The sequence below is a fragment of the Rhizobium sp. UFLA01-1127 genome (assembly GCF_059803845.1).
Genome location: NZ_JAUQTZ010000020.1, coordinates 1 through 57,671 on the forward strand (window position 1 = coordinate 1; position 57,671 = coordinate 57,671).

Genomic DNA, 57,671 nt, shown 5'->3' on the forward strand with positions numbered 1-57,671 from the left:
GACAGCTACGTGGTCGCCGAAGCGCTGGTGGAATATGACGAACTGTTCCAGAAATTCCGTGCCAACCACATCTATCTGATCCAGCGCTCCATCGGGCTCGGCTCGAAATCGCTGAAAGGCCGCCCGGTCGAGCTGCTGCAGGCTGGCGCGCACCATCGGTTTTTTCCGGATCTGTGGGACGTCCGCGCCGACATGACCGATCGCTGGGGCAGCCGATATGGCGTCGTCCGCGATTCCATTTCCAAGCACGACGCCGCCGAATAAGCGCCGGCCGGACGCCCTCTCCCGCCGCGGCCGATGCGCGGCGGACAGCCTCTTGGCTGGGATCAAGCTCCCGGATGGACCTGCAGCCCATCGACCGCCCCCATACTTCCTCCACTCATACAATGTGAATCGGCTGCCTTGCTGGTGTTGCCGCTGAAAACACCGGTTGTCGCCCCCAAAGGCCGCAAAAGGTGAGATTTTGAGTCGCGAAATGCAAAAACCATGAAATATAGCCTATTGCATAAATTTGTTGCCTGGCATATTTCTTTAGTAATTTCGAAATTCGATCCTCCCCGGAGCCCGCATGACGCAAATTCAGGAAGCCGCGACCCAAGATGGCGCATGGAAATTCGCGAGCCGCGACGAAGACGACCGCCCAAGCCTTCCCGAAGTCAACGCCACTGTAAGAGTGCCGTATACGGGGAGCTGGGTCCGGCGCCTGATCGCCTTCCTCGGACCGGGCTACATGATCTCGGTCGGTTACATGGACCCCGGCAATTGGGCGACGGACCTCGCAGGCGGCGCGCAGTTCGGCTACACGCTTCTTGCCGTCATCATGCTTTCGAACCTGATGGCGATCCTGCTGCAGGCGCTTTCGGCCAGGCTCGGCATCGCAACCGGCCGCGATCTCGCCCAGGCCTGCCGCGATCATTACCCGCGGCCCGTGAACCTTGCTCTGTGGTTCGCCTGCGAGCTTGCCATCATCGCCTGCGATCTGGCGGAAGTCATCGGCACGGCGATCGCGCTGCGGCTGCTCTTCGGTATTCCGCTGATCGGAGGCGCGCTGATCACCGCGCTCGACGCTTTTCTGCTGCTGCTTTTGATGAGCAAGGGCTTCCGCTATCTCGAAGCTTTCGTCATCGCGCTGCTGATCGTCATCGCCACCTGTTTCGCCATCCAGATCGCCGCCGCTGCCCCGCCGGTCGCAGCAATCCTCAAGGGTTTCATCCCTTCCCCCGAGATCGTCACCAATCACGAGATGCTCTATATCGCCATGGGCATCATCGGTGCGACGGTCATGCCGCATAACCTCTACCTGCATTCCTCGATCGTGCAGACCCGCGCCTACAAACGCACGGAAGAGGGCCGCCGCGACGCCATCAAATGGGCAACCGTCGACAGCACCGTTGCGCTGATGCTGGCGCTCTTCGTCAATGCCGCGATCCTGATCGTCGCGGCGGCTGTCTTCCACAGCAGCGGCCATGCCGATGTCGCCGAGATCGATCAGGCATACGAGCTGCTCTCGCCGCTGCTCGGCCTCGGCATCGCATCCACGCTGTTTGCCGTGGCGCTGCTTGCCTCCGGCCTCAATTCGACCGTCACGGCGACGCTGGCCGGCCAGATTGTGATGGAAGGCTTTCTCCGGCTACGGATTCCGCACTGGGCAAGACGACTTTTGACCCGCGGCCTCGCAATTATTCCGGTTGTGTTCGTAACCGCCATTTATGGTGAAAAAGGTACTGCCAATCTGCTTGTGCTCAGCCAGGTCGTGCTGTCCATGCAGCTGCCCTTTGCGGTCATTCCGCTGGTCCAATTCGTCACGAATCGCGACAAAATGGGCAGTTTCGTCGTGTCCAAGAGCGTTGCCGTTCTCTCCTGGCTCGTGGCGGCGATTATCCTGGCGCTGAACTTCAAGCTGCTCTACGACACCATCTTCAGTTGACGAATCACCAGGAACACGCGAATCTGGGCCTGTGGACGATCACGGCAATTAACAGACTCGTAATATTTGCCTAGATTTTGCCATGATTTGCCCTAGTTTGAGCCCACCGCAACTGCAGGGTTCCTCACTTCATGGCCGAAAGTCCATTGCGCGTCCAATTTCCTGCAGAGGCTGCAATCCAGGCGCGGCCGCATCATGATTTTCATATTCCGTTCCTGCCGCGCTCCGCCCATCTGCGCCATCTGATCGCCATCGGATTGGCGGGCACAGCATCCTTCGGCCTGCTCGCCACCGTGCTCTATCCCCTGTTGGCGCGTCATACGATCGAACAGGCCGTGCCGGTGCGCACGGCCCAGCTCGAACGGCCGCAGCCCGCACTGCGCAAGGCCAGCCGGCTGGCCGCGAAACAGCGCTTCGACGGAGCCCGCTTCGCGCAGGTCGCGGAAAAGACCTCGAGCGGCGAAACCCGGATTTTCACCTATCATCGCACGACGCTGGTCTTCAAATCCGACGAAACCGCCCTCTTGCGCGAGAACGCCGGCGCCATTAACGCCTCCTATGGCGAGGAACGCACCGACAACGCGGTGTTTTCGCCGCCTTCGCTGTCGGATATCCGCCACGGCATCTATCCGCAGGCTACCCATTATGACGCTGTGCGCCGTTCCCGCTTTCCCGTTCGCGGCGTGCCGCTGAACGTCAGCGTATCCAGGGCCGCGACAAGCGAGCAGGGTCGTGAGTTCCGTCGGCTGGTTTCCATGCCGAAAGACAAGCAGGACCTGCAGGATATCCTCGCTTCGGCGGGCCTTGGCAGCGACGCGGGCGACGAGCTGCAGCGCGCCCTCGAGACCGATACGGTTTCCCCCGGCGACAGCCTGGAGCTGCTGCTCGAGAAGAAAAGCCCCAACGCCCGCCCGAAGCTCATCATGGCGCGCTTGAGCGGCGGAAAGACCCCGGAGCGGGTCGTCGCCCGCGACGACGCCAACGGTTTCGTGCCGATGGCCAACGACCGGCTGTTTTCCACGCTCTATAGCGAAAGCCAGACCGAGGCGCCTTCGTCTTCGGAGGTCGCCGCGGTCGATCTCAGGAATGTCGATGATAGTGACGAGGCGACCGTCGGTTCCAAGCTCGAAAAAGCCGGGCTGACCAAGGAATTCGCCTCGCAGCTCATCAAGCTTGCCAAGGCCAAGGGCATTTCGCTGACCGGCGGCGACGATGCTCCCGACAGCGTCGACCTGCTCTTCCGCAAATCGGACGACGGGCGCAACGAGCTGATGTTCATCGAATTCCATGCCGATGGCGACACGCATCGCTTCTATCTGCACAAGAATGGAGGCGAAGGCTCCTCGGAATTCTACGACGAGAGCGGCCATTCGATCGCGAAGTCGCTCGTGCACCGTCCCGTGCCGAACGGCACGCTCGGCGACGGCTTTGCCTGGCGCATCCACCCCATTCTCGGCGTGAAGAAGTTCCACAACGGCGTCGATTTCCGCGCACCGATGGGAAGCCCCATCCAGGCTGCCGGCGATGGCGTGGTCGAGAAGATCTCCTCGGAGACCGGCTACGGCAAATATGTCCGCATTCGCCATGATGGCGGCTATGAGACCACCTATGCACATATTTCGGCAACGCCGTCTAACCTGCGCGTCGGCCAGCGCGTGACCCAGGGCCAGATCATCGCCTATGTCGGCTCGACGGGCTACTCCACCGGCCCGCATCTCTATTACGAGCTGCGCGTCAACGGCCGTTACGAAAACCCGCTGACGGCACAATTGCCGGCGGGCACCAATCTGACCGGCAAATCGCTCGACAGCCTGCGTTCACAGGTCAACCACGTCGAGAGCATCATGAGCTACCTCGACGTTCCCGCCCGCGACAAGCCGGCAACCGCCTTCTCCAGCTTCGGTCAGGCGCCGAACTTGAACTCCAGCTTGGAACCGGGCCTGGGGCCAAGCTTCGGGCCGAACCACTTCGGCGCACCGTAACCGTAAGCCGGTGGGAAATCCCTGCATACGGCGCCGCGTGTCACATATGACGTACAAAGGTCGCTGTAGCACGTTAAGTCTGCCCGGCCCGATTCCCGAAGGCGACAATGGCGCCTCGATGCCGAATGCGGTAACAATCCCCATACATCGCCGTGAAGAAGATATTGCCGTGCACTATCTGATGAAAATGCCGGATGTGATCACGCCGCAATCCGCAAGGAGCAGACATTGGCGCGCAAGCCGTTGCCGGAGCAAAAGGATAAGATGCCGAACGAAAGCCGGCGCCTCCGCGCCGATGCGCGCCGCAATCGTGACAGGCTGATCGAAGTCGCAGCGCAAGCCTTCGCCAGTCACGGCACCGCCGCCTCCCTGGAAGACATAGCTCGCCACGCGGATGTCGGGATCGGCACGCTCTATCGCCATTTTCCGAGCCGGGAACATCTGGTCGAAGCGGTTTATCGTCACGAGGTCGAAGCACTGTGCGATGCCGCAGAAGAACTTTCGCGCGAGCGGACACCGGATGAAGCCCTGGAAGAATGGATGCATCGCTTCGTCGGATACATCGCGACCAAACGCGGCATGGCCGACAGCCTCCGCATCCTTCTCAACAGCAATTCCAAGCTTTTTGCCGACAGCTACGGCAAGGTACCGGTCGCACTCGCAAGTCTGATCGACCGGGCGGTCGCCGCCGGTGCGATCCGTACCGATGTCGACAGTACCGATGTGCTGCAAGCGCTTTCCGGCACCTATTCCATGCCCAGTTCGCCGGAATGGTATCAGCGCTCCCGCCGCCTCGTGCGCCTCCTGATGGACGGCCTGCGTTGGGGTGCGCGTAGGGGCTGATAATCAGGACGGGCATCCCTATATCTTTTGGAACAAAGACAGTCTGGCTCGGTTCCGTATGAAGGACGCCCAGCCATCTCCTGCAACCTATCTCAGGAAATCCAATCATGCCGGAAAGAGCAGTCAAGATCCCCGGTCCGGATCATCCGATCACGATCGAGAAAAAGCAGGCCCATGTCACCGTCTCCGTCGCCGGCAAGGTGATTGCCGATACGCATGAGGCGCTGTCGCTCAAGGAAGCATCCTATCCTGCCGTCATCTATATTCCGCGCAAGGATGTCGACCTGTCCCTGCTGGAAAGGACCAGCCACGAAACCTACTGCCCCTACAAGGGCGAATGTTCCTATTACAGCATCCCAGCCGGCGGCGAGCGCTCCGTGAACGCCATCTGGAGCTATGAAGACCCCTATGCGTCCGTCAGCGGGATCAAGGACTACATGGCCTTCTATCCGGATCGCGTCGATTCCATCGACGTAAACGCTTAAAGAGCAAGCCCGCTCGACGCATCGAAGACGTAAACCTGCTCCGGACTCACCGAGACATTCAGCGGCTGACCATAGCGCACCGGCGCTTCGCCATCGACAACGGCCGTGACCTGTTCGCCGGAAAGGTCGAAGAGGACATGCGTCTGTGCCCCGGTAGGCTCGACAAGCAATGTCTGCCCGGTGAGCGGCGAACCGCCGCTTGCAAGGCTCAGATGCTCGGGCCTGAGGCCGATCTTCACGCTCTGGCCTGCCTTCACCTTGCGTTCCCGAGCGATGCGGATCGGCGTGCTGTCCTTCAGCCGCACGGCCGGCGCTCCATCGACGCCGTCGACCACGCCATCGAGGAAATTCATGGCCGGCGAGCCGATGAAGCCGGCAACGAAGAGATTGGCCGGCTTGCGGTAAAGCTCGATCGGCGTTCCCTGCTGCTCGATCTTGCCCTGGTTCAGCACGACGATACGGTCGGCAAGCGTCATCGCCTCGATCTGGTCATGGGTGACGTAGATAGAGGTAGTCTGCACCTTCTGATGCAGAGCCTTGATTTCGGAGCGCATCTGAACACGCAGCTTCGCATCGAGGTTGGAGAGCGGCTCGTCGAACAGGAAAACGGCGGGATTGCGCACGATGGCACGGCCCATGGCGACACGCTGGCGCTGGCCGCCGGAAAGCTGCGCCGGCTTGCGGTCGAGCAGCTTGGTAAGATCGAGCATGCGGGCTGCCTCATTGACCCGCTGCTCGATCACCTGCTTGGTCTCGCCTGAGAGCTTCAGATTGAAGCCCATGTTCTCCGCGACCGTCATATGCGGGTAGAGTGCGTAGGACTGGAAGACCATGGCGATGTTTCGTTCGCGCGGCGTCATGGAATTCACCACCTGCCCGCCGATCGATACGTCGCCATCGGTGATTTCCTCGAGCCCGGCGATCATCCGCAGCAGCGTGGACTTGCCGCAGCCGGAAGGGCCGACGAGCGCGATGAACTCGCCGTCCTCGATCGAAAGCGAGATGTCGTGGATGACGGTGAGCGCCCCATAGGCCTTGTGGATGTTGTGCAGTTCGACGGATGCCATGTTGTTTGTGCTCCGATGAGAGCAATTCCAGGAAAAGTGCGTAGCGGTTTTCCGTCCGGAATTGCTAAAACAAAGAGATAGAGCGGTTCAGAGTTTCCATGAAAAGCTGAACCGCTCCAGACTCAGGATTTCACGGCGCCGGCAGTGAGGCCGGCGATGATGTGCTTCTGCGCCAGGAAGAAGACGATGACGGTGGGTAGGATGGTCAGCGTGATGAAAGCGAGCACCAGCTCCCATTCCGTGCCGAATTCGCCGCTATAGACCATCATGCCGAGCGGCCAGGGGTAGATCGAATCCGAATTCAGCATGATCAGCGGCAGGATGTAGCTGTTCCAGCTGCCGACGAAGGAAATGATGCTGACGGTCGCGATGATCGGCCGCGAAAGCGGCAGCGAAATATGCCAGAAGAACCGGATATAACCGCAGCCATCGACAAACGCCGCCTGGAACAATTCTTCCGGAAGGTTTCGAAAATAGTTCCGGAAGAGCAGGATGCTCATGCCGAGACCGAAAGCCACCTGCGGCAGCACCACGCCCCAGTAGGTATTGAGCAGGCCGAGATCGCGGATGCGGATGAAGAGCGGCAGGATGGCGGTCGCCGCCGGAAACATCAGGCCGATCAGGAAATAGTTCAGCAGGAAGTTCGAGCCGAAGAATTTCACATGCGCGAAGGCGAAGGCGGCCATGGCCGAGACCGACAGCGTCAGGAACACGGTGAGCACGGCGATGATCAGCGAATTCATCATCTGCCGCCAGTATCGGTCGCCGAAGAGAATGCCGGTATAATTCTCGAAGTGCCACTCGGCCGGCAGGCCGAACGGATTGGTGCGGAGATCGCCGAGCGTCTTGAAGCCGCCGAGCGCGGTCGTCAAAAGCGGGATCAGCACGATCGCGGCAATGATGGTCAGCGACACATAGAGATAGATCTTCGTGCCGGTGGTCAGTCGAACGGATGAGGCCAGATCAGTCATTGCGCATAAATATCCGTTTGTAGCCGAAGGCGAGGGTGACGCAGATCACGAACAGCACGACGCCGACGGCGCTGCCGAGGCCGACCTGCATGCGGGTGACGCCGAAATTGTAGAGGAAGGTCACCATCGTCTGGGTCGAGTTGAACGGGCCGCCGCCGGTGAGCGGCATGATCATGTCGAAGAGCTGCAGCGATCCGACGACAGCGAAGAAGACGGAAAGACGCAGCGTCGAGCCGAGCAGCGGCAGCGTCACGTAGCGGAACTTCTGCCAGCCTGTGGCGCCGTCGATCTCGGCCGCTTCCAGTACGCTCTTGTCCAGAGATTGCATGCCGGCGATGAACAGCATCATGTGAAAGCCGAAATATTTCCACACGATGACGCCGAGCACGGCATACATCGCCAGATCCTTGTCGGCGAGCACATAGGGCGTCGGCGTGCCAAGGAAATGCGCGATCGCGGCAAACAGGCCATAGTCGCCGTCATAGACAAAACGCCAGATCAGGCCGGCGGCCACTTCGGCGAGCACGTAAGGCAAAAAGAAGATAAGCCGAAAGAGCACGACGCCGCGAATGCGGTGCGCCAGCATCGTCGCCAGCCAGATGGCAAGCGGCACCTGGACCGCAATGGATACGACAATGATGAGCGCATTGTTCTTGAGCGACGTCAGGAAGGCATCGTTCTTGAAGAGCACCTGGAAATTGCGCAGCCCGACAAACTCCGTCGGCGGCCCATAGCCGTTCCAGCGATAAAGGCTGTACCAGGCCGCCTCACCCATCGGCAGGATGACGAAAATGGTAAAGAGCAGCAGCGCAGGCGGCAGAAACAGCAGGATCACGGGCAGGCGGCCACGCGCAGCCGGCGATTTTCGCTTCGCTGCGGGTCTCGCTCTTGCGACGGAGGGCATGGCGGTCGTGGCGCTGACATCGGTCATGGGCAGTCTCGACAGTTGCAGTTCAGGGAAAAACCGGCGCCGGCACAAGGGAGCGGCCGGCGCCGGAGGGCACTAGAGCTGGTCCTGCTCGAAAGCGTCCTGGACCTGCTGCGCGCCATCCTTCGGCGAAATCTGGCCGGAGACGATGCCGACAGCCACGTCGTTGACGACACGGCCGACGGAGGGGCCGAGATCCTGGTCGAAGAAGTTCTGATGCCAGGTCGAATGCGCCAGCTGATCGGCGGCCTCGTGCATCAGCGGACCCTTGACGCCATCTTCGGCGCCGACGGCGACCGGAATGATCATGCCGGCCTGCGCCATGGTGCGCTCGTTTTCGGCATTGGTCAGATAGGCGAGGAAATCGAGCGCCTCGGGCGGGGCCTTCTTCGTAACGGCCCAGCCGTTCAAGCCGCCGAGCGTATCGGTCGGAAGGCCGGCGCCGCCGGTCACGGCCGGGAAGGCGAAGCGGCCGATATTGTCGTTCGCCAGACCTTTGCCGTCACCGGAATTGGTGCGCTGGTTGGCAACCGTATTTTCGAAGCCGAGGATCATCGCAGCCTTGCCGTCGCCGAAGACGCCGAGCGCCTGCGGCCATGTGGTGCCGAGATAGCCGGGCTGGAAGGGCTCGAGCTTGCCGAGTTCGGCTAGCTGTTCGCCGGCCTTGATGATCGAGGGATCGTTGAAGCCGTTGCCCTTGCCGTTCTTGGCGTTGTTGAAGACCTGCTGACCGCCGTCGCGCATCACCAGATAGCTCCAGTAAAAATGGATCGGCCACTTCTCGCCGCCACCGCCGGCGATCGGCGCGATACCGGCAGCCTTGATCTTCTTGACCGCGGCCAGATAATCGTCCCAGGTCTTGATGGCGCTCGCATCGACGCCGGCCTTGGCGAACAAGGCCTTGTTATAGAAGAAGGAAACCGTGCCGAGCTTGTAGGGTACGGCGCTGACCTTGTTGTCGAAGGTCAAGCCCTTGACGGCCGCCTGATTGTAACTCTTCAGCCAGGCGCCATCCTTGGCATTCATCGCTGCGGTCAAGTCGAGCAGCGTTCCGGTCTGCTGTTGCTGCTTCAGCACGCCCCCGCCCCAGCTGAAGAAGAAATCGGGCGCGTCCTTCGATTGCAGCAGCGTCGGCAGCTTTGCCTTGAAGGCCTCGTTGGCCAGGAACTGCATCTCGATCTTCGTGCCGGGATGCTTGGCCTCATACTGATCGGCAATCTTGCGCCACACGGCGACATAGTTCGGATCGGTTTCCAGATGCAGCCATTTGACGACGGTGTCGGCGGCGGCGCCGGTTGCGCCAGCAAGAATGGCCAGACCGGCCGTGGCGGCAATAGCGGCGATGCGAAGGGCGTGAGCCCCACGTAGATGGATCATGATTTTCTCCTCCCAAGGGAACCAAGAGCCTCAATATTTTTTCCCTTATGCGGAATAATTCAGCGGAGCTTTGCCGAAATGTCAACCGTCATCGCTAAATTTTCGCCAGATCGGCCGTAAAACGGCTTGACATTAGGCGACCGCCATAGGTTATTTAATTCGCATTCCGTTAAAAATACCAGGCCGCAGCCGAGCGGGTCGTCATTCGGCGCCATTCTCATGAAGACAGCAGATCCCGAGCTTATGCGGGCGATAAACCGCTTCAATGTGCTGGATACGATCCGGCGGGCGGGCTCCATCGCACGTATCGAAATCAGCGACCGCACCCAGCTTTCGACCACCACCGTGTCAGCGATTACCGCGTCACTGCTGGATGACGGGCTGATTCTGGCGCGCACCGAAGGCGACCTGCGCGAGGCGGCCGCTCGAGGCAGGCCCCGCGTCATGCTCGAACTCAACCCGGATGCTGCGCGCGTCGTCGGCGCGAAAATCGCCGCCAACCGCATGGTCTTCGTCGTCACGGACTTTCGCGGCGAGGTTCTGTCCACGCTGACGCTGGCGCTGCGCGTCGACCGGCAGCCGATCGGCGTCATTGCCGATCTCATCGAGGATGGCGTCCGCCGCTGCGTCGTCGATGCCAATCTAGCGCTCGACGAAATCGATTCCGTCTGCCTCGGCCTGCCTGGCGTCGTCGAACATCGCACCGGCTGCATCCGTACAAGCCCCATCTTCCGCGAAAGCGGTGTCGATTTCGCCAAGGACATGTCGGAGCGGCTGGGCGTCACCACCATCGTCGAGAGCGATGCCCACGCCATCACGCTCGCCCATCACTGGTTCGGCAAGGCGAAAGACCTGGACGACATGGTGCTCGTGTCGCTGGAGCAGACGCTGGGGCTCGGCGTTCTGCATGGCGGCCAGCTCTTTCGCGGCGCCGGCGGCCTCAGCCACAATCTCGGCGACCTCGTGCTCGGCATGGGGCCGCAGGGCATCATCCGATTGGCAAGTCTTGCCGGTGAAAGCGCCATTCTCGGCGACCAGCCGAGCGGCCGCTTTGCCGAAGCCATCCGCCTTGGCCGCGGAATGGCGCATGCCAAGACGCTGATCGATGCTGAAGACAACACGCTGATCAATGCTGCCATCCGCGCCGGCGAGGCCTGCGGCATGGCGCTCGCTAATATCGTCACGCTGTTTGCACCGCCGCGCGTCATTTTGGTGGGGTCGAGCCTGGCGCTCGGCCAGCCCTTTCTCGACAGCCTGCGTGAGGCCTATTCGCTGGCCATTCCGCCATCGATCAAAGGCGTGACCGAACTCGTTTTCGACCAGTCGACCGACGAGACCTGGGCGCAAGGCGCCGCAGTCGTCGCGCTGCGCGAACTCTACGAATCGCCCTGGGGAACGACGGGACCGGCACCGGCCCTTTGATTTCGCGGGACAGCAAAGACAATTCATCTGGAGGAAGCTTATGAACACGGTCGGCATCGGCATCATCGGCTGCGGAAACATTTCCGGCGCCTATCTCACCGCCATGAAATCCTTTCCCATTCTCGACATCAAAGGTGTCGCCGACCTCAATCGCGAGCTCGCCGAGGCAAAGGCTGCCGAATTTGGCCTGAAAGCGGTTGATATCGCTGCCCTGCTGGCGGACCCGTCGATCGAGATCATCGTCAACCTGACCATTCCGAAAGCCCATGTCGCTGTCGGCCTGCAGGCGCTGGATGCCGGCAAGCACACCTATTCGGAAAAGCCGCTCGGCATCAATTTCGCCGAAGGCAAGACGCTTGCGGAGGCCGCTGCCGCCAAGGGTCTGCGCATCGGCGCGGCACCCGATACCTTCCTCGGCGGCGGCCACCAGACGGCACGCGCCATTATCGACGAGGGCGCCATCGGCATCCCGGTCGGCGGCACCGCCACCTTCATGTGCCCCGGCCATGAGCGCTGGCATCCGAATCCGGCTTTCTATTATGAAGTCGGCGGCGGTCCGATGCTCGATATGGGTCCCTACTACATCACCGATCTCGTCAACCTGCTCGGCCCCGTCTCCCAGGTCGCCGGCTTTGCCGTCACGCCGCGCAAGGAACGCATCATCACCAGCGAGCCGCGCAATGGCGAGCACATCCCGGTACATGTGCCGACGCATGTCGCCGGCGTCATGGCCTTTGCCAACGGTGCCGTCATCCAGATCGGCATGAGCTTCGATGTCGCCGGCCACAAGCACGTGCCGCTTGAAGTCTACGGCACCGAAGGCACGCTGATCGTGCCCGATCCCAACCGCTTCGGCGGCCCGGTGGAATTCCTCAAGAAGGGCGGCGAATTCGCCGAGCGTGAGATCACCGCGCCCTATGCCGACGGCAATTACCGCTCTCTCGGCGTTGCCGACATGGCGCATGCCATCCGCTCGAACCGTCCGCACCGCGCCAATGGCAGCCTCGCGCTGCATGTGCTCGAAGTCATGGAAGCCTTCCAGGCCGCCTCCGACAGCGGGCGCACGGTCACCATCACGACGCAAACGGAGCGTCCCGCCCCTCTGTCCGAATCCCTGGTGGATGGGCAGATCGGCCGCTAATTGAGCTAGTTCAGGAGGACTATCATGCGTGAAGCACTTATCGTCTGGGGCGGCTGGAGCGGCCACGAACCGCAGGAATGTGCCCATATTATCCGCGACATGCTGGAAGAGGACGGTTTCAAGGTCTATCTTGAAAATAGCACCGAGGCCTTCGCCGACCCTTCGATCCACGATCTCAGCCTGATCGTGCCGATCGTCACCATGTCGAAGATCGAGAAGGAAGAGGTGAAGAACCTCGCCGACGCGATCGAAAGCGGCGTCGGCATAGCCGGCTATCATGGTGGTGCTGGCGATTCATTCCGCGAAAGCGTCGAATATCAGTTCATCATCGGCGGCCAATGGGTCGCCCACCCCGGCAACATCATCGACTATAAGGTCAATATCACGCGCCCGGACGATCCGATCATGGAGGGGATTACCGATTTCCCCTACACGTCGGAACAATATTACATGCATGTCGATCCCTCGAACGAGGTGCTGGCGACCACGACCTTCACCGGCGACCATGCCTACTGGATCGACGGCGTCGTCATGCCCGTCGCCTGGAAGCGCAAATACGGCCAGGGCCGCGTCTTCTATTCCTCGCTCGGCCACCAGGCCAAGGAATTCGACGTGCCGCAGATGAAAGCCATCTTCCGCCGCGGCGCCAACTGGGCGGCGCGGTGATTGGCGGTAGCATTCGAGAAGGGCACGATACCCCCTCTGTCACTTCGGGACAGAGGGGGTATCAGCGCTCCCGCAAATCGAAAAGCCGAATCCCACTCAGCTCTTCTTGAGCTTCAACTTCGCATTCCCTTCATCCACCAGCCTCTGGGCGGCTTCGGCGACCGTGATCTTGCCAAAGGCAAGCTGATCGGCAATGGGGCGCGCGACATTCACGTCGAATTCCTGGGAGCCCATCGGCGCAGGCGGCGGATAATCGCCCACCTGATCCTTCAGCAGCTGGACGTATTTCACCGTCAGCTGCTCCACCGGATTGAGCTGCGGCAGGATCGCCTCACGCACGGCCGGCGACATCGGCACGCCGCGCTCGACGCCAAGGATCTTGCCGGCTTCGACGTCGTTGACGAAGAAATTGATGAATTTTGCCGCTGCTTCGCCATTCTTGCTGGTGGCGCCGACGCTCCAGATCAGCGCCGGACGGTAGTAATGCCCTGACGGGCCGTCCTTCTTTTCGCGCGGCAGCATGGTGATGCCGAGCTTGCTCTTGACCACAAGCTGGTAGCCCACGAGCTGGTTGGAATAGGCCATGCCCATCGCCGACTTGCCGAGCGCCAGGCAATTGCTTTCGATGACGTTCTGGTCGAGCGTCTGCACGTCGGGCGGCACCGTGCCGCCGCGTTTGCGCAGTTCTTCCCAATAGGAATACCATTCCTTGGCATCGTCGACGCCGAAACCGAGATTGCCTTCCTTGGTAAACAGGCTTTTCCCGCGCTGGCGCATCCAGGCATCGAGCACGTAATTGTAGCGCGCACCATAGGGGCCACCCCAATAGGCGCGCTTGCCGGCCGCCTTGGTCATCTCCACGGCCAGATCGGCATACTCGGCCCAGGTCGTCGTCGGACCGGGCGGGGTCAGACCGGTCTTCTGAAAGATCTCCTCGTCATAGAACATTGCGAAGGAGTTCAGCCCGAGGCCGACGCCATAGAGCTTGTCGTCGATCGTCGTCAGCTTGAGCACATCCTTGCCGAAGGCATCGATCTTCAGGGTCGAGGGCACGAACGGATCGAGCGGCATGCAGGCGCCGCGCTGCGAATAGTCCGAAATCGTGCTCGGCTCGAGCTGGAAGACATCCGCTATGTTCTGGCTCGCCATTCCCGTTGCGAGCTTGGCCCAATAGCCGTCACCGCTGATGCTTTCGCCGACGACGGAAATATCCGGGTTCTTGCTGTGGAACAGCTCGGCGACGGCGACCGTGCGCTTGCCGCGATCGGGCGAGCCCCACCACATCGCCCTTAACTGCGTCGCATCGGCAAAGGCCGGCATGGCTCCGCCAGTGAGGGCGAGACCAGCCGCTGCCCCAGTGGCTCCGATCATGAATGAACGGCGATTCATGCGCATGAGATTCCTCCTTCTCTTGCGTTTGTCATCCGCGGCGATCTCCCCGACGCCTTTTGCGGATGAAGCAAGGTGAGGATATGCAACTTCATTGCACTGTGCAATAAAAAATCTTTCTGTTGCAAATTTGCGTAATTTTGCATAATTTTGCGACATGAACGATATTCGCTCCAAACGCATCCGACAGGCCGATATTGCAACCGCCGCCGGCGTCTCCGTTTCCACGGTGTCGCGGGTTCTTACCAATGAGCCCGGCATCAGCGAGACGATCCGCCAGCACATCTTCAAGGTGGCAAGCGATCTCGGCTATCCGCTGAAGACGGCGGCCGAGACGACATCAGGCGCCTTGGCGCTGATTGCCAGCGACAGCGTCACCGGCGGCCTCAGCGTTTTCTACGAGGGCATACTGGAAGGCTTGCGCGCCGGCGCCGCCGGGCGCGGCATGCGCTTCGATATCCGCCTCGTCCGCGAGGCGAGGACGGAGCCGGAGCTGGTGAAGGAATATCTGCAGACGGCCGGCGCCGATGGTCTCTTTCTGGTCGGTATCGATCCTTCGGAAGAGCTGTGCCGATGGCTTGAGACGAGCGGCACGCCGACCGTGCTTGTCAACGGCACCGACCCGAAGCTGCGTTTCGACGGCGTTTCCCCCTCGAATTTCTTCGGCGCTTATAATGCAACCCGGCGCCTGCTCGACGCCGGCCATCGCCACATCCTGCATCTGACCGGCTCTCATCGCCAGACGATCCGCGAACGCATCCGCGGTTTCGAGGCGGCGATCGCTTCGGTGGAAGGTGCGCAAGGCCGCATCGTGCCGATGAATTTCCGCGGCAGTTCCAGTCAGGAGGCGCATGACACGACCGCGGCAATCCTGGCCGCAGGCGAAGGCTACACCGCCGCTTTCTGCATGAACGATTTCATCGCCGTCGGCGTGCTCGACGCCGTCACAGAGGCCGGCCTGCGGGTGCCGGACGATTTCGCCATCGTCGGCTTCGACGATCTCCCCTGTGCCCTGATGACCAACCCCCGGCTTGCGACGATGCGCGTGGACCGCGCCGCCCTTGGCCGCGAAGCGATCGGGCTGATGATCTCTCGCTTCCGCGATCGCGATGCGCCGGCCCGCCAGATCTGCCACGGCGTTCCACCGATCGCCGGCGGCACGCTACCACCCGAACCCTGAGCCCAATCCCGCCGCGGAAACGATCGAGAAAGCCGAACCGATGATCTATGACCCCGCCAGCTCCAATCCGCTCGCCGGCAACAAACTTGCAAACCTCGACGACATGCGCCGAGCGCTGATCGACCTCTTCGATCCGCTGCTGCCCTATTTCTCGCAAGGCAATGCCCGCGTCCGCATCGATGCTACCGGCGCGCATTTCGACCGCACGGCCGCCGATCTCGAAGGCTTTGCCCGCCCGCTCTGGGGCCTTGCGCCGCTCGGCGCCGGCAGTGGGGACTTCCGCCATTGGGATCGCTACGCCGAGGGTCTCGCCAATGGCGTCGACCCGAAGCATCCGGAATATTGGGGCACGGTCAACGGCCGCGACCAGCGCATGGTCGAGCTTGCAGCTCTCGGATTCGCGCTCGCCCTCGTGCCCGAAAAGATCTGGGAGCCGCTCGATCAGCGCGCGCGCGACAATCTCGTCACCTATCTCAAGCACGCCCGCACCTTCGATTACGCCGACAACAACTGGAAATTCTTCCGCATCTTCGTCGATATCGCGCTCGACCGGCTCGGCGCCTCTTTCGACCGCAGCCTGACGGAAACCTATCTGAGCGAACTGGACGGCTTCTACATCGGCGATGGCTGGTATCGCGACGGCAATATCAGGCGCATCGACCACTACATTCCCTTCGCCATGCATTTCTATGGGCTCATCTATTCCAAGCTCGTCGATGACGACCGCGCCGAGCGCTACCGCGAGCGCGCAATCCTCTTCGCCAGGGATTTTCGCCATTGGTTCGCGCCCGATGGCGCCACCATCCCCTTCGGCCGAAGCCTCACCTACCGCTTCGCCTGCGCCGGCTTCTGGTCGGCGCTCGCCTTTGCCGACGTCGAGGCGCTGCCATGGGGCGAGATCAAGGGCCTGTGCCTCCGGCATCTGCGCTGGTGGGCCGACAAGCCGATCGCCCATCGCGACGGCACCCTGCCGATCGGCTTTGCCTATCCCAATCTGCTGATGTCTGAAAACTACAATTCCGCCGGCTCGCCCTATTGGGCCTTCAAAGCATTCTTGCCCTTGGCGCTTCCCGAGACACATCCATTCTGGGCAGCGGAAGAAAAGGCGCCAGAAAATGAGCCGGCTATCGCCCCGCAAAAGCATCCCGGCATGGTCCTGATGCGCAGCAAGGCCGATGTCGTTGCGCTCTCCTCCGGCCAGGAAAACCAGCAGATGCGCTTCGGCGCGGAAAAATACTCGAAATTCGCCTATTCCGCCCGCTACGGCTTCAGCGTCGAAAGCGATGAGCGCATTTTTGCCGGCGGCGCCTTCGACAGCATGCTTGCCTTCAGCGACGACGGTCTGCACTACCGCGTGCGCGAAACCAACGAGGAGGCCAAGCTCGCTGGCGATACGCTCTATGCCAAATGGTCGCCCTATCCGGATGTAACCGTCGAGACGTGGCTCGTGCCGGCCTCGCCCTGGCATATCCGACTGCACAAGATCGCCACGCCACGGCCGCTGCAGACGGCCGAAGGCGGTTTTGCCATAGCGCGGCGGGATTTCGAAGCCGACACACTCTCATCCAAAGCCGGTGCCGCCTATGCAATCGGCCAAGAGGATTTCAGCGGCATTCTCGATCTGGGTTCGACGATCAAGCGCGAAGGCATAGCGCAGAAAGCGCCGCCGAATACCAATCTCATCGCCTCGAAAACCCTGGTGCCGCAACTGCGCGGCACGATCCCGGCAGGCGAGACCATTCTCGTCTCTGCCGTGCTTGCGGAGAAAGATATCACGGCCGTCGATCACGCTTGGAGCAGACCGCCGGCCAAACCCGATATCAATGCCCTGCGCGCCCTTGTCCAGACCAAGGGCGTCACAGTCAGCGCCATCGAAGCGCCGGGTCGCCTGCCATGACGCAATTTGCCTCCGGCCGGCCGGCCATTGCCTTTGCCATGCAGCCGTCGCGCACGCAGCACGTCCTACCGGAGGCGCTCGTCCAGCGCCTTGGGGCGATCGGCCGCGTGCTCGATGACGAACCGATGCAAAGCTTCGACGACGAGCGCGCGGCAAGGCTCCTGGCAGAGACCGAAATCCTGATCACGGGCTGGGGCGCTCCGACGCTCGATGCTGCGGCACTGGCTCGCGCGCCGCATCTGAAACTGGTCGTCCACGCCGCCGGCACGGTGAAAGGCCTGCTCGGGGACAGCCTCTTCGATCGCGGCATATCGGTCAGTCACGCCGCGCAGGCCAATGCCCTGCCGGTTGCCGAATTTACGCTTGCCGCCATCATCTTCGCCGGCAAGAAGGTCTTTCGGTTCCGCGATTTCTACGTTGCCGACCGCAATCGTGCGCGAACGCTGACGATGCAGGCCGAAGCCATCGGCAATTATCGCCGCACCGTCGGCATCATCGGAGCCTCGCGGATCGGCCGCAGGGTAATCGGGCTTCTGGCGCCCTTCGACTATCGCATCCTGCTCTACGATCCCATGGTCGGCGATGCGGAAGCCGCCCGGATGCGCGTCGAGAAAACCGAGCTGGATGCCTTGATGGCATCGGCCGACATCGTTTCGCTGCATGCGCCGTCCCTGCCTGCGACGCGGCACATGATCGATGCGCACCGCCTCTCGCTGATGAAGGAGGGAGCGACCTTCATCAATACGGCTCGCGGCGCGCTGGTCGATGAAACAGCCCTGATCGAGACGCTGAAGACCGGCCGGATCGATGCGATCATCGATGTCACCGACCCGGAAATTCCGGAGGCGGCGTCCGCCTTCTACGATTTGCCGAATGTCTTCCTGACACCGCATATTGCCGGTGCCGTCGGGCTGGAGCGGACCCGCCTCGGCGAAATGGCGGTCGACGAAGCCATCCGCTTCATCCAAGGCAAGCCGCTGCTCTATGAAATCCGCCGCGAGGACATGGCGCGCATGGCATGACGCGCCGCAGCAGGCTCATGAAAACTCCCTGAAATCGCCCCATTTCGGCACAGGCGAACAACCCGTTTTTAATCATTCCGCGCTAGCAATCTCTTTGCGCATGGCCTCCGAAATTTCGGTTGCGGATTTTTGGAAGGGACGCGCACCAAAAGGTTGTTGCTGCGACCCTCACGCCGCCGGAACGCGTGACGCAGCAATGAAGAGGTTCTAGTAATGCGTACTCGCGTCCTTTCCATTCTGGCCGTAATGCTGCTCGGCGTATTGGCGGGCTGTGCGACCGCCCCCCGCCATACCCGAAACATCTGCGCGATCTTCGACCAGCGCGACGGCTGGTTCAACAACTGGCAGCGAGCTGCCGACCGCACGCAACGCAAATATGGCGTGCCCGTGCCGATCCTGATGGCGACCATCTACACGGAATCCGGCTTCCGTCCGCGTGCCCGCCCGCCGAGACGCTATTTGCTCGGCTTCATTCCCTGGAAGCGCCCGACGACGGCCTATGGCTACTCGCAGGCACTCGACGGCACCTGGGACAAATACAAGCGCGAGACGGGCAACTGGGGCGCTAGCCGCACCGACTTTGCCGACGCCATCGATTTCGTCGGCTGGTATCACTACCAGACGCACCTGCAGACCGGCATTCCGCTGAACGATTCCTACGATCTCTATCTCGCCTACTACTCAGGTCCCAAGGGCTATCTGCAAGGATCGTGGCGCGGCAACGGCACGGCATTGGCAGGTGCCAAGCGCTTTAACGGCATGACAAGAATCTACGCGCAGCAGCTTCCGAGCTGCAGCTGATCCCGATGGCTGTTCAGGATGGAACTTCCCGAAGATTGATGAGCCCTGGCTTTAGCGGAGCGCCGAAAAGTGTCTTGGGATTTCGGCAACATCTCGCTAACTTTTTGATTTAGAAACGGATTCAGATTTCAGGTCGATTCGGCCTGAAATCATCCGGTTCTAGGGCCGCGGCTCCAAAAGATTCAAGCCGCCATCCTCGCCCCAGATATCGGCAATCGACACCTGCTGGCCCGTACGGCTGCTCTGCAGGGCCGCGATGCCGCACAGGACCGACATTGCCCCCGCCCTCGAACCGGCCCGCTGCTTGAGCTCATCGTTCGGCCCCGAGCGCAGCAGCATGTTGCGCAGCCGGTCGTCGCCGCCATAATGGCCGCCGGACGAATGCGGCACCCATATGCGCTCGACATCGCCGAAATTCCTCATCACGACGATCTCGTCGGCCGGTGGCGTCGTCCAGTTCTGCTTTTCATATTGGCGCAGCTCAATGCGGCCCTTGTGGCCGTTGAAGGCAATGTGATGCCCCTCGATCGGCATGTAGGTATTAAGGGAATAGGAGACGTTGACGCCGTTGCGATAGCGGATGGAGGCGACCATGGTGTCGTAGATGTCGATATCCTCGCGGAAGACGCAGGCATCGCGCACATAGCCGTCGACGGCCGAAGGATCTTCATAGAGACTTTCGAGCAGCGGCGTTGCGCTGATGTCGAGATAATAGTCGCACTCCTCCTTGTAACGGCAGGTGCGACAGCGCTCGCCGCGGAAGGGACCCTTGCGGCCGTAATGCTTGAGATCGGCAAAGGCTGCGACCTCTTCGGGATCGGAATCCAGATACCAGTTCAGAAGATCGAAATGATGCGTCGCCTTATGAACGAAGAGGCTGCCGGAATTCTCGGCATAAGCATGCCAGCGGCGGAAGTAATCGGCACCATGGCTGGTGTCGAGATACCAGTGGAAATCAACCGAGGTTACGTCGCCGATGACGCCGGAATTGATCAGCTCCTTGATCTTCGCCGAAGTCGGCGCGAATCGGTAGTTGAAGGAGATGTCCAGCCGCCTGCCGGTGCGCGCCTCGGCATTCAGAATGCGCTTGATCTTGTCGACCGTCGTCGTCATCGGCTTCTCGCTGATGACATCGGCGCCGGCCTCCATCGCCTTGACGATCAGATCGTCATGGGTGGAATCGCGGGTGCAGACAATGACGAGATCCGGCTTTTCCGTCCGCAGCAATTCGTCAAAATCGGTATAAACCGGCACCGATGCGCCGATATAATCAAGCGCCCGCTTCGCCCGCATGGCATTGAGATCGCAGACGGCCACGAGCTCGACCTCATTGCCCCAGCGCTCGACCAGATCCTTGCCCCACATGGTCGCGCCGCGGTTTCCCGTGCCGACCAGAACGTAGCGTTTCTTCGATGACTGCATCTGCTCCTCCACAATCTGCAAACAGCGATGATGAGGCCTCGGTGGCCTTCATTTACTTCGCAAAGGCCCATAACCTTGACCGAAATCCTAAGCCGGCGACCTCTCCATTACAGCCCAATCCGGCTCGACCGAAGAGCCGAGGCCAATCGCATTGATGACCGAGCCGATCGCAAGCTGCCCCGCCTCGATCCGAAGCCGCGTGCGGCCATTGCTGACGCGATAGAGATCGGAATGCGCTTCGGCGAAAGCCGCCTGCTCCACCTCCGGCGCACCGGCCATGCCGTCGACATAGTGGTGGCCGTTGCGTTCGATATGCGTCATGCCGATGAGCGATGCGAGCGCCAGATCCTGCTGCACCGCAAGGCCTCCTTGTGTCGTCAGATCCTCCGCCGACATGAAATATGAGATACTGTCCTCAGCGCTCCATTTGGCGACGCGCGCCCGATTCAATAGCGAGCGATAGAAACCCTTGCAGGATTTCGAGGATATGCCGGTATAGCCCAGCCCCCTCGCCGTGACGAAGGCATCGATGTCGGCATCGGATTCGTCGATCTCCACCGGTTTGAAGGCGGCCAGCGCTTTCACCGCCTTCTCGAAAGCATGGGCGCGGGCAATCGGCTGCTCGACGAACAGGATCGAAGAGGCAAAACGTGCAAGCCTCGGCTCCTCCTTCACGCGGGAAAGCAGATCGGCGACCGCCTCAGCGGACGAAAATTGCTCGTTTCCGTCAAGCGTCACCGAGTAGTTGGACACCTTGGCATCGATGACGCCTGCGACGCGGCAAAGGCGGTCGATATCGGCCTCGGGTGCACCCGAAACCTTGACCTTGAAGAAGGTCAGGCCATAGGCGTCGATCGCCTCTTCGAAACTCTCCGGCAGACCGTCGTTCAACCGCTCGCTTGCCGGGATATCTCCGGGCACGATGGCATCGACCAGACCCACGGTGTGCCGGGCGGCAAGGTTTGCCGCTGGTTGCAAGGTCGCAAGGAAACCAGAGAGATCGAAGCCTGCGAGGTCGCGCGCCGTGGAAGCATCGATACCGGGGCGGTTGGCGTTGATCGCCTGCGCAACGCTCAGCACCTCCAGCCTGCAGAGCGCATCGAGGATCGCCCGATTGGCAACGGCCAGACCAAATGAGGCAACCAGCCCGTTCAGCCTTTCAGCCGCTGCCCGGGCATGATGCGAGGCTTCGACAGTCGCATGCAGTCCGAAAGCCGTTCCCGACCCGGCATTCCTCAGCGCATCGAGTGCCAGCGCCAGCGACCGGCGCAGCTGGCTTTCATTGTCGGCATTGGAAAGCTCGGGCGATTTGTCGAACCATTTCGGCACCATCAGCTCCGCCGCCATCCCCTCGGCCGAACGTCCCCGCGCATCCTCGATGCGTACCCGCAGAAAAATCTGCCGCGCCTCCCGCAAAGTCGCCGCCCCGAAACGGAAGGGAAGCCGCAGCTTGACAGGACGCTCGAATGTTTCGGCCTCGACAAGCCTGATTTTCAATGGATCGGTCATGACGTTAGGCGGCTCCTGTGATTGTCAGGCAAGTCTATTCGTGTACGCATTGCGTTGCATGACCCCTCACCCCAACCCTCTCCCCGCAGGCGGGCAGAGGGAGTCTTCCAGCCTATATCCAGCTCGAAATAGGGATAGCGAGTTGGCTTGCTCTGTCGCCCCCTCTCCCCGTTACAACGGGAGAGGGCTGGGGTGAGGGGCCATTCGTTCCTTGCGGAAGCAGTTCTTCAAATCTCCGCCCACGTCGCATTGCAGCGACAGGCTCACGGTATTTCCTCCATGCCTGTTCCCTCCAGAATCAGGAAAAGCAAAAGCTTGGCCGGCCAAGCAATGTAACCATATGGTTACAAGATCGCGCGTTACTTCCAGACTTGTCAATCGCCTTTTGAAAATTTCTCGAAAGCTTCGAAGCGTGTTTCCAACGCGCCTATACCCGGATCGAAGCAAGCGCGACGGCAACGATATGTTCGCCCCAGGCATTGAGTGCATCCGGCGCCGTCAGCTTGCGAGCAAAAATCGTCGACAGCGTATGTCGGTTCGACAGATAGAAGAAGCCGAGCGCCGCGATCGTGAGATAGACGGAAATGGGATCGATCGCCGGGCGGAAAATGCCGAGCGCCTCGCCGCGGCGCAGCACATCGGAAAGCTCGTCGATCAGATGCGAATGCATGGCCGAGACTTTGTCGGACCGCCGCAGATAATGCGCCTGATGCAGGTTTTCGGTGGCAAGCAGGCTCAAAAACTCAGGATGCGCGATAAAATGCCGCCAGGTAAACATGGCAAGCTCCCGTATCCCCTCCTCCGGATCGCGATGCGCAAGATCCAGCTGCTTTTCAGCATTGCGGATCGTCGCATAGCTCGCTTCCAGCACGGCGAGATAGAGCCCCTCTTTGTCGCCGAAGTAGTGGTAGAGCATCCGCTTGTTGGTCTGCGCGCGCGCTGCGATCCCATCCACTCGGGCACCGCCGAAGCCGTGTGCGGCAAATTCCTCCGTCGCCGCGTCGAGGATCGTGGCATGGGTGCGCTGCGGATTGCGCGACGCTTTTCTCGACCGCTTGCCCATGGCCTTGCCGGCGTCCGCTTGTGCTTTATTTTCAGTCTCTTGTCTCGCCCTGCCTACCATGGACGATCTCCTTCGGAACGGTAGCATTAGCGGCGGATGCTGCCGGTTCCGGCATGCATCGTTTTGATTGTCGCACGATTGGCGCTTGACAGCGGTCGCGTTTCTATCCAACTTGTAACCAAATAGTTATATCATGCAAAGCAGTTCGTAAATCATCGGTTCGCTGGGGAGGAGACCAGGATGACGTTGACGATCGACCGCCGGCAGTTGCTTGGCGGCATGGCAGCCACACTCGCTTTCAGCAGTATCGGACTTTCCCGCGCCAATGCGGCGACCGCGATGCGCCTTCTTTGGTGGGGGTCGAAGGAACGCAGCGATCGTACGTTTGCGGCGGTAAAGGCCTATCAGGCCAAAAACCCGGATGTCACCATCGCCGGTGAATCCTTCGGCTGGGACAGCTATTGGACGCGCCTCGCCACCCAGACCGGCGGCGGCAACGCTCCCGATCTCATCCAGATGGATTATCGCTACATCTTCGAATATGCCCGCCGCGGTGCATTGCTCGACATGACGCCCTATCTCGGCAAGAGCCTGAAGATCGAGGATTTCGGCCCTGCCAACATCGATTCCGGCAAGGTCGACAACAAGATCTACGGCGTCAGCCTCGGCGTGAACTCCTCGATGGTCGTCGTCAATACGGCCGCCTGGAACGAAGCCGGCGTCGAGCCGCCGCAAGACGGCATGACATGGGAACAGCTCGGCGATGCCTGCGCCAAGGTCACGGCCGCCAAGAAACGCCGCGGCTTCTACGGCACTGCGGATGCAAGCGGCGGCGAGCCGGCTTTCGAATGCTGGCTGCGCCAGCGCGGCAAGGCGCTCTATACCGGCGACGGTAAGCTGGCCTTCGAGGCCAAGGACGCGACCGAATGGTTCGATTTCTGGGGCCATATGCGCAAGATCGGTGCCTGCGTCCCCGCCGATGCACAGGCACTCGACCAGCAGACCCTCGAGACCGACATGCTCGTGACCAAGAAGGCAGCCGTCAGCTACGCCCATTCCAACCAGTTCGTCGCCATTCAGGGCCTTGTCAAGGAAAAGATCGACCTCATCGCCTATCCCAGCAATCCGGGCAGCAAGCCCGGCCAGTATCTGAAGCCGTCGATGCTGATGTCGGTTTCGGCAACGTCCCAGAATAAGGACGCCGCCGTCGCCTTCGTCAATTATCTGGTGGAGGATCCGGAAGGCACAAAGACGCTTGGCGTCGAGCGCGGCGTTCCCGCCTCGCCGAAAATCCGTGATCTGCTGACGCCCGCTCTGGATGAGACGAGCAAGAAGGTGGTCGACTACATCGGCCGGTTGACGCCGCATGTCGGCGCACTGCCGCCGTCTCCGCCGAACGGCGCGGGCGAAAATGCATTCCTGCTGAAGAAGATCGCCGAGGAAGTGGCCTTCGGCAAAACCAGCGCGCAGGACGCTGGCGCGAAGTTCACCGAACAGGCAGCAGCAAACATTACGCGAGGCTGACACCGTGGGTACAAACAGCAAGAGCGTTGCCGGCGGCTTGGCCGTCGGCGAGCGCGCGCCGCTGCGCGTGGAAACCACCTATAAGGCGCCGAGCGCATTCGCGCGCAACGCACCCGGCTATCTCTTCCTTCTGCCGTGGTTCATCGGCTTCTTCGGACTGACCCTCGGGCCGGCGATCGCCTCGCTCTATCTCTCCTTCACCGACTACAATCTGCTGCAGTCGCCGAACCTCGTCGGCATCGACAATTACGTGCGGATTGCAACGGCTGACGACAAGTTCCTGTCATCGATGAAGGTGACGCTGTTCTACGTCGTCTGTTCCGTGCCCTTAAAGCTCGCCTTCGCGCTGCTGGTGGCGCTGCTGCTCAACCGCGGCATCAAGGGCCTGCCGGTCTATCGCGCCATCTTCTACCTGCCGTCGCTGCTCGGCTCCAGCGTCGCGATCGCCGTGCTCTGGCGGCAGATTTTCGATGCCGATGGCATCGTCAACACCCTGCTCTGGTACGCCTTCGGCATCAACGGGCCGAGCTGGATCTCCAATCCCGACTATTCACTCTACACGCTTGTCATTCTTGCCATCTGGCAGTTCGGCTCGCCGATGATCATTTTCCTCGCCGGCCTGCGCCAGATCCCGACCGATCTCTACGAAGCCGCCAGCCTCGACGGTGCCTCCAAGGCAAGGATCTTTTTCAAGATCACCCTGCCGCTGCTGACGCCCGTGATCTTCTTCAACGCCGTGGTCCAGACGATCGACGCCTTCAAGGCCTTCACGCCGGCCTATGTGATTTCCTCCGGCACCGGCGGCCCGATCGATTCGACGCTGTTCTACACGCTCTATCTCTACCAGGAAGCCTTCGGTTATTTCCGCATGGGCTACGCCTCGGCGCTTGCCTGGGTCCTGGTGATCATCATCGCGATCTTCACCGCCTTCTCCTTCCTCTCCGCTCGTTATTGGGTCCACTACGATGACTGACGCGAAGCTCACTCATTTTGCCGAGGATATGAAGCCGCCGCGCGAGCGCCCGTGGTACCTCTCCGTCCTCATTCACGTCGCTCTCGTCGCAGCGTCGATCGTGATGCTCTATCCGCTGCTATGGATGCTTTCCGGCTCGATCAAGGACCAGAACGAGATCTTCGGCACGGCATCGCTGATCCCGTCACACTTCGATTTCAGCGCCTATGCCCGCGGCTGGTTCGGCGGCCAGGTCACCTTCGGCAAATTCGTCTGGAATTCGGCCGTCATCGCCGTGCTTTCGGTCATCGGCAACGTCATCTCCTGCTCGCTGGCGGCTTACGCCTTCGCGCGTCTGAATTTCTGGGGCAAGAATTTCTGGTTCGCTCTGATGCTCGGCACGCTGATGCTGCCCTATCACGTCACGCTGATCCCGCAATATATCCTCTTTCTGAAGCTCGGCTGGGTGAAGACCATGCTGCCGCTTGTGGTGCCGAAATTCCTCGCGGTCGATGCCTTCTTCATTTTCCTGATGGTGCAATTCTTCCGCGGCATTCCGCGCGAGCTCGACGAGGCCGCGATGATGGACGGATGCAGCCCCTGGCGCATCTACTGGCGCATCATGCTGCCGCTGTCGCTTCCCGTTCTGGCGACGGCGGCCATCTTCTCCTTCATCTGGACCTGGGACGATTTCTTCGGGCCGCTGATCTATCTCTCCGACATCAATACCTACACGGTGCAGCTCGGCTTGCGTTCCTTCGTGGATTCCACCGGAAGTTCCGACTGGAGCAGCCTGTTCGCCATGTCGAGCCTGTCGCTGATCCCGGTCTTCCTGATCTTCCTCTTCTTCCAGAGGCTGCTGATCGACGGCATCGCGACCGCCGGCCTCAAACGCTGATTATGAACCCATGGTCCCGAATGCCCAAGGTTCGGGGCCATAAACAAAGAAACCCACTGAAAGGAAATGTCGCATGAGCGCGCTGCGCTTTGCCGCCATCGGCCTCAATCACGATCATATCTACGGTCAGGTCAACGTCATGCTGCGGGCCGGCGCCGAACTTGTCGCCTTCCATGCGGTGGAGGACGATCTCGCCGCCGTCTTCGCCGGGCGTTTTCCGCAAGCACGGCGCGTTGCCGATAAAAGGGAAATCCTCGAGGATAGTTCCATCGCGCTGATCGTCAGCGCCGCGATTTCCAACGAGCGCGCCGGCCTTGCCATCGAGGCTATGCGCCACGGCAAGGACGTGATGCTCGACAAGCCCGGCATGGTGACGCTGGATCAGCTCGCTGAGGTCAAAAAGGTGCAGGCCGAGACCAAGCGCATCGTCTCCATTCTCTATTCCGAGCATTTCGAGACGGCATCGACGGTCAAGGCCGGCGAGCTGGTGAAGGCCGGCGCCATCGGCAAAGTCATCCACACGACAGGTCTCGGCCCGCACCGGCTGCGCAAGCCGACCCGGCCGGACTGGTTCTTCGACCGCAAGCGCTATGGCGGCATCATCACCGACATCGCCTCGCATCAATGCGAGCAGTTCCTGTTCTTTGCAGATTCGCTGGAAGCAGAGGTCTTGTCGGCCACAGTGTCCAATCGCGCCAATCCGGAAACGCCCGGCCTGCAGGACTATGGCGATTTCCATGTGAGAACGCCCGACGTCACCGGCTATGTCCGCGTCGATTGGTTCACGCCGGACGGGCTTTCCACCTGGGGCGACGGCCGCTTGTTCATCGTCGGCACAGAAGGAACGATCGAGCTGCGCAAATATATCGACGTCGCCGGCCGGCCCGGCACCGACCATCTCTTCCTCACCGACCGCAAGGGCATGCAGCATATCGATTGCAGCGGAGTGGAGCTGCCCTATGGCCGCCAGCTTGCCGCCGACATAAGAGACCGCACCGAAACGGCGATGGGCCAGGAACATTGCTTCAAGGCCATGGAGCTGGCGCTGAAGGCGCAGGCGCTCGCCGAAGCAACATCGCTCAAGAACATTCAAAGGTAATTGCGTCATGTCCGACATCAAGAAAGTCGCGATCATCGGCCTCGGCATCGGCCGCTCCCACATTACGGAAGGCTACCTGCCTCACTCTGATCGCTACGAAGTGGCCGTTCTCTGCGATCTCAACGAGGAGCGCCTGAACGCGGTCGGCGACGAATTCGGCATCGCGAGACGCCTCAAGGATTTCTCGGAAGTCCTCAACATGCCCGATATCGACATCATCGACATCTGCACGCCGCCCGGCTCGCATTTCCAGCTGATCATGCAGGCGCTTGCGGCCGGCAAGCATGTCGTCTGCGAAAAGCCGCTTGTGGGATCGCTCGCCGATGTCGATGCCGTCATCGCGGCCGAAAAGACGGCCAAGGGCCGGCTGATGCCGATCTTCCAGTATCGCTATGGCGACGGCATCCAGAAGGCGAAGCGCATCATCGCTTCAGGCATTGCCGGCAAGCCCTATGTCGCCACGTCGGAGACGCATTGGGTGCGCGGCGCCGACTATTATGCAATCCCCTGGCGCGGCAAATGGGATACCGAGCTTGGCGGCGTCCTCATGACCCACTCCATCCACCTCCATGACATGCTGACCTATCTGATGGGGCCGATATCAGGCCTCTTCGGCCGCGTCGCCACGCGCGTCAATGACATCGAAGTGGAGGATTGCGCCAGCGCCAGCCTGCTTATGGAAAACGGCGCGCTCGCCACCATCAGCGCCACGCTCGGCTCGCAGGAGCAGATCAGCCGCCTCCGCCTCGCCTTCGAAAACGTTCTGATCGAAAGCAACCACGAGCCCTACAGCCCCGGCCAGGACCCCTGGAAAATCGTTCCCGCCAATGACGAGATCGGCGCCAAAATCGATGCGCTGCTCGCCAACTGGTCGCCGATCCCCAACCGCTTCAACACGCAGATGCGCCTGTTCCACGAAGCGCTGGTCTCGGGCGGACCGCTGCCGGTGACCACAGCCGATGCCCGCCAGGCGCTGGAGCTGGTCACGGCCTTCTATGAATCGTCGGAAACCCGCACCGAAGTTCGCTTCCCTGTGGGGCCGGAAGCCAAGAAATATAGGAGCTGGAGGCCGTCATGAACGTTGCCCCGCGAGCCATCAGGACCAACAAGGAGGGAGCGCCCATGGCGACAAGCGTATCGCTGCAGAAGGTTATCAAGCGCTATGGCGAGCTTCAGGTGGTTCACGGGATCGACCTTGAAATCGAGCCGGGAGAATTCACTGTCTTCGTCGGCCCTTCCGGCTGCGGCAAGTCCACGCTCCTGCGCATGATCGCCGGGCTGGAGCCGATTTCCGGCGGCGGGCTCTATCTCGACGGCAGCCGCATGAACGATGTCCCCGCCTCCAAGCGTGGCATCGCCATGGTCTTCCAGTCTTATGCGCTCTATCCGCATATGACCGTCTACAAGAACCTCGCCTTCGGCCTCGAAACCGCCGGCATGAAGAAGCAGGACATCCAGCCGCGTGTCGAAAAGGCCGCCGAAATCCTGCAGATCAAGCAGCTGCTGCAGCGCAAGCCGAAGCAGCTGTCCGGCGGCCAGCGCCAGCGCGTCGCCATCGGCCGCGCCATCGTGCGCGAACCCAACATCTTCCTCTTCGACGAACCGCTCTCGAACCTCGACGCCGAACTGCGCGTGCAGATGCGTGTCGAGATCGCCCGGCTGCACCAGCGCCTCGGCAACACCATGATCTACGTCACCCACGACCAGACGGAGGCCATGACCATGGCCGACAAGATCGTCGTACTCAATGGCGGCCGCATCGAGCAGGTCGGCGCGCCGCTCGACCTCTACAACAAGCCGAAGAACAAGTTCGTCGCCGGCTTCATCGGCTCGCCGAAAATGAACTTCCTCGACGCAAAGATCGTCGCCTCCGACGACGGCTCCGCCGTCATCGATCTCGCCGGCCAGACAGTGCGCCTGCCGCGCCGGCTGGGCGGCCTGCAGCCTGGACAGCCCGTCACCCTCGGCGCCCGCCCAGAACATCTGAACGTCGGTGATCGCGGCGTATCGCTCGGCAATGCCCGTGTCGATCTTGTCGAACACCTCGGCGGCCAGACGATCCTCTACGTCACGCTGCATGGCGGCCAGGCACTGACGGTCGCGCTGGAAGACCAGCAGGCCATCCGCGCCGGCGAAACGGTCAGCATCCATATCGATCCCGAGCGTTGCCATTTGTTCGGGCCGGATGGGGTGACTTTGTAGGAGCATGTTGATGCAGGTGGGGCCTATCTCGCCCCTGGCGGGCGAGAAAGTGAAAGCTTAGGATTAGGCGAGGGCTCGTCCTCGTCTAGTTCTTAGTTTTTACAAGAGCGGGGGTAGGCATGGACGCAATCAGCGTCCAGTTTATTGGTGCAAGAAACAGGCCCCTCTCTTGCCCCTTCAAACCTCAACGACCCGCCGGCTGCCGATAGCGCGGATTTGCCCGGATGGAATGACATCGGCCGGAACGCCCTCCCGCCGGTGCAGCCGGAGCCGCCTGCTGCCCGGTGCAAGATGGAACCAGTCATCCTCCGCCCGATAGGCTTCCAGATCGATCTGCACCGATTGCACCAGCCGATCGCTGGCGAGATCGAGATACCAATCCTCGCCTTCCTGAAGGACCGATGCCGTGATCTCGGCATCGTGAAAAGCTTTCGTTCGACCAAGCGGGAAGTAGAAAGCCTGGGCGATAACAGCGCCGGTCGCCGAGGCTGTCAGCCGCGCCACCGTGACATCATGCGATGGTGGACCGAAGCGGAAGGCATAGGTCGTGTCGAAGAAGGCGCCGAACAGATCAGTGCAGGCTATCTTTTGCTTGCCTCGGGCTTCGAGCACCAGATCGCGGCCCCCACCGACAACGATCTGGCGGCCGTCGCGCAGGCAGGAGACCTCGACGGTCAGATCGAGAGCCGCATTGCTCTCATTAATCACATGCACATCGAGCCCGTTAGTACCCTCATCCATGAGCAGCACCTGAACCGGCCGGAAGGCGCGGCGCAGCCCATACCAGACCGGCTTCGGTTCCCCCGTGGAATCGATCACGCCCCAGCCGGCGCCGGGAAGCAGATCCTGCAGCGTCCAGACGAGCGCCCCGTGGCAGCCGGAGCCTTGGCGGCGCCACTCGGCATAGGTCTCCTCGGCCACCTCGCCGGTCACGGCGCGCGAGAGGTTGAGGTAGAGATCGGGATCTTCCCGCCGCAGCCTGTTGGGATCGAAACCATAGAGTTCCTGAAGATAATGATCGCGCACATCCTCGAAATCCCATGACGCGCCGCGATCGCGCGGCACGCGTTCTTTCCATAGCGGGCTATGGACTGCCGGGACCGGCAGATGCTGGCCGAGCGTGCGGACTTGCGGCACGTGCGCGAAGGCCAGGCTCTCCGCGGCAAAATGGACATCTGCGCGGCGGACATCTACAAGCGGCCGCATATAGGCGCCGACGCCGTAATAGTGCGTGACCCCAGCGTTCGGCGAAAACGGCATCGACCCGCTGGACGGCGAATTGACGACATAGGGCACATCCGGCCGCAGCGATTGCACCAGCGGCGGGATGATCTCTTCCACGATCGGACTTTTCCAGAACTGTTCGGGCAGGCCCATCATCGCCGCCTGCTGGTGGATCTCGCTGCCACCGCAAAGGACTGCCAGAGATGGCGACAGGCGTGTGCGGCCCAGAAACTGCGAAACCTCCGTTTCGACATGGGCGTTGAACGCCTTGTCGTTCTTCGGATAGTCGAAATTGGCGAACATGAAATCCTGCCAGACCATCAGGCCGAGTTCGTCGCAGAGACGGAAGAATTCGGGCGTCTCATAGGCCATGGTGCCGCCGATGCGGATCATATTCATGCCGGCCTCGGCCGCAAGCCGTAGCCAGCGCTCATAATCCTCGCAGCCGCCGGGCAGGCGCACGATATCGGCTGTGGTCCAGACCGCGCCACGGCAGAAGATCCGTTCGCCATTGACGACAACAGCGAAATTCTGACCGTCGGCACCACGATCCACCGACAGCCGGCGAAAACCGGTCTGCCCAAGCGCATGCTCGACACCATCGACAGCGAGCGTGACATCATGAAGCTGCGGTACGCCATGGGTATGCGGCCACCATGGCGCCACATCTGGGATTTTCAGGATCGCGGTATAGCGCCCGGCACTATCCTTCTCGAAAACCTGTTCCGCATCGCCGCACTTCAACACCAGCTCTTCGCCATAGCCCTCGATCGAAAGCGAGGCATAGAGCCTGCCTTCGCCGCTCTCGAGCAAATCCGGCCGCAGAGAGAGATCACGAATGACGGGCGCATTCGGCCGCAGCAATGAAATTGGACGCCAAGGGCCGACGGCCTGAACCTCCGGGCACCAGCCGGGCATATGACCAAGCAGCGTCGTGCGCACCGTCCGCAGACCCTGCGGGGTGATCATCTGCGGCCGCCAGCGGGCGCGCGGCCCAGGTTCCGAGAGCTTCGGCTCAAGCGCGCGGAAGCACAGCGCCAGCTCGTCACCGCCAAGCAGGGTGACGGCAACGTCATGCGCCTCGAACATGCTTTCGGACACGAGGATTTGCTGGCCATTGAGGAAGACTTCGCAAAGCGTCGCAAGCCCTTCCAGCCGCAGGACTGCGTCTCCCGCCTTGGCATCCACTAGACGGCAGATGTACCAGGCATCGCGATCATGCAGAGGCTGAGGCCTCGTCCGGTCGAAACGCCCGGCCTTTTCCAAGGCTTCCGCCACTGTGCCTGGCACGGGCGCCGGGATAAAGCCGGATGTCAGCGGCACATCGGAAGGCGAGATGCAGGTGCCTGCATCCGTCAACACCAGATTCCAACCTTCGCTCAGCCGCATACCGCCGCCGAGATCCGCCAAGCGCCCGCCCATGACATCTTCGGGGATTTCCCCCCGCCCCAATATTCTCAGAAATAACCCAGCCGTCTCGCGATCGAACGGAAGCCGGTCAAAGCTTCCGCTCGAGCTCGCCCATCATGGAATCCCACGCATCGGCGGCGGGATCAAGCGCCGTGCGCAGCGGCTCGAATTTCTTGCGCGTGATGGCGCGGGCAAGCTGAAACTGCACCGATTTCGCCGTCTCGGAAATTTTGCGCGCCTCGACAGCTGCTTCGGAGAAATCGGACGAGAACCAGTCGAAGTGGCTGCCCGCAAGCTCGAAATTGGCGCCGAGCTGGCGCAGCGTGTTGAAGGCATATTTGTGGAAGAAGCCGAAAGGCCGCTCGGCGATCGCCTCCACCTGTGCAGGGAAGACATTCGCGAAGGCACGGACCGGATTGCCCTGCGGGCGACGGCGGAAATGGAAGGAGAGAAGCTGCCGCGCAGCCTCGCGGATCGCAGCCTCGGCCGGTGCCTTCTCCGGGAATTTCGCAAATTCCGTGTAAGGCAGGAAGGGCAGGTCCTCATCCGTCAGATGCAGCTGAAACAGCCCGTCGAAATCCTCGCCCGACAGCTGGAAGAACCCGCCATTGTGGAAGTAGTCCAGCGTGCGGCCTTCCATGTCGAGCCGGTTGATCGCCACCGTCGTCTTGCCATGCTCGCGGCGATAGCCCACGCCCTGTGTGTCCGGCATGAAGAAGGAATCCATCTCCACCAGGCAGAGCCGGCCGCGGCCGATCTGCTCGGCGACATGGTTCTCAACCTTGTCGTAGATCGCAAGTTCGGTGCAGCGCACGCCGTAGAGCGCTTCCAGATCTTCGAGCGGCACCTTGAAGAAGGTGAATTGATCGCCTTCGAAATCCTGTGTCAGCGTGAAGCCGAGCATGGCTTCCGGCGGCAGATTCAGGGTCGAAAGCACCTCGATCCAGAGATCGACGTAGCAGTTCGTTTCCGGCCACATGCGCTCGCTGTCGTGCAACGCATGCGGCTTGTAGGCGGCGGGATCCAGTCCCTGAAACACGGAAGCCATGGAAGCGATCAGCCCCACAGCGTCTTGCGCACGCTCTCGGGCCATTCCTTGACGTCGAGACCGTGGGTGTGGAACAGCGCCAGCGCGATGCGCTCCAGGCCGAAGCCGACGCAGGCCGTGTGCGCGACGCTGCCATCGGCAAAGTTCAGGCCCCACTTCGTGCCGAAGGCATCCTGGTGGTAGTTGAAGCTCATGCAGGCAGTGGGCTTGGCAGTCGAGGTGATCGGGATCAGCAGCTCGAACTTGAGATTCTGGTCGCGCTGGTTGTTGGCGAGCATCTTGCCGGCGCGACCGAAGAACGGATCGTTGGCGACGTCGATGGTCACGTCGAGGCCGACGGCCTTCATCATCTCGACACCGCGATCCATCCAGCTCTGGCGGAAATCCGTCACATGCTTTTCGCTGCCCATGCACACATATTCGCGCATGCGGAAGAGCTGCTGGCGGGCCGGGTCCTTGGAAGGCTCATGGCGGAAGCAATAGGACTGCAGGTCGTAGAGCGCGCCGTTTTCCGAAATGGCGCCGCGCTTGGCAACCGTCGGATAGAGCGGATAGCAGGCAGCCGGCGTCAGCACGATATCGGTCGCTTGCTGGTCTTTCGTCCAGTCGTCGCCCACTTCCATGCATTTCAGCAGGCTCATATGGTCGAGCTCGTTGCCGCAGAAGCTGTGCACCGTGCCGGCAAGCTGCGGGAAGCTTTTCATATAGCCGCTCGTCTCAAAGAAGGCGCGGTTCATGCCGGGCGGAAAGCGGATGGCTTCGGCGCCATCGGCGCCGCCGAACGTGTCGATCAGTCGTTCGAAGGCGGAAATGACGTCTTCGAACTGACCGCTGCGGCCGTAGAGGCCGTCAACGCCGGTATCGATCAGCAGGCCGGAATCGAAAAGACGGTCGAGAAACGAGGATTGCATATCCATGACGGTTACCCCAACAGGCTGGTATCTTGTTTGTGGACGAGCAGCATGGTCGACGTATTGCCGAGAATGCGGTCGTTCGAGATCATCAATTGCGCCGAGTGCGCGTCGCGCAGGTGGCGGCCGAGGCTGTAGGGCGTACCGTTCTTGTAGCCCATGATACCGCAGATCAGCATCGCATGGTTGATGATCGGCAGGATCATCTCCGACGACGCGATCTTGACGTTGTTCATCGCCACGGCAAAAGCCATCGACGACAGACGGTCCGCATCGAGCTTCGCCTCTTCATAGGCCTTCAGGCCCGCGACTACATTGGACTTCACCATCTGCAGCATGCTGGAGGCTTCGGCCAGACGCAGCGCGCCGGGCGGTGGCGCGCCGGGAGACTTACGGGCAGCAGCCCGCACGAAAGCCTGGGCACGGGAAACCGCGTCGGCGGCAATGCCGTACCACACACCGCTCCAGAGCAGATGCGAGCTTGCCAGCATCGACTGCGCGGCAATCTCGGCAAAGGGCTTCGGCAGGATCTGCGTGGCCGGAGCCTCGCCCTTGAACAGGAAGCCGTCGGAGCAGGTGCCGCGCATGCCGAGGGTATTCCACTCGACGGTGCGCTTGATGTCGTACTGATTCTTCAGGAAGCAGGTCAGAACCTGATCGGAAGACGCCGCCTCGGCGTGGCTGCGCGAGGTGATCAGGATGGCATCGGCATAGGCGCCATAGGAAATGACGGTGGCATCCTTTTCGAGGGTGCAGGTATCGCCTTCGACCTTGATGGCGCAGATGCTGTTGCGCAGATTGCCGCCGATGCCGCCTTCGGTCGTCGCCGAGGCGAGCAACAGCTGCTCGCTGGCGATACGGCTCATGAAGTCACGATGCCATTCGCTGTCGGCGCCGTGTTCGACGAGGCTCGAAAGCTTGATGTGATGCATGGCGAAAACCATGGCGCTGGCGGCGCAGGCCTGGCCGAGGATCGAGCAAAGCTCGGCAATTTCGGTGATCGACGCGCCCTCGCCGCTGAGATCGGCGGGAATTTGGATGGAAAGCAGCTTTTCGGCGCGCATGGCGTCGACGGCTTCGCGTGGAAACCGGCCTTCGGCATCGACGGCATCGGCGTGTTGGCTGGCAATCGCTGCGACGCGGGCGGCACGCACGGCCGCTCCCTCGCTCGTCCCAACCTCAATTCGAGCGACCGCCGCAGTCATCAGGCGACCTTTCTGCTGTCCAGAATCATGCCGACGGTTCTTTCGATCGCGGCGATGCTGGCGAAGGACTTGCGGTTCAGCAGATTATCGGGAAATTCGATGTCAAAGGCTTCCTCGATGCCGAGCATCAGCTGTACGGAAGCGAAAGAAGACAGCCCCGTCGCATAGAGATCAGCATCGTCTTCGATCTGATCGACAGCAACGGGAAGCGCACCGAACTTGGCCAGCAAATCGCGAATCGTCTTGTTCATAGTCTAGTCCCTTCTGGCAATGAGTAAGCATAACCGCAGTTACGCCGTCTTATCGTTCGCCAAGAAGTAACGGGTAAAATAGAACATTCCGCTAAGCGACGTGGTAAATGAAAACAACTTATACTTGGTGTGAAATTGCTATACTCTAGACTTTTCTGATTAAAATTTACCAAATGTAAGCCATCTAAATCGCAGCCCACGCATTAATATTATTCATTACTAATGTAAAGAAGCGGTACTTTTGGGAAAACCGCAGGTCCTAAGTCGGTTAACGTGCCAAAATTCGCCACAACGTTTGCGCTAGAAATACAATGTCAATCGAAGCGCGAGCAAAAGTATAGACGCTTGGTAACGAGTGCTAACCTTCCGGCGGATAAATGTGGGCACCACCCCTATAATCCGAAATCGAATAGCAGCCCTCGCCCAGTTCGTGAACCGAGCTTCGACCGATGTCGGCCTTCCCGTAGCCGCCGGGAATATCGAGAATATAGGTAGGCTGGCAGAGGCCGGAAATACGGCCGCGCAGCGCCGCAACGATTGCCTGTCCCTCAGCGATCGTCAGGCGGAAATGGCTGGTGCCGGGTGCAAGATCGGGATGGTGCAGATAATAAGGCTTCACCCGCGCTTCGACGAAAGCCTTCATCAGCGCCGCCAACACCTCCGGATCGTCATTGACGCCTTTGAGAAGAACCGACTGGCTGACGAGCACGATTCCCGCATCTACAAGCCGCGCACAGGCTGCCCGCGCCTCGTCCGTCATCTCCCTCGGATGATTGGCATGCAGCGCCACGTAAACGGTCTTGCCGCTCGCCTTCAGCGCCGCAATCAGTGCCGCGTCGATCTTCACAGGGTCCACGACGGGAACGCGTGTGTGGAATCGGACGATCTTCACATGGTCCATTTCGGCAAGCTGTCTCAGGATCTCTTCCAGCCGCCGCGCAGAAAGGACCAGCGGATCGCCGCCGGTCAGGATGACCTCCCAGATCTCCCTATGCTCCCGGATATAAGCAAAGGCTCCGTCAAGCGCATCTCCGTCCAACGTACCCAGCCCTTGTGGGCCGACCATTTCACGCCGGAAGCAGAAGCGGCAATAGACCGGGCAGACATGCACGGCCTTCAGAAGCACCCTGTCGGAATAGCGATGCACGATGCCTTCGACCGGGCTATGCGCATGATCGCCGATCGGATCGGCGCGCTCCTCGGGCGTGACGAGCAATTCGGCCGCATCGGGCACGAACTGACGGGCGATGGGATCGGCCGGATCCGCAGGGTCGATCAGGCGCGCGGCGGTCGGCGTCAGCGCCACGGCATAGCGCTCCGCCACCGCCTCCAGCGCAATCGCCTGATCGGCATCGATCAGCCCGGCGCGCTCAAGCTCGCCGACGGTCCGGATGGGGCGCATCAGGTTCATGGGTCATACTCCGCAACCGGCGCCCACAACACCTGTTCGATCCGCGAGGCACCGGTTGCCAGCATGACGAGCCGGTCGAAGCCGAGCGCAATGCCGCTCGCTTCGGGCATGACGGCGAGCGCTGACAGAAAATCCTCGTCCAACGGATAGGTCTCGCCATAGACGCGCTGCTTTTCGGCCATCTCGATCTCGAACCGGCGGCGCTGCTCATCTGCATTGGTGAGTTCGCCGAAGGCATTGGCAAGCTCGACCCCGCAGGCATAAAGCTCGAAACGCTCGGCGACGCGATGATCCCCGGCCGAAGGCCGGGCAAGCGCCGCCTCGGAGACGGGATATTCATCGAGGATCGTGACGCGGCCGAAGCCGAGATTAGGCTCGATCTTTTCGACCAGAACCCGGCTGAACAGATCCTGCCAGAGGTCGTCATCGGCAACACGAATGCCCGCCTTACGCATATCCGCCGCCAGACGTTCGCGATCCGTCGATCCGTCAAGGCCAATGGAGGCAAAGAGGTCGATGCCAGCATGGCGTTCGAAGGCCGCAGCAACGCTGATGCGATCGGGCGGCAGGAACGGATCGGTCTCGGCGCCGCGATAGGTCAGCTTTTTTGCCCCGACAGTCTCGGCTGCCAACGGCAAAAGCACGGAGCAGTCGGCCATCAGGGTCTCATAGCTTTCGCCTGCCCGATACCATTCCAGCATGGTGAATTCCGGATGGTGCAGCGGTCCGCGCTCGCGATTGCGGTAGACATGGGCAAAGCAGGCAATGCGCTCTTCGCCGGCCGCAAGCAGCTTCTTGCAGGCAAATTCCGGCGAAGTGTGCAGATAGAGCGGCAATGCCTTGCCCTCCGTCGTCAGCGCCTCGGTCTCGAAAGCATGCAGATGCGCCTCGTTGCCGGGCGACACCTGCAGTGTCGCCGTATCCACCTCGATGAAGTCGTTGCGCGCAAAGAAAACCCGCAGCGCCGCCTGAATGGCATTGCGGCCGATGAGGAACGGCCGCCGGTCCGCATGGACATTGCGTGTCCACCAGGGGGACGCTTTGCTCGTCTTTGGCTTCATTCCTAGCCTTCTTCCGCGCACCGGCTACGTTTGGGGGGTGGCAATTTCCGTTGATTTAGGGTAGTTGCGCCCCCAAGCAAACAATTGCTGCGTCTCGGAGAGCACTTCGACAGTCCCTCTACGACGCAAAACGCAGCGTTACAAGGAAGTCTTATGGTCAAGGTCATCGCCTCTTCGGTCCGCAAGGGCAACGTTCTCGACGTCGACGGCAAGCTCTACGTCGTTCTCACCGCACAGAACTTTCATCCGGGCAAGGGCACGCCGGTCACCCAGGTCGACATGCGCCGCATCGTCGATGGCGTGAAGGTGTCCGAACGCTGGCGCACCACCGAACAGGTCGAGCGCGCCTTCGTCGAAGACGTGAACTTCCAGTATCTCTATGAAGACGGCGAAGGCTTCCACTTCATGAATCCGGCCACCTACGACCAGGTCGTCGTCGATGTCGAAACCATGGGCGACCAGAAAGCCTATCTCCAGGAAGGCATGACCTGCATCCTGTCGATCCATGAAGGCGTTCCGCTGGCGATCGAACTGCCGCGCCACGTCACGCTTGAGATCACGGAGACGGAACCGGTCGTCAAGGGCCAGACGGCGTCCTCGTCCTATAAGCCGGCCATGCTGTCGAACGGCGTGCGCACCATGGTTCCGCCGCACATCAATGCCGGCACCCGCGTCGTCATCGCGACGGAAGACAATTCCTACGTCGAGCGCGCCAAGGACTGAGCATTCAAGCTCTCCGCCCATTGGGAAACGCCTCGTCCCCGTGACGAGGCGTTTTGCGTTCGGGCGGCTTGAAACCGCGCCGGTTTACGCCGATAGGCTCTATTGGTCACGCCAACAGGCTCTATCGCATGCTGGCTTTTTTCTCGCTCGTCTGTTCCGCTTTAGCGGGTTCGGCTTTGGCAGGTTCGGAAGGTGCATTTATTTCGATGCTGTGCTCTTGCGGAGCCAGGGCCTGCATATGCAGGACACGCGGTGACATCGCCTGCATATAGGCATCGGAACGGCCGATATAGATCATCGTCACATCCGTAAGCTCCGCCAGCATGGCGCAGGCCTTTGCCTGAACTTCGGCCTCCAGCCCCTCAAAAGCATCGTCGAAGACGATCCATCTCGGCTTTGCCAGTAACAGATGCGCAAAGCCGACGGCTTTCTGCTCCTCGGTATCCAGCAACCGGTCCCAGCGAGCCTGCGTGTCGAGGCGGCTCTTCAAGCGGCCGAGGCCCACCTTGTCCATAACGGCATCGACCGCAGCATCGTCATAGGCGTCCCTGTCGTCCGGGAAACAGATTGCCTCCCTGAGTGTGCCGCTCGGCACATAGGGCGTATGCGGCACGAACAGCATGTCTTCCATCGGCGGCAGGCTGACCGTTCCGGCGCCGCTGTACCATTGATGCGCCAGCACCTCGAACAGCAGTCTGCGGTTGACGCCATGATCGCCGTTGATCATGATGTGTTCGCCGGCATTGATCGTCACCGTTCCCTCGGCAATCCGGAAACCGTTCTCCGTGGCCTCGTCGCTGGTCTTCGTCGATACCTCCAGGTCGGTCCACACCATCGTACCGGGAGCGGCCTTGTCGAATACTAGGGTGTGCGGCATCGGCATATTGTCGTCCATCTCCATCAGCGCCTTGCGGAAATCGGTGACGCGCATCAGTGTGGCGCGCCACTCCGCGATCGGACCGAAATTGGCGACATACCAGCGCAGCGCCGAATTGACCTGATTGAAGGCGCCGACAGCCACCATGAGCTGTCCGAACGTCAGGCCGCCCGAGAAATAGGCGGGCGCGGCGACCAGGATCGGGATGATCAACACAAGCCAGCCGTAACCGGCGGAAACCCAGGTCAGATTGGTATTGGCGATGGCAAGCTGCCGGATGACGGCGAGCACGGCCGAAATATCGAGATTGATCCGCCGGCGCTCGTTCTCCTCGCCGCCGGCAATCGTGATCGCCGGCATATGCTCGCTGGCATGCATGAGCGCAAAGCGCAGCTCTGCCTCTTTGGAATAGCGATCGGCATTCAGCCGCACCAGCCGCCGGCCGACGAACTGGCTGAGGAATGAGGCCGACCCGGCATAGAGGATCGCCGCCCAGACCATATAGCCCGGAATGGAAAAGCTCATGCCGTTGACCTTGAACACCATGCCGCTGGACAACTCCCAGAGCACGCCGATGAAGCTGAGCAGCAGGATCGTCGCCTGCACGAGACCGATGGCGAGCCCGGTCGAGCTTTCGGCGAGATTGCGGGCATCTTCATGCAGCCGCTGATCCGGATTGACGCCGATGAGACCGGAGGAGGCGAGGCGAAGCGCACGCTTCGCCTGCAGCCATTGGTCGACGAGATCGCGCGCCAGCCCCTCGCGCATGTAGAGCGCGGTCATCTGGTTGAGCCAGGCCTGGACGACGTTGAGAACCAGCAGCGAACCGGCGATGATGCCGAAAACGCCGAGCTGGTGGAAAAAGGCGGAAATATCGCGCCGCGCCAGCGAATCGTAGAAGGGAGCATTCCAGCTGTTCAGCAGCACCTGGACATAAGCGGTGACCAGGATGATCACGAAGAGCGCGACGGTCAGGGAAATGATCTTGATCCGGACGGCAGAGTTCCAGAAAGCGGACAACATCATCCTCAACCGAAAGAAGAGGCTCAAATCATATCCGACCTGTTCGTTTCCCTGGATATTCGGCTTGGCTTGCGCTTCAACTGCCATCAGCACTTCCCTGCGACGCACGTCCCGTCAGTTAATCATGACCCGCCCTCATGTCCACCCTTGCAACAGATCGGTGCGATCACGTTCCTATATACACGGTTTCGCGTCTTGAACCGAATTAGGTCAGCAATTAGCCTGCACCCGAAAGATTGAGAAAGCCTTCCGATGCAATTTCAAGGAACTGCGGACTACATCGCCGACAAGGACCTGATGGTTGCCGTCAATGCCGCCATCAGGCTGGAGCGTCCCCTCCTCGTCAAAGGCGAGCCAGGTACGGGCAAGACCGAGCTTGCGCGCCAGGTGGCGGCCGCCCTTGGACTCGAGCTTATCGAATGGAACGTGAAGTCGACGACCAAGGCCCAGCAGGGCCTCTACGAATATGATGCCGTTTCGCGCCTGCGCGACAGCCAGCTCGGCGACATCAGAGTCCATGACGTCCGCAACTATATCAGGCAAGGCAAGCTCTGGCAGGCCTTCACCTCGCCGAAGAAGTGCGTACTGCTGATCGACGAGATCGACAAGGCCGACATCGAATTCCCGAACGATCTCCTGCAGGAACTCGACCGCATGGAGTTTCATGTCTACGAAACGAGCGAGACGATCCGGGCAGCTGTCCGTCCGATCGTCGTCATCACATCGAACAACGAGAAGGAACTGCCGGACGCCTTCCTGCGCCGCTGTTTCTTCCATTACATCCGCTTTCCTGAGATGGAGACATTGACCCGCATCGTCGAGGTTCACTATCCCGGCATCAAGCAGGCCCTTGTCCATGCGGCACTGACGCAATTCTTCGAGATCCGCGACGTGCCGGCCCTGAAGAAGAAACCTTCGACCTCCGAAGCCCTCGATTGGATCCGCCTATTGGTCGCCGATGATGTCGATCCGGAAACGCTCCGCGCCGATGCGAGGACCGCATTGCCGAAGCTTCATGGCGCTCTGCTGAAGAACGAACAGGATGTACACCTTTTCGAACGGCTGGCTTTCATGGCGCGAGGGCAGGGCAAGTAATGCAGCCGGATGCCATCAAGGTATTGATTTATGCCCTACGGGGCGATGATCTTCTTGTTTTCGACGAGCCGGATTTTCCGGTCATCGAGCCGCAGGTGCCGGGCGGCACGGTCGAAGATGGCGAAGATCTGGCGCTCGCAGCCGCGCGCGAATTCGAGGAGGAAACGGGCCTCTCTTCGGGCGTTCTGCAAAAATTGGGCGTGCAGGATTACCGCTTCGAGCGCGAGGGGCGCACCCATCATCATCAGCGGCACTACTTCTGCTGCAATCTGCCGGAGACGACACCCGACACTTGGCGCCATTTCGAGATGACGCCGTTTGACGGCGGCGAACCGATCTGCTTCCGGTTCTTCTGGATCTCGGCAGCAGAAGCGCGTGAACGCCTCGGCTATGGAATGCATGCACTTCTAGACCGTCTGTAAGCGACAATCGGCATCGGAACGCGGCCGCTGGCCCCGCAAAGCTTGGCCATTGACCCGCCGCACCGGCAGGTTTATGGATTTCAGCCTGTGGTGATTTGGCCGGCCGGCTTGCAGCCACGTTAAATAAGTCGCTAAAGGGCCGCGTGCGGACCGGTAGCGATTCATCGCGGCCGGTTTTTTTGTATTTGGCGAGTGAAACGATGCCCATCAAGATTCCCGATACGCTGCCCGCATTCGAAACCCTTCAGAGCGAGGGTGTGCGCGTGATGACCGAAACGGTGGCGTTCCGTCAGGATATCCGCCCCCTTCAGATCGGGCTTCTCAACCTCATGCCGAACAAGATCAAGACCGAGGTCCAGATGGCGCGCCTGGTCGGCGCATCGCCGCTGCAGGTGGAGTTCTCGCTGGTGCGCATCGGCGCGCACAAGGCCAAGAACACCTCCGAGGAGCATCTGCTCTCCTTCTACCGGACCTGGGATGAAGTGAAGCACCGCAAGTTCGACGGCTTCATCATCACGGGCGCGCCGATCGAGCTGCTCGACTATGAAGATGTGACCTACTGGGAGGAGATGCAGCAAATATTCGACTGGACGGCCACCAATGTGCATTCGACGCTCAACGTCTGCTGGGGCGCGATGGCGGCGATCTATCACTTCCACAAGGTGCCGAAATACACGCTGACCGAAAAGGCCTTCGGCGTCTACCGCCACCAGAACCTGAAGCCCTCGTCGGTCTATCTCAACGGCTTTTCCGACGATTTCGCCGTGCCGGTCTCGCGCTGGACGGAGGTGAAACGCGCCGATATCGAGAAAGTGCCCGGCCTGCAGATCCTGATGGATTCGAGCGAGATGGGCGTCTGCCTCGTGCATGAACAGGCCTGCAACCGGCTCTACATGTTCAATCACGTGGAGTATGATTCCACCTCGCTGGCGGATGAGTATTTCCGGGATGTGAATGCCGGCGTGCCGATCAAGATGCCGCACAACTACTTCCCGCACAACGACCCGGAAATCCCCCCGCAGAACCGGTGGCGCAGCCACGCGCACCTGTTCTTCGGCAATTGGATCAACGAGATCTACCAGACCACGCCGTATGATCTGGAGGAGATCGGCCAGGAAAGGACTTGAGGCTTGTTTATTCCCTTCTTCCTGAAACTCAAGGAAGCGAAGGTTCCGGTGACGCTCCGGGAATTCCTGTCGCTACTTGAGGGAATGGAAGAGGGGATAGCCGATTACGACGTCGAGGCCTTCTACTATCTGGCCCGCACGACGCTCATCAAGGACGAGCGCTTCATCGATCGCTTCGACCAGATCTTCGCCGACTATTTTCGCGGCGTCGAAGCGATCGGCGGCAATGCCGATGGAGAAGCGGTGGAACCGGCCGCCATTCCCGTCGAATGGCTGCGCAAGCTCGCCGAACGGCATCTGACTGAAGAGGAAAGAAAAGAGATCGAGGCCCTTGGCGGCTTCGACAAGCTGATGGAGACGCTGTGCGAGCGGCTGGCCGAGCAGAAGGGCCGGCATCAGGGCGGCTCGAAATGGATCGGCACGGCCGGCACCTCGCCCTTCGGCGCCTATGGCTACAATCCGGACGGCGTGCGTATCGGCCAGGAAAGCTCGCGCCACCGCCGCGCGGTAAAAGTCTGGGATCGGCATGACTTCCAGAATCTCGACGACGGCGTCGAGCTCGGCACCCGCAACATCAAGGTGGCGCTGAAGCGTCTGCGCCGCTGGGTGCGCGAGGGGGCGGCCGAGGAGCTGGATCTCTCCGGCACCATCCGCTCCACCGCCGAGCATGGCTATCTCGATGTCCGGACGCGGCCGGAGCGCCGCAACGCGGTGAAGCTCCTGATGTTCTTCGACGTCGGCGGCTCGATGGACGATCATATCCGCGTCGTGGAAGAACTCTTCTCCGCCGCCCGCGCGGAATTTCGTCATATGGAATATTTCTACTTCCACAACTGCCTCTATGAAGGCGTGTGGAAGGACAATCGCCGCCGGCGCGTCGACATCACGGCAACGTCCGATCTGATCCGCACCTTCGGCCCCGACTACCGCGTCGTCTTCGTCGGCGATGCATCGATGAGCCCCTACGAAATCACTCAGCCGGGCGGCTCGGTGGAGCATTGGAACAAGGAAGCCGGCGAGGCGTGGCTTGCCCGGATGACCGGCCATTTCCGCAAATGCATCTGGCTGAACCCCGTGCCGGAAAACTACTGGGGCTCTACGACCTCGATCTCCATCGTCCGCCGCCTGATGAGCGACCGCATGTATCCCCTGACGCTCGGCGGGCTGGAGAAGGCGACGAGGGAATTGTCGCGCTGAGCTAAGTTCTCTCCGAGCGGCTGGGGCAAAGTTGGCGAACCGAAACGCCACTAAATTACCACAACCATTTGTAGAGAATGAGGCACATTGGATAACCCCACGGATCGCAGGGGAAGTTGGTGGAGATGCGGGTGCGCCACGCCATTAGATTACTTTTCTTCATTTCAACCATTTTGCTGATCTCGCAACAGGCGAGGTCTGAAGAAGGCGGCTTCTCGGGGCAGTGGGAACAGACCTGCTCCAACGCCGGCTCCTGTGAAAAATGCCGTATGGGAATAATAAGGCATGGCAGATTTATGAGGATAAGCGCGAATTACGGCTGGAGCGCCACGGCGGAAACCGGCAGCTACGGAAATGTCGGCTACGCGGCAGGCATGGGGCGCTGGAGCTCATATATGGAAAAATGCAGTCAAAAAGCGTTCCATATCCTTCTTGCCGTTCGCGGGGACAAGCTGACCGTAATCGTGATGACCGAAAAAGCGGTCGGCTCGAACCAGCTGATAAGAGCACTTTTCAGCAGACGGACAGCCTATCCTCCTTACGACCGGGCACAGCAGATGACGACAAAACCGCACCCACCTGTCGCATGCCCTGCACATTTGCGGCGCAATTTGCCCGTCTGAGGCTGTTGGGGAAAATATTCAGCCTTGATCGCCCTCTCCGCGCCCCTAACTTTCGCCATCGGACCGGTTGCGGAACGGCACGAATGGAGGCAGGGTCTGGCCTTGCATACTCAAAAGCAATGGATGAGTTGATATGACGGAAAGCACTTTGCAGCGGGAACATTTTGGAACGACGGCCGATGGAGATACCGTCTATCGAGTCAAGATATCAGGTGGCGGCCTGACCGCCCATATCATGTCATGGGGCGCGGTTATACAGGATCTCCGCCTTGACGGCCACGAGCCCTCGCTTCTGCTCGGTTTTGACAATTTCCCTGATTATCCCGCCCATTCCTCCTATTTCGGCGCCACGCCCGGCCGCTGCGCCAACCGCATCGGCTCCGGCCGCTTCACGCTCGACGGAAAGCAGTACCAGCTGGAGCTCAATGAGAAGGGCGTCACGCATCTGCATGGCGGCAAGGACAACATCGCCAAGCGCAACTGGACCATCGTCGAGCACGATACCGACCGTGTCGTCCTGAAGATCGTCGATCCCGACGGCCGCGCCGGCTATCCCGGCAATTGCACGATCCAGGCGACCTATCGCGCGCATGGCAATGGCGAGCTGTCCGTCACCTACGAATCGACGACCGACCAGCCGACGCTCGCCAATGTCTGCCAGCACGCCTATTTCAACCTCGACGGCCGCGACGATGCGCTCGGCCACGACATCATGATCGCCGCCGATCACTATACGCCGACGGACGACAAGCAGGTGCCGACGGGCGAGATCCGCTCCGTCGATGGCACGGCCTTCGATTTCCGCGAGATGTCGCCGATGAAGCGCTTCGAAGGAAGCGAACAGGCGCTCTACGATCACAATTTCTGCCTCTCCGGCGAACGCACCGTCAAACGCTCGGTCGTGCTCGCCCGCAGCGTCAACTCCGGCGTATCGCTGGAAGTGCGCACCACGGAGCCCGGCGTGCAATTCTATGCCGGCTTCAAGCTCGATGTGCCGGTTCCCGGCCATGACGGCCGCAAGATCGGCCCGTTCGCCGGCTTCTGTCTGGAAACGCAGATCTGGCCTGACGCCATCAACCACGAAGGCTTCCCCAATGCGGTGCTCCGCCCGGGCGAGGTATTGCGGCAGGAAACGGATTACATCTTCACCAAGAACTGAGGCCGAGCATGATGCCGAAAAATGTAAACGGTTTTCGGACGACATCATGCTCTACCTCCTTGATTCCAGAGCGAATTCAGATTTCAGGCCGAACGGAACTGAAATCTGAATTCGCTCTGGAGCAGGCCTTGCTCTCGTGAATTTCGGCCGGGTGTCCAAAGCGCCCGGCCGATTCTTTTTTGCACTGCAGCCAGATTCATCTTGTGAATTGGTCCTAAATAGGTTCTATATAGGAGATATGGATAGAACCAGTTTGATCGCCGAATTGAACAATCGCGGTCTCAGCGACGGGACCGGAAGCGGGCCGCTGTACAAGCGCCTGGCGCAGGCATTGACGGGCCTCATCCAGGAAGGGCTGCTCAAAGCCGGAACGGCGCTGCCGGGCGAGCGCGATCTCGCCGGCGCCCTGCAGATCGGCCGGGTGACGGTCAGAACCGCCTATCGCGACCTGCTGGCCTCCGGCGTCATTGAATCGCGTCACGGCAGCGGCACCTTCGTCTCGGAGCATGTCGAGCGCATCGAGCAGCCGCTCTGGCGCCTTTCCTCCTTCTCTGCCGACATGCGCTCGCGCGGCCGCGAGCCGGCTGCTCGCATTCTCCAGCGCAGCATCAGTACACCGGCTCCAGAGGAATCCTTCCTTCTTGGCCTAGGCGTCGATGAGCCTGTGCTGCGGCTCGACCGGCTGCGCCTGGCCGATGGTCAGCCGCTGGCCATCGAGCGCGCTGTGGTTCCCATCAAGTTTCTGGGCGAAAATGCCGTATCCGAAGGATCGCTCTACGATGCGCTGGCGGCTAACGGCTTCAAGCCCGTGCGCGCCCAGCAAAGGCTGACCGCCGTGACGCTCGACCCGACATCCGCATCGATCCTGACCGTCAAGGCAGGTGCGCCGGCACTTCTGATCGAGCGCGTTTCCCGCCTGGCAGATCAGCGCGTCGTCGAATACACCCGCTCGCATTATCGTGGCGATGCCTATGATTTTGTTGCCGAATTGAGAATTGGAGATGACCTATGAGCAAGACCCAATCCCTGATGCTGACGGAGGCTGGACAATCGCCGGAGGTTGTCGCAACCCTGCTTGAAAAGGAAAAGCCCGCTTTCGCCGAGATCGCGAAACTCTTCTCTTCCAGCCGTCCGTCACTGATCACGACAGCGGCGCGCGGCTCTTCCGACCATGCGGCCACCTTCTTCAAATATCTCTTCGAAATCTCCTGCGGCATCCCCGTCGCTTCCGTCGGCCCGTCGATCGCCTCGGTCTATCGCGCGCCCCTTCACCTGAAGGGCGGTATCCATTTCACGGTGTCCCAATCCGGCGGCAGCCCCGATATTATCGCCATGCAGGCAGCCGCCAAGAAGGGCGGCGCCACCACGATCGCCGTCGTCAACGTCACCGACAGCCCGCTTGCCAGGGAAGCCGACATCGTGCTCGGCCTCAATGCCGGCAAGGAACAGAGCGTCGCCGCCACCAAATCCTTCATCGCCTCCGCAGCAGCCCTTGCCGGCGTGACCGCTGCGGTGTCGGAGGATAAGGCGCTGACCGATGGCCTTGCCAAACTGCCGGAAGCGCTTGCCGCAACCGCGGGCATTGACGGCAAAGCGGCTGAAGACGTGCTCTTCGACGCCTCCTCGCTCTATACCGGCGGCCGCGGCCCTGCATTCGCCATCGCGTTGGAGGCCGCCCTGAAGGCCAAGGAAACCGCCGGCATTCATGCCGAAGCCTTCTCGCTGGCCGAATTGATGCACGGCCCGATGCGCCTCGTGCAGCCTGGATTCCCGATCGTCGCCTTCTCGCCCGACGATGCCGCCTTCGCCAAGAATGCCCAGGCCCTGGAACGCCTGCAGAAGCTCGGCGCAACCGCCGTTTCCTTCTCGACCGCGCCGCTCGCAGGCATCAACCTGCGCATGCCGACGACCGGCAACGGCCTGCTCGACCCGCTGGTATCGCTGCTGTGCTACTATCGCCTCATCGAGTCGGTGACCCGGCGCAAGGGCTTCGATCCGGATAAGCCGGCTAATCTTCTCAAGGTAACGGAGACCATGTGATGGACTACAAGGTCTTTACCGGCGCCCGCATCTTCGATGGCGACCGTTTTCATGAGGACAGCGCGCTGGTGATCGGCAATGGCCGCATCCATGCCATTACGAGCGCCAATGATGTGCCTGACAACGCCGAAACCATCCAGCTGAAGGGCGGCGTCCTGTCTCCGGGCTTCATCGACGCCCAGGTCAACGGCGGCGGCGGCCGCATGCTGAACGACGAGCCCTCGCCGGAATCCATGTATATGATTGCTGAGGGGCATCGTCCCTATGGCACGACTTCGCTGCTGCCGACCCTCATAACCGATGTCGCAGCCGCCACGACGGCGGCAATCGAAGCGGCGGTCGAGGCCGTGAAGGCCAACCGCGGCGTCGCCGGCCTGCATCTGGAAGGCCCGCATCTGGCGCCGGCCCGCAAGGGTGCGCATCTCGCCGAACTGATGCGCCCGGTCGAAGACAGCGACGTCAAAACCTTCATCCGCGCCCGCGAGGCGATCGGCACGCTGCTGGTGACGATCGCGGCCGAGCAGGTCACCGAGCGGCAGGTGCAGGCACTCGCCGAAGGCGGTGTCATCGTCAATATCGGCCATAGTGATTGCACGGCCGAAGCCGCCAATGCCCGTTTCGATGCCGGCGCGCGTGGCGTTACACATCTTTTCAATGCCATGAGCCAGATGGGCCATCGTGCGCCCGGTCTGGTCGGCGCGGCAATCGACCACCCCGCTCCCTGGTGCGGCATCATCGCAGACGGCCATCATGTCGAGCCGACGGCGCTGCGCGTCGCGCTGCGCGCCAAGCGCGGGGAAGGCCAGCTGTTCTTCGTCACCGATGCCATGTCGCTGGTCGGCACCGATCTTCCGAGCTTCACGCTGAACGGCCGCACCGTCTATCGCACCAAGGGCGGCTATTGCTCCAAGCTGACGCTGGACGACGGCACGCTGGCCGGTTCCGATGTCGATATGGCCTCGACGATCCGCTACGGCGTCAACGTCCTCGAGCTGCCGCTGACTGAGGCCTTGCGCATGGCGACATCCTATCCCGCCCGCTTCCTCCGGCTTGCCGACCGTGGCCAACTGACGCCAGGCACCCGCGCCGATCTCGTTCACATCAACGATGGCATCGAAGTCACCGAAACTTGGATCTCGGGCCAGCCGTCGGCCTGAATACGCAGAGAAGGAGGCGCGGCATGACCGCAGTCACGGACAGCTATTTCTCCGCCCTCATCCGCCGGCTGGAAACCCTGCGTGAAACGCTGGCCGAACCCATGTCCAGCGCTTCCGCCGCCATCTGCGCTGCCGCGCGCGCCGATCGCCGCGTCTATGTCTTCGGCACCGGCCATTCGCATATGCTGGCGGAAGAGGTGCATTATCGTGCCGGCGGCCTCGCCTTCACCATCCCGGTTCTGGTCGGATCTGCCATGCTGCACGAGGGAGCCGTCATCAGCTCGGTCTATGAGCGCACCGAGGGCCTCATCCGACCGATCTTCGAGCGCTATGGCATGCAGCCGGGCGACGTGCTGATCATCGCCTCGAACTCCGGCGTCAACGCCGCCCCGCTCGAGGCAGCAGATTATGGCCGCGAAATCGGCGCGACCGTCATCGCCATCACCTCGCTTGCCTATTCGGCCGCCATCGCGAACGGCCGCCGGAAACTCGCCGATATCGCCGATATCGTGCTGGACAACGGCCTGCCGCCGGGGGACGCCGTGATCGATCTGCCGGGTACCGGCCTGAAGGTCGGCCCGGCATCGACAGCCGTCGGCGCCACCGTGCTGAACGCCATCTTTGCCGACGTCGCCGCCGAACTCTGCAAGGATGGCAATCCGCCCGTCTACCTCAGCGCCAACATGCCCGGCGCCAGAGAGACCAATCAGCAACTCGTCAAGAAATACCGGCCGCGCAATCCGCATCTCTAAGCAAAGAAAGAGCCCGGCGTCGTTCCGGGCTCTCCATGGAGGCGACAATGGGAGCGGTGGTTCCCGTGAAACGCCGAACCGCTCCAAACGTCGTTATTGTGCCGCCACGTCGGTATTCTGAGGCTCTTCCGCGGCGGTCTCCGCCTGCCTGTGCCGCCGGCGCAGGACGACGTAGAAGACCGGTGTCAGGAAGAGGCCGAACAACGTCACACCAAGCATGCCGGAGAAGACAGCCGTGCCGAGCGACTGGCGCATTTCCGCACCAGGACCGGTTGCGATCATCAGCGGCACCACGCCGAAGATGAAGGCGAAGGCTGTCATCAGGATCGGACGCAGGCGCAGGTGACTGGCCTCGATCGCCGCTTCGACCGCGCTTTTCCCCTCGAGCTGTGCCTGCCGGGCAAACTCGACGATCAGGATCGCGTTCTTGGCCGCAAGGCCGATCAGCACGATCAGCCCGATCTGCGTCAGGATGTTGTTGTCCATGCCTCTCAGATGCACGCCGATCAGCGCCGCCAGCACCGCCAGCGGCACGATGAGGATAATGGCGAGCGGCAGGACCCAGCTTTCATACTGCGCCGACAGTGCCAGGAAGACGAAGATGACCGACAAGGCGAAGATATAGATCGCCGTATTGCCGGTATGTTTCTCCTGATAGGCGAGCTCCGTCCACTCGAAAGTCGTGCCCGACGGCAAGAGGTTCTTTGCCAGCCCCTCCATGGTGTCGAGTGCCGTGCCCGTGGAAACGCCCGGTCCCGGATTGCCCTGCAGGGGAACCGAGACATACATGTTGTAGCGCTGCACGAGCGCGGGTCCGGTCGTGTCGCGGATATCGACCAACGTGCCGAGCGGCACCAGCGCTCCGGTCGCCGAGCGCACCTTCAGCGCCAGAATGTCGTCGCGGTCCATGCGGAATTGCTGGTCGGCCTGCGCCCGTACCTGGTAGACGCGGCCGAAGGCGTTGAAGTCGTTGACGTAGGACGTGCCGAGATTGATCGACAGGGTCTCGAAGATATTCGGGATCGGCACGTTGAGCGCCCGCGCCTTGTCACGGTCGATCGCCAGGAAATATTGCGGGCTGTTGGCGGAGAAGGTGGTGAAGACGCCGCTGACGCCCTTGTTCTGTGCGGCGACGCCCATCATCTGGTATGCGAGCGGCAGGATGCGGCGCATATCCGGATTTTCCCGGTCCATGATCTGCATCTTGAAGCCGCCGGAATTGCCGACGCCGCGGATCGAGGGCGGCGGAATGGCGATGATGAAGGCTTCCTGGATGCCCTGAAGACTGCCGAAGAGCTGGCCTATGATCTTGGTGGCCGTATCCCCCGTCTTCAACCGCTCCTCGAAGGGCTTGAACGGCGTGAAGATGACACCGGAATTCGAGGCGTTGGTAAAGGTCGCGCCGTTGAAGCCAGCGAAAGCGACCGCATTTTCGATACCAGGCGTCTTGTTGATGATCGCAGTCGCCTTCTGGATGACGGCATTGGTGCGCGCAAGCGAAGCGCCGTCGGGCAGCTGCACGACGACGATGGCATAGCCCTGGTCCATTGTGGGGACGAAGCCCTGCGGCACGATCCTGCCCATATACCAGGTGCCGGCCAAAAGCGCGGCGAAAACAAGAAGCGCGCAAGCCAGCGCCGCCCAGGTCGTGACGAGATGGCGGACGATCCAGGAGTAGCCACGGCTCATACGCTCGAAGCCGCGGTTGAACCCGTCTCCCAAGGCACGGCCGAACCGCCCAAAGACATTGTTGGATTTCTCGTGGCTGTGCGGCCGCAGCACGATTGCGGCGATCGCCGGCGACAGGGTCAGCGAGTTCAGGCAGGAAATCGCCGTCGCGACAGAAATCGTCACCGCGAACTGCCTGTAGAACTGCCCGGAGATGCCGGGAATGAACGCTGTCGGCACGAAGACCGCGATCAGCACAAGCGAGATCGCCAGAACGGCGGTACCCACCTCGTTCATCGTCACATGCGACGCCTCCTTCGGCGTCATGCCGAGCGCGAGGTTACGCTCGACATTCTCCACCACCACGATCGCGTCGTCGACGACGATACCGATGGCGAGCACCAGGCCGAACAGCGTCAGCATGTTCAGCGAGAAGCCGAAGGCCAACAGGAAGGCGAAGGTGCCGATCAGCGAAACCGGTATGGCCACGATCGGAATGATCGCCGTCCGCCACGATTGCAGGAAGACGAGCACGACGATGGCGACGAGAATGGCGGCTTCGAAGATGGTCTTGTAGACCTCGTGGATCGACTCGGCGATGAACTCGGTCGGGTTGTAGATGATGCGATATTCGAGGCCCTGCGGGAAATCCCGTGACAGATCCTGCATGGTCTTCTGAATATCGGCGGCAGCGGCAAGCGCATTGGTGCCTGGCCGCGCGAAGACGCCGAGCGCGACCGCCGGGCTGCCGTTCAGATAGCTGTTGGTGACGTAATCCTGCGCGCCGAGCTCGATGCGCGCGACGTCCTGCAACTGCACGAGACGGCCATTGCCCGTCGCCTTGACGATGACGTAGCGGAATTGCCGCGCATCGGAAAAGCGCCCTTGGGTCGTCACCGTATATTGGAAGGCATTGGTGCCCGACACCGGCGGTCCGCCGATCGTGCCGCCGGAAACCTGGACGTTCTGATCCCGGAGCGCCTGAACGATATCGCCTGCGGTCATGCCATAGGCGGCGAGCTTTTGCGGATCGAGCCAGATGCGCAGCGAATATTGCCGCTCGCCGAAGAGCTGCACGTCGCCGACGCCGTCCAGGCGGACGAGAACGTCACGCAGGCGCGTGCGGGCATAGTTGGAAATATAGAGCTGGTCGTAGTGATTGTTCGGCGACAGAAGATGCACGACCATCATTAGATCGGGCGAACTCTTGACCGTGGTGATACCGATGCGGCGAACATCGTCAGGCAGTCGCGGTTCGGCAATGGCGACGCGGTTCTGCACCAGCACCTGCGCTTTGTCGAGGTCGGTGCCCAGCTTGAAGGTGATCGTCAGGGCCATCGAGCCATCGGCACTGGAATAGGAGGACATATAGAGCATGTCCTCCACGCCGTTGACTTCCTGCTCGATCGGCGTCGCCACCGTATCGGCGATGGTTTGCGCGTCGGCGCCGGGATAGGAGGTGCGAATGACGATGGTGGGAGGCGCAACCTCGGGATATTGCGCCACCGGCAGCTGGAAATAGGCAATGCCGCCGACAATCAGCAGCACGATGGATAGGACCGACGCGAAGATCGGCCGATCGACGAAAAAGTGGGAAAACCTCATTGGTCCGTCCCCTGTGCATCGGCCTGCGCCGGCGGCTCGTCATTCGCCGCCTGCTGCGGCAATTCGATCAGCTGCGGCGAAACCTTGACGCCCGGCCGGATACGCATCAGACCGTTGACGATGATGGTTTCGTCGCCGGTCATACCGTCACGGATGACACGGTAGCCATAGAGTTTCGGCCCTAGGCGAACGGACTTCGGCGTGATATTGCCGGCGGTATCGACGGTGTAAACGACACGCTGGTTCTGATCCGAGCCGATGGCCTCATCGGGAACGAGGATCGCCTTGTAGCTGTTGGAGCCCTGTACCTGAATGCGTCCGAACAGGCCGGGCTGGAGAACCAGATTGGGGTTCGGAAACCTGGCGCGGACGCGGATCGTGCCCGTTTCGTTATCGACGCGGTTTTCGGCGAAATCGAGCTTGCCCTTGAACGGCTTCTGCTTGGGATCGGCGATCGTCACGGTGACATCGAGCCCGCCGCCGCCCTGCTGCAAGGCGCTGCCGTTCTTGCGGGCCTCGTCGGCATAGGAAAGCAGCCGGCGCTCGTCGACGTCGAAATAGAAATCGATGGGATCGAGCGACACGATGGTCGTCAGTGCGGTCTGATCGGCTTGCACCAGATTGCCGACCGAGATCAGCCGCCGGTCGATACGGCCACTGAGCGGAGCGGTGATCCGGGTGAAATCCATGTCGAGATTGGCACGGTCGACCGCTGCCTGCGCACCGCGCACGTTCGCCTGGGCGGAAAGGAGGTCGCGGCGGCGGTCGTCGAGGGTGGAGGCGGACTGGCTGCCTGTGGTCGACAGGGATTCGGCGCGCTTATATTGGGCGTCGGCGAGCGTCAGCGACGACTTCGCCACTTCGAGCGAGGCGGTCGCCTCGTTCAGCGTTGTGACAAACGGCCGCTGGTCGATGACAAAGAGCAGATCGCCCTGCTTGACCATAGTGCCGTCCTTGAAATGCACCTCCTGGAGGTAACCACCGACGCGCGAGCGCACGGAAACCTCATCGACCGCCTGGAAGCGGCCGATAAATTCATCGCTGTCCACGACGTCGCGAACGACGGGCTTGGCGACAGTCACGGGAGCGGCGGGCGGTGCGCCCTGCGCAAGCACCTGGCCAACTGAGAAAACGGCAAAAACACAGCTAAATAAAACGGTACGCGGCAGCATCGGCATGAAGCCCCCTTCGAAAAACCGCGTACGGCAAAAGCGCCGTTATCACGGTAACGCTCACGAAATTTGCCTGTAACTTTCCGCGAAGAGCCTGGCGCCGTCGGGCGCAATGCGATCAGGTCACTTCGGACTTCCCAACACGCGCCACGAGCCGCGTAGGCCCGGGTATCATCCGGCCTGAAGGCCGGCACCACACGCCCATGTATAAACGGTTTATCGGATTCGACAACAGGGAATGAGACGGCGCGGCGAACGCAACCGATTGTTTTCGTTGTGTAGAGGGACGCCTATAGGATGAATGGGCTTGGCTCTTCAGCCCTCCAGCTCCTCGCGCAGCATCTCGAGCTCAAGCCACTCTTCTTCCATTTTCGCTAGGCTTTCGCGCAGCTTCTCCATCTCCGCGGCGAGACGGTTGAACGTTGCGGGATCCTTGGAAAAGAGGTTCGGATCGGCCATTTTCTTCTCGTGGGAGGCAATCTCGGCTTCCGCCTTGGCCATTTCCTTCGGCAGGTTTTCGAGCGCAAATTTCTGCTTGAAGGAAAGCTTACCCTTTCCCTTCGAAGTCTCGGAAACCGGCGTCGGCACCTCGGTCGATTTCGGCTTCTCCGCTGCCTTCTCCGCCCGTTTGCGCTCCTCTATCGCCCCTTTGCGCTGGGCAAGCATGTCGGAATAGCCGCCGGCATATTCGATCCAGCGCCCATCCGGTTCCTCCGGATTGGCGGGCGCGATCGTCGAGGTCACGGTACGGTCGAGGAAATCGCGGTCGTGGCTGACGAGGATGACCGTGCCCGCAAAACCGGAGACGATTTCCTGCAGCAGATCGAGCGTCTCGATATCGAGATCGTTCGTCGGTTCGTCGAGGATCAGAAGATTGGTCGGCCGCGACAGAATGCGGGCCAGCATCAGCCTGGCCCGCTCGCCGCCGGAAAGATTCTTGATCGGCGTGCGCGCCTGCTCCGGCTGGAACAGGAATTCCTTCATATAGCCGGTCACATGCCGCTGCTCGCCATTGACGAGCAGGTTCTCGCCGCGGCCGTCCGTCAGGTAGTTGGCGAGCGTATCTTCCGGGTTCAGCTCCTCACGCTTTTGGTCGAGCGTGGCGATTTCCAGATTGGTGCCGAGCTTTACCGTGCCGCTGTCGGGCTCCAGTTGGCCGGTCAGCATCTTCAGAAGCGTCGTCTTACCGGCACCGTTGGGGCCGATGAGACCGATGCAATCGCCGCGATGCACGCGGATCGAAAAGGGTGCGACGATTGTGCGGTCATTGTAAGCCTTGGTGATCTTGTCCGCCTCGATCACCAGCTTGCCGCTTTCCTGCGCATCGGAGGCGGATGCCTGCACGGTGCCGAGAGCGCCCTTATGGCCGCGATAGCGCGAGCGCATGTCCTGCAGCTCGCCGAGGCGGCGCATATTTCGCTTGCGCCGCGCCGTCACGCCGTAGCGCAGCCAGTGCTCCTCGCGTTCGATCTGTTTGCCGAGCTTGTGCTGCTCCAGCTCCTCGGCTTCGAGCACCTGATCGCGCCAGGCCTCGAAATGAGCAAAGCCCCTGTCCAGCCGACGGGACGTGCCGCGGTCGAGCCAGACAGTCGCAGTCGAAACCTTTTCGAGGAAGCGGCGGTCGTGCGAGATCAGCACGAGCGCACTGCGGCTCTTCTGCAGCTCGCCTTCCAGCCATTCGATGGTCGGCAGGTCCAGATGGTTCGTTGGTTCATCCAGCAGCAGGATATCCGGCTCCGGCGCCAGAACACGCGCCAGTGCAGCGCGGCGCGCTTCGCCGCCCGAAAGGTTCTTCGGCTCTTCCTCGCCGGTCAGGCCGAGATGCGAAAGGAGGTAGGTGACGCGATAGGGATCGTCACCGGGTCCGAGGCCTGCTTCGGCATAGGCCGCAACCGTCTTGTAACCGGCGAAATCCGGTGCCTGCTCGAGATAGCGCACGGTCGACGACGGATGGCGGAACACCTCGCCCGACTGCGCCTCGACAAGGCCGGCAGCGATCTTCAAGAGCGTCGACTTGCCGGAACCGTTGCGGCCGACAAGGCAGATCTTGTCGCCCGGCTCCACCTGCAGACCGGCACCGGCGAGCAAGGGCGCGCCGCCGAAGCTCAGAAAGATGTCGTCGAGTTTCAGAATGGGAGGGGCCAAGATCAGACTCCGGAAAGATCATAAGGGCGAGCAAGAACGATGGCCCTGCCGCTGCCGAGCGAAAAGCGCACATCGCCCTCCGCCACGTTGGAAATGGTGCGCGATGCGCCGAAGGGCAAATGGAAATCGCGCAAGGGATAGCGGGCATTGTCGATGAAAAGGCCCGTCAGATCGCTGAAGCCGAGAACCGAAAACAGCGAGCCGGCCGGCAGCGCCAGCGTAAGATCGCCCGGCGGAAGCGGCACCGCCTCCTCCTCGCCCGATGTCAGTAGCACGTCGAAGCCTTTTTCGGCGAGCTGGATACCGTAGAGCAGGTGCTGGATCGCGTGATCGGACCGCTCGCCGCCCATGGCGCCTACCAGGATTAGCCTGATGGCGCCGCGATCGATCGCTTCCGTCACGGCAATTTCGCCATCGGTCGCAGCCTTCGCTGCCGGATAGGGCTGCTTCGGCACATTGGGAAACGCGCCTTGCAGATCGGCAGGTGTGGAATCGAAATCGCCGACCCACAATTCAGGCTCCGCACCGAGCGCGAGCGCATGGCGCATGCCGCCATCGGCTGCGATGAAACGGCTGCCGGAAACAGCAGTGCGCAACC

The 57,671-nt window shown here is 61.2% G+C and carries 48 protein-coding genes, 1 pseudogene and 1 riboswitch (1 of these 50 running past the window's edge); of the genes and pseudogenes, 29 read left to right on the forward strand and 20 right to left on the reverse strand.

The annotated features are described in order from the left end of the window. The 5 genes and pseudogenes from Q4Q11_RS07205 to Q4Q11_RS07225 all read left to right on the forward strand — a co-directional run. Positions 1–264: pseudogene (locus Q4Q11_RS07205) on the forward strand (tryptophan 2,3-dioxygenase family protein); the annotation flags it as partial. A gap of 304 nt (positions 265–568) precedes the next feature. Beyond that, a complete protein-coding gene (locus tag Q4Q11_RS07210) occupies positions 569–1,927 on the forward strand; it encodes an Nramp family divalent metal transporter (RefSeq protein WP_113337380.1) in 1,359 nt (452 codons plus the stop codon). A gap of 131 nt (positions 1,928–2,058) precedes the next feature. After that, the gene (locus Q4Q11_RS07215) at positions 2,059–3,909 is read left to right on the forward strand and encodes a M23 family metallopeptidase (RefSeq protein WP_498569070.1); all 1,851 of its coding nucleotides are present in this window, start codon (positions 2,059–2,061) and stop codon (positions 3,907–3,909) included. Between the two features lie 264 nt (positions 3,910–4,173). Further along, positions 4,174–4,752: a TetR/AcrR family transcriptional regulator gene (locus tag Q4Q11_RS07220; RefSeq protein ID WP_113215043.1), complete on the forward strand. Its 579-nt coding sequence runs from the start codon at positions 4,174–4,176 to the stop codon at positions 4,750–4,752. A 107-nt stretch (positions 4,753–4,859) separates the two neighbouring features. After that, entirely contained in the window at positions 4,860–5,237 is a 378-nt protein-coding gene (locus Q4Q11_RS07225; protein WP_498569071.1) for a DUF427 domain-containing protein, read from the forward strand. Here Q4Q11_RS07225 and Q4Q11_RS07230 read toward each other — a convergent pair. The 4 genes from Q4Q11_RS07230 to Q4Q11_RS07245 form a co-directional block, all read right to left on the reverse strand. Then, positions 5,234–6,304 carry an ABC transporter ATP-binding protein gene (locus Q4Q11_RS07230; protein WP_498569072.1) on the reverse strand — a complete coding sequence of 357 codons (1,071 nt, stop codon included), beginning with the start codon at positions 6,302–6,304 and terminating at the stop codon, positions 5,234–5,236. The two genes, Q4Q11_RS07225 and Q4Q11_RS07230, sit on opposite strands and share 4 nt — an antisense overlap. Before the next feature lie 122 nt (positions 6,305–6,426). Further along, entirely contained in the window at positions 6,427–7,275 is an 849-nt protein-coding gene (locus Q4Q11_RS07235; RefSeq protein WP_015341575.1) for a carbohydrate ABC transporter permease, read from the reverse strand. After that, complete coding sequence (locus Q4Q11_RS07240) at positions 7,268–8,206, reverse strand: carbohydrate ABC transporter permease (protein WP_113214947.1); 939 nt, start codon at positions 8,204–8,206, stop codon at positions 7,268–7,270. Before Q4Q11_RS07240 ends, Q4Q11_RS07235 begins: the two co-directional genes overlap by 8 nt. A 72-nt stretch (positions 8,207–8,278) precedes the next feature. After that, positions 8,279–9,580, reverse strand: a complete 1,302-nt coding sequence (locus Q4Q11_RS07245; protein WP_498569073.1) for an ABC transporter substrate-binding protein — start codon at positions 9,578–9,580, stop codon at positions 8,279–8,281. A 219-nt stretch (positions 9,581–9,799) separates the two neighbouring features. On the opposite strand from Q4Q11_RS07245, the gene Q4Q11_RS07250 reads away from it, so the two are divergent. From Q4Q11_RS07250 to Q4Q11_RS07260, 3 genes are read left to right on the forward strand one after another with little or no spacing between them, the layout of a single operon-like run. Further along, positions 9,800–11,002, forward strand: a complete 1,203-nt coding sequence (locus tag Q4Q11_RS07250) for an ROK family transcriptional regulator (RefSeq protein WP_113214949.1) — start codon at positions 9,800–9,802, stop codon at positions 11,000–11,002. A 40-nt stretch (positions 11,003–11,042) separates the two neighbouring features. Further along, positions 11,043–12,143 (forward strand): Gfo/Idh/MocA family protein, encoded by a 1,101-nt coding sequence (locus tag Q4Q11_RS07255; protein WP_498569074.1) that lies wholly within the window; start codon positions 11,043–11,045, stop codon positions 12,141–12,143. A 24-nt stretch (positions 12,144–12,167) separates the two neighbouring features. Beyond that, complete coding sequence (locus tag Q4Q11_RS07260; protein WP_498569075.1) at positions 12,168–12,809, forward strand: ThuA domain-containing protein; 642 nt, start codon at positions 12,168–12,170, stop codon at positions 12,807–12,809. A gap of 96 nt (positions 12,810–12,905) precedes the next feature. On the opposite strand, the gene Q4Q11_RS07265 is transcribed toward Q4Q11_RS07260, so the two are convergent. Continuing rightward, positions 12,906–14,204, reverse strand: coding sequence for an ABC transporter substrate-binding protein (locus Q4Q11_RS07265; RefSeq protein WP_498569076.1), 1,299 nt, complete (start codon positions 14,202–14,204; stop codon positions 12,906–12,908). 151 nt (positions 14,205–14,355) lie between these two features. On the opposite strand from Q4Q11_RS07265, the gene Q4Q11_RS07270 reads away from it, so the two are divergent. The 4 genes from Q4Q11_RS07270 (at position 14,356) to Q4Q11_RS07285 (ending at position 19,098) form a co-directional block, all read left to right on the forward strand. After that, positions 14,356–15,378, forward strand: a complete 1,023-nt coding sequence (locus tag Q4Q11_RS07270) for a LacI family DNA-binding transcriptional regulator (protein WP_498569077.1) — start codon at positions 14,356–14,358, stop codon at positions 15,376–15,378. 40 nt (positions 15,379–15,418) lie between these two features. Then, positions 15,419–17,275, forward strand: coding sequence for a DUF2264 domain-containing protein (locus Q4Q11_RS07275; protein ID WP_498569078.1), 1,857 nt, complete (start codon positions 15,419–15,421; stop codon positions 17,273–17,275). Beyond that, entirely contained in the window at positions 17,272–18,297 is a 1,026-nt protein-coding gene (locus Q4Q11_RS07280; RefSeq protein WP_498569079.1) for a hydroxyacid dehydrogenase, read from the forward strand. The genes Q4Q11_RS07275 and Q4Q11_RS07280 overlap by 4 nt, the downstream gene beginning before the upstream one ends. A 213-nt stretch (positions 18,298–18,510) precedes the next feature. After that, the gene (locus tag Q4Q11_RS07285; RefSeq protein ID WP_112504788.1) at positions 18,511–19,098 is read left to right on the forward strand and encodes a transglycosylase SLT domain-containing protein; all 588 of its coding nucleotides are present in this window, start codon (positions 18,511–18,513) and stop codon (positions 19,096–19,098) included. Positions 19,099–19,257: 159 nt separating this feature from the next. Here Q4Q11_RS07285 and Q4Q11_RS07290 read toward each other — a convergent pair whose 3' ends face one another. From Q4Q11_RS07290 to Q4Q11_RS07300, 3 genes are all read right to left on the reverse strand, one after another. After that, positions 19,258–20,520, reverse strand: a complete 1,263-nt coding sequence (locus tag Q4Q11_RS07290; protein WP_498569080.1) for a Gfo/Idh/MocA family protein — start codon at positions 20,518–20,520, stop codon at positions 19,258–19,260. 87 nt (positions 20,521–20,607) lie between these two features. Then, positions 20,608–22,029: a mandelate racemase gene (locus Q4Q11_RS07295; RefSeq protein ID WP_498569081.1), complete on the reverse strand. Its 1,422-nt coding sequence runs from the start codon at positions 22,027–22,029 to the stop codon at positions 20,608–20,610. A 427-nt stretch (positions 22,030–22,456) separates the two neighbouring features. Continuing rightward, positions 22,457–23,152 carry a TetR/AcrR family transcriptional regulator gene (locus Q4Q11_RS07300; protein ID WP_498569082.1) on the reverse strand — a complete coding sequence of 232 codons (696 nt, stop codon included), beginning with the start codon at positions 23,150–23,152 and terminating at the stop codon, positions 22,457–22,459. Positions 23,153–23,332: 180 nt separating this feature from the next. Here Q4Q11_RS07300 and Q4Q11_RS07305 point away from each other — a divergent pair, with 180 nt between their 5' ends. The 6 genes from Q4Q11_RS07305 (at position 23,333) to Q4Q11_RS07330 (ending at position 29,767) form a co-directional block, all read left to right on the forward strand. Next, entirely contained in the window at positions 23,333–24,616 is a 1,284-nt protein-coding gene (locus tag Q4Q11_RS07305; protein WP_498569083.1) for an ABC transporter substrate-binding protein, read from the forward strand. A gap of 61 nt (positions 24,617–24,677) precedes the next feature. Next, positions 24,678–25,589, forward strand: a complete 912-nt coding sequence (locus Q4Q11_RS07310; RefSeq protein WP_498569105.1) for a carbohydrate ABC transporter permease — start codon at positions 24,678–24,680, stop codon at positions 25,587–25,589. Continuing rightward, entirely contained in the window at positions 25,582–26,466 is an 885-nt protein-coding gene (locus Q4Q11_RS07315) for a carbohydrate ABC transporter permease (protein ID WP_112504802.1), read from the forward strand. The genes Q4Q11_RS07310 and Q4Q11_RS07315 overlap by 8 nt, the downstream gene beginning before the upstream one ends. Positions 26,467–26,539: 73 nt before the next feature. Next, positions 26,540–27,565 carry a Gfo/Idh/MocA family protein gene (locus Q4Q11_RS07320; protein WP_498569084.1) on the forward strand — a complete coding sequence of 342 codons (1,026 nt, stop codon included), beginning with the start codon at positions 26,540–26,542 and terminating at the stop codon, positions 27,563–27,565. 7 nt (positions 27,566–27,572) lie between these two features. Next, complete coding sequence (locus Q4Q11_RS07325) at positions 27,573–28,643, forward strand: Gfo/Idh/MocA family protein (protein WP_498569085.1); 1,071 nt, start codon at positions 27,573–27,575, stop codon at positions 28,641–28,643. Between the two features lie 44 nt (positions 28,644–28,687). Then, the gene (locus Q4Q11_RS07330) at positions 28,688–29,767 is read left to right on the forward strand and encodes a sn-glycerol-3-phosphate ABC transporter ATP-binding protein UgpC (RefSeq protein ID WP_113215046.1); all 1,080 of its coding nucleotides are present in this window, start codon (positions 28,688–28,690) and stop codon (positions 29,765–29,767) included. Positions 29,768–29,944: 177 nt separating this feature from the next. Here Q4Q11_RS07330 and Q4Q11_RS07335 read toward each other — a convergent pair whose 3' ends face one another. The 7 genes from Q4Q11_RS07335 to epmA all read right to left on the reverse strand — a co-directional run bounded on the left by Q4Q11_RS07335 (position 29,945) and on the right by epmA (position 38,288). Then, entirely contained in the window at positions 29,945–32,413 is a 2,469-nt protein-coding gene (locus tag Q4Q11_RS07335) for a glycoside hydrolase family 2 protein (RefSeq protein WP_498569086.1), read from the reverse strand. 76 nt (positions 32,414–32,489) lie between these two features. After that, entirely contained in the window at positions 32,490–33,449 is a 960-nt protein-coding gene (locus Q4Q11_RS07340) for a DUF1839 family protein (protein ID WP_498569087.1), read from the reverse strand. Positions 33,450–33,457: 8 nt separating this feature from the next. Continuing rightward, the gene (locus tag Q4Q11_RS07345; protein ID WP_112504811.1) at positions 33,458–34,366 is read right to left on the reverse strand and encodes an amino acid--[acyl-carrier-protein] ligase; all 909 of its coding nucleotides are present in this window, start codon (positions 34,364–34,366) and stop codon (positions 33,458–33,460) included. Between the two features lie 5 nt (positions 34,367–34,371). Further along, positions 34,372–35,565: an acyl-CoA dehydrogenase family protein gene (locus tag Q4Q11_RS07350; RefSeq protein ID WP_498569088.1), complete on the reverse strand. Its 1,194-nt coding sequence runs from the start codon at positions 35,563–35,565 to the stop codon at positions 34,372–34,374. Continuing rightward, positions 35,565–35,816, reverse strand: a complete 252-nt coding sequence (locus Q4Q11_RS07355; RefSeq protein WP_106999433.1) for an acyl carrier protein — start codon at positions 35,814–35,816, stop codon at positions 35,565–35,567. Before Q4Q11_RS07355 ends, Q4Q11_RS07350 begins: the two co-directional genes overlap by 1 nt. 358 nt (positions 35,817–36,174) lie before the next feature. Next, complete coding sequence (locus Q4Q11_RS07360; RefSeq protein WP_498569089.1) at positions 36,175–37,227, reverse strand: lysine-2,3-aminomutase-like protein; 1,053 nt, start codon at positions 37,225–37,227, stop codon at positions 36,175–36,177. Beyond that, positions 37,224–38,288 carry an EF-P lysine aminoacylase EpmA gene (gene epmA, locus Q4Q11_RS07365; protein ID WP_498569090.1) on the reverse strand — a complete coding sequence of 355 codons (1,065 nt, stop codon included), beginning with the start codon at positions 38,286–38,288 and terminating at the stop codon, positions 37,224–37,226. The genes Q4Q11_RS07360 and epmA overlap by 4 nt, the downstream gene beginning before the upstream one ends. Positions 38,289–38,441: 153 nt before the next feature. On the opposite strand from epmA, the gene efp reads away from it, so the two are divergent. Next, positions 38,442–39,011, forward strand: a complete 570-nt coding sequence (gene efp / locus Q4Q11_RS07370) for an elongation factor P (protein WP_106999436.1) — start codon at positions 38,442–38,444, stop codon at positions 39,009–39,011. 121 nt (positions 39,012–39,132) lie between these two features. On the opposite strand, the gene Q4Q11_RS07375 is transcribed toward efp, so the two are convergent. Then, entirely contained in the window at positions 39,133–40,998 is a 1,866-nt protein-coding gene (locus Q4Q11_RS07375) for an ABC transporter ATP-binding protein/permease (RefSeq protein ID WP_498569091.1), read from the reverse strand. Positions 40,999–41,163: 165 nt separating this feature from the next. Between Q4Q11_RS07375 and Q4Q11_RS07380 the strand changes: the two genes are divergently transcribed. The 10 genes from Q4Q11_RS07380 (at position 41,164) to Q4Q11_RS07425 (ending at position 50,483) form a co-directional block, all read left to right on the forward strand. Then, complete coding sequence (locus tag Q4Q11_RS07380) at positions 41,164–42,006, forward strand: AAA family ATPase (protein WP_498569092.1); 843 nt, start codon at positions 41,164–41,166, stop codon at positions 42,004–42,006. Then, the gene (locus Q4Q11_RS07385) at positions 42,006–42,428 is read left to right on the forward strand and encodes an NUDIX hydrolase (RefSeq protein ID WP_498569093.1); all 423 of its coding nucleotides are present in this window, start codon (positions 42,006–42,008) and stop codon (positions 42,426–42,428) included. Before Q4Q11_RS07380 ends, Q4Q11_RS07385 begins: the two co-directional genes overlap by 1 nt. 77 nt (positions 42,429–42,505) lie before the next feature. Next, a riboswitch (SAM riboswitch) is annotated at positions 42,506–42,583 on the forward strand. 45 nt (positions 42,584–42,628) lie between these two features. Further along, positions 42,629–43,555, forward strand: coding sequence for a homoserine O-acetyltransferase MetA (gene metA, locus Q4Q11_RS07390; RefSeq protein ID WP_112504825.1), 927 nt, complete (start codon positions 42,629–42,631; stop codon positions 43,553–43,555). A 3-nt stretch (positions 43,556–43,558) separates the two neighbouring features. Beyond that, positions 43,559–44,752, forward strand: a complete 1,194-nt coding sequence (locus Q4Q11_RS07395; RefSeq protein ID WP_498569094.1) for a vWA domain-containing protein — start codon at positions 43,559–43,561, stop codon at positions 44,750–44,752. Between the two features lie 131 nt (positions 44,753–44,883). Beyond that, on the forward strand, positions 44,884–45,375 hold the full coding sequence (locus Q4Q11_RS07400; protein WP_498569095.1) for a hypothetical protein: 492 nt from the start codon (positions 44,884–44,886) through the stop codon (positions 45,373–45,375). A 133-nt stretch (positions 45,376–45,508) separates the two neighbouring features. Next, positions 45,509–46,534: an aldose epimerase family protein gene (locus tag Q4Q11_RS07405; protein ID WP_498569096.1), complete on the forward strand. Its 1,026-nt coding sequence runs from the start codon at positions 45,509–45,511 to the stop codon at positions 46,532–46,534. A 238-nt stretch (positions 46,535–46,772) separates the two neighbouring features. After that, a complete protein-coding gene (locus Q4Q11_RS07410; RefSeq protein WP_113214971.1) occupies positions 46,773–47,546 on the forward strand; it encodes a GntR family transcriptional regulator in 774 nt (257 codons plus the stop codon). Continuing rightward, positions 47,543–48,574 carry an SIS domain-containing protein gene (locus Q4Q11_RS07415; RefSeq protein WP_498569097.1) on the forward strand — a complete coding sequence of 344 codons (1,032 nt, stop codon included), beginning with the start codon at positions 47,543–47,545 and terminating at the stop codon, positions 48,572–48,574. The genes Q4Q11_RS07410 and Q4Q11_RS07415 overlap by 4 nt, the downstream gene beginning before the upstream one ends. Next, on the forward strand, positions 48,574–49,731 hold the full coding sequence (gene nagA / locus Q4Q11_RS07420) for an N-acetylglucosamine-6-phosphate deacetylase (protein ID WP_498569098.1): 1,158 nt from the start codon (positions 48,574–48,576) through the stop codon (positions 49,729–49,731). The genes Q4Q11_RS07415 and nagA overlap by 1 nt, the downstream gene beginning before the upstream one ends. A 23-nt stretch (positions 49,732–49,754) precedes the next feature. Beyond that, positions 49,755–50,483 carry an SIS domain-containing protein gene (locus Q4Q11_RS07425; RefSeq protein ID WP_112505360.1) on the forward strand — a complete coding sequence of 243 codons (729 nt, stop codon included), beginning with the start codon at positions 49,755–49,757 and terminating at the stop codon, positions 50,481–50,483. 93 nt (positions 50,484–50,576) lie between these two features. Here Q4Q11_RS07425 and Q4Q11_RS07430 read toward each other — a convergent pair whose 3' ends face one another. The 4 genes from Q4Q11_RS07430 to Q4Q11_RS07445 form a co-directional block, all read right to left on the reverse strand. Next, positions 50,577–53,756: an efflux RND transporter permease subunit gene (locus tag Q4Q11_RS07430; protein ID WP_498569099.1), complete on the reverse strand. Its 3,180-nt coding sequence runs from the start codon at positions 53,754–53,756 to the stop codon at positions 50,577–50,579. After that, positions 53,753–54,928, reverse strand: a complete 1,176-nt coding sequence (locus tag Q4Q11_RS07435) for an efflux RND transporter periplasmic adaptor subunit (protein WP_498569106.1) — start codon at positions 54,926–54,928, stop codon at positions 53,753–53,755. Before Q4Q11_RS07435 ends, Q4Q11_RS07430 begins: the two co-directional genes overlap by 4 nt. Before the next feature lie 315 nt (positions 54,929–55,243). After that, positions 55,244–57,073 (reverse strand): ABC-F family ATP-binding cassette domain-containing protein, encoded by a 1,830-nt coding sequence (locus Q4Q11_RS07440; protein WP_498569100.1) that lies wholly within the window; start codon positions 57,071–57,073, stop codon positions 55,244–55,246. Positions 57,074–57,075: 2 nt separating this feature from the next. Further along, positions 57,076–57,671, reverse strand: partial view of a thiamine diphosphokinase gene (locus tag Q4Q11_RS07445; RefSeq protein ID WP_498569101.1) — the 3' portion only. It continues 58 nt past the right edge of the window; 596 of the gene's 654 nt are visible here — the last part of the coding sequence; the start codon falls outside the window, past its right edge; it ends in the stop codon at positions 57,076–57,078.

What these genes read in the sequence shown, in the direction of transcription:
- Q4Q11_RS07210 (WP_113337380.1), top strand. Translation starts at nt 569, where the DNA reads ATGACGCAAATTCAGGAAGCCGCGACCCAAGATGGCGCATGGAAATTC.
- Q4Q11_RS07215 (WP_498569070.1), top strand. Translation starts at nt 2,059, where the DNA reads ATGGCCGAAAGTCCATTGCGCGTCCAATTTCCTGCAGAGGCTGCAATC.
- Q4Q11_RS07220 (WP_113215043.1), top strand. Translation starts at nt 4,174, where the DNA reads ATGCCGAACGAAAGCCGGCGCCTCCGCGCCGATGCGCGCCGCAATCGT.
- Q4Q11_RS07225 (WP_498569071.1), top strand. Translation starts at nt 4,860, where the DNA reads ATGCCGGAAAGAGCAGTCAAGATCCCCGGTCCGGATCATCCGATCACG.
- Q4Q11_RS07230 (WP_498569072.1), bottom strand. Translation starts at nt 6,304, where the DNA reads ATGGCATCCGTCGAACTGCACAACATCCACAAGGCCTATGGGGCGCTC.
- Q4Q11_RS07235 (WP_015341575.1), bottom strand. Translation starts at nt 7,275, where the DNA reads ATGACTGATCTGGCCTCATCCGTTCGACTGACCACCGGCACGAAGATC.
- Q4Q11_RS07240 (WP_113214947.1), bottom strand. Translation starts at nt 8,206, where the DNA reads ATGACCGATGTCAGCGCCACGACCGCCATGCCCTCCGTCGCAAGAGCG.
- Q4Q11_RS07245 (WP_498569073.1), bottom strand. Translation starts at nt 9,580, where the DNA reads ATGATCCATCTACGTGGGGCTCACGCCCTTCGCATCGCCGCTATTGCC.
- Q4Q11_RS07250 (WP_113214949.1), top strand. Translation starts at nt 9,800, where the DNA reads ATGAAGACAGCAGATCCCGAGCTTATGCGGGCGATAAACCGCTTCAAT.
- Q4Q11_RS07255 (WP_498569074.1), top strand. Translation starts at nt 11,043, where the DNA reads ATGAACACGGTCGGCATCGGCATCATCGGCTGCGGAAACATTTCCGGC.
- Q4Q11_RS07260 (WP_498569075.1), top strand. Translation starts at nt 12,168, where the DNA reads ATGCGTGAAGCACTTATCGTCTGGGGCGGCTGGAGCGGCCACGAACCG.
- Q4Q11_RS07265 (WP_498569076.1), bottom strand. Translation starts at nt 14,204, where the DNA reads ATGCGCATGAATCGCCGTTCATTCATGATCGGAGCCACTGGGGCAGCG.
- Q4Q11_RS07270 (WP_498569077.1), top strand. Translation starts at nt 14,356, where the DNA reads ATGAACGATATTCGCTCCAAACGCATCCGACAGGCCGATATTGCAACC.
- Q4Q11_RS07275 (WP_498569078.1), top strand. Translation starts at nt 15,419, where the DNA reads ATGATCTATGACCCCGCCAGCTCCAATCCGCTCGCCGGCAACAAACTT.
- Q4Q11_RS07280 (WP_498569079.1), top strand. Translation starts at nt 17,272, where the DNA reads ATGACGCAATTTGCCTCCGGCCGGCCGGCCATTGCCTTTGCCATGCAG.
- Q4Q11_RS07285 (WP_112504788.1), top strand. Translation starts at nt 18,511, where the DNA reads ATGCGTACTCGCGTCCTTTCCATTCTGGCCGTAATGCTGCTCGGCGTA.
- Q4Q11_RS07290 (WP_498569080.1), bottom strand. Translation starts at nt 20,520, where the DNA reads ATGCAGTCATCGAAGAAACGCTACGTTCTGGTCGGCACGGGAAACCGC.
- Q4Q11_RS07295 (WP_498569081.1), bottom strand. Translation starts at nt 22,029, where the DNA reads ATGACCGATCCATTGAAAATCAGGCTTGTCGAGGCCGAAACATTCGAG.
- Q4Q11_RS07300 (WP_498569082.1), bottom strand. Translation starts at nt 23,152, where the DNA reads ATGGTAGGCAGGGCGAGACAAGAGACTGAAAATAAAGCACAAGCGGAC.
- Q4Q11_RS07305 (WP_498569083.1), top strand. Translation starts at nt 23,333, where the DNA reads ATGACGTTGACGATCGACCGCCGGCAGTTGCTTGGCGGCATGGCAGCC.
- Q4Q11_RS07315 (WP_112504802.1), top strand. Translation starts at nt 25,582, where the DNA reads ATGACTGACGCGAAGCTCACTCATTTTGCCGAGGATATGAAGCCGCCG.
- Q4Q11_RS07320 (WP_498569084.1), top strand. Translation starts at nt 26,540, where the DNA reads ATGAGCGCGCTGCGCTTTGCCGCCATCGGCCTCAATCACGATCATATC.
- Q4Q11_RS07325 (WP_498569085.1), top strand. Translation starts at nt 27,573, where the DNA reads ATGTCCGACATCAAGAAAGTCGCGATCATCGGCCTCGGCATCGGCCGC.
- Q4Q11_RS07330 (WP_113215046.1), top strand. Translation starts at nt 28,688, where the DNA reads ATGGCGACAAGCGTATCGCTGCAGAAGGTTATCAAGCGCTATGGCGAG.
- Q4Q11_RS07335 (WP_498569086.1), bottom strand. Translation starts at nt 32,413, where the DNA reads ATGGGCGGGCGCTTGGCGGATCTCGGCGGCGGTATGCGGCTGAGCGAA.
- Q4Q11_RS07340 (WP_498569087.1), bottom strand. Translation starts at nt 33,449, where the DNA reads ATGGCTTCCGTGTTTCAGGGACTGGATCCCGCCGCCTACAAGCCGCAT.
- Q4Q11_RS07345 (WP_112504811.1), bottom strand. Translation starts at nt 34,366, where the DNA reads ATGGATATGCAATCCTCGTTTCTCGACCGTCTTTTCGATTCCGGCCTG.
- Q4Q11_RS07350 (WP_498569088.1), bottom strand. Translation starts at nt 35,565, where the DNA reads ATGACTGCGGCGGTCGCTCGAATTGAGGTTGGGACGAGCGAGGGAGCG.
- Q4Q11_RS07355 (WP_106999433.1), bottom strand. Translation starts at nt 35,816, where the DNA reads ATGAACAAGACGATTCGCGATTTGCTGGCCAAGTTCGGTGCGCTTCCC.
- Q4Q11_RS07360 (WP_498569089.1), bottom strand. Translation starts at nt 37,227, where the DNA reads ATGAACCTGATGCGCCCCATCCGGACCGTCGGCGAGCTTGAGCGCGCC.
- epmA (WP_498569090.1), bottom strand. Translation starts at nt 38,288, where the DNA reads ATGAAGCCAAAGACGAGCAAAGCGTCCCCCTGGTGGACACGCAATGTC.
- efp (WP_106999436.1), top strand. Translation starts at nt 38,442, where the DNA reads ATGGTCAAGGTCATCGCCTCTTCGGTCCGCAAGGGCAACGTTCTCGAC.
- Q4Q11_RS07375 (WP_498569091.1), bottom strand. Translation starts at nt 40,998, where the DNA reads ATGGCAGTTGAAGCGCAAGCCAAGCCGAATATCCAGGGAAACGAACAG.
- Q4Q11_RS07380 (WP_498569092.1), top strand. Translation starts at nt 41,164, where the DNA reads ATGCAATTTCAAGGAACTGCGGACTACATCGCCGACAAGGACCTGATG.
- Q4Q11_RS07385 (WP_498569093.1), top strand. Translation starts at nt 42,006, where the DNA reads ATGCAGCCGGATGCCATCAAGGTATTGATTTATGCCCTACGGGGCGAT.
- metA (WP_112504825.1), top strand. Translation starts at nt 42,629, where the DNA reads ATGCCCATCAAGATTCCCGATACGCTGCCCGCATTCGAAACCCTTCAG.
- Q4Q11_RS07405 (WP_498569096.1), top strand. Translation starts at nt 45,509, where the DNA reads ATGACGGAAAGCACTTTGCAGCGGGAACATTTTGGAACGACGGCCGAT.
- Q4Q11_RS07410 (WP_113214971.1), top strand. Translation starts at nt 46,773, where the DNA reads ATGGATAGAACCAGTTTGATCGCCGAATTGAACAATCGCGGTCTCAGC.
- Q4Q11_RS07415 (WP_498569097.1), top strand. Translation starts at nt 47,543, where the DNA reads ATGAGCAAGACCCAATCCCTGATGCTGACGGAGGCTGGACAATCGCCG.
- nagA (WP_498569098.1), top strand. Translation starts at nt 48,574, where the DNA reads ATGGACTACAAGGTCTTTACCGGCGCCCGCATCTTCGATGGCGACCGT.
- Q4Q11_RS07425 (WP_112505360.1), top strand. Translation starts at nt 49,755, where the DNA reads ATGACCGCAGTCACGGACAGCTATTTCTCCGCCCTCATCCGCCGGCTG.
- Q4Q11_RS07430 (WP_498569099.1), bottom strand. Translation starts at nt 53,756, where the DNA reads ATGAGGTTTTCCCACTTTTTCGTCGATCGGCCGATCTTCGCGTCGGTC.
- Q4Q11_RS07435 (WP_498569106.1), bottom strand. Translation starts at nt 54,928, where the DNA reads ATGCTGCCGCGTACCGTTTTATTTAGCTGTGTTTTTGCCGTTTTCTCA.